Here is a 56,820-nt window from a genome sequence, read left to right as displayed (position 1 = left end):
AGGCCCTGGTGCGCTGGCCGCATCCGGACCGCGGCCTGCTGCCACCGGACGTCTTCCTGCCCGTCGCCGAGCAGGGCGACCTGATGCGCGAGCTCGACCGCTGGGTGCTGCGGACGGCGTTGAAGGAAGCCGCGACGTGGCCCGCGCCCGACGGCCGTCCGGTGTCGGTGGCGGTGAACCTGGCCGGCCTGGTGCCGGGCGATCCGGAGTTCGTCGACATCGTGTCGACCGCGATCCTGGAGTCCGGCGTCCCGTGGGAACGCGTGGTGCTGGAACTGGTCGAGACCGCGTTCGTCGACCTGCCCTCGCGCGTCCGCCAGTCGATGGACGAACTGGTGCAGCGCGGCGTGCAGTTCGCCGTCGACGACTTCGGCACCGGCTACTCGTCGTTGGCGCGGTTGAAGGACCTGCCGGCGCAGATCATCAAGGTGGACCGGCGCTTCGTCTCCGGTGTGGGCAACGACTCCTCGGACTTCGCGGTCGCGCGTGCCGTGGTCGACATGGCCCGGGCTATGGGCCGGAAGTGCGTGGCCGAAGGTGTCGAGACGGCCACGCAGTTCCACGTGCTGCGCGGGGTCGGCGTGGACGCGTACCAGGGTTGGTTGTTCTCGCGTCCGGTGCCGCCCAAGGAGTTCCGCGCCGTGCTAGCTCTCGGGCCGCTCCACATACCGCGCGCTGGCTGAGATCTCCGGCAGCAGCGCCGCGATCCGGTGCTTGGGCAGGTCGATCAAGCGCAGTTCGAGGTCTTCCTCCGAGACCGGGGCGTTGTCGATGATCTCGGCTGCCTGCTTCTTGGTCAGCACGCCCTGTGACGCCGTGATCAGGGCTTCGCGCCACATGTTGCGCAGCTTGCCGTGCGCCCTCATGAGCACCTCGCGGATCGCGCGGTCGCCCAGCGACAGCGTGCCGGTCAGAACTTGATCGGCGACGACGATCGTCGTCTTGGAATCTGGGTTGTTGCGCAGGAATTTCAACTTGAAGCGCGTCTGCACCAGTTCCTGGAGCTCCTTCTGCCCGGCCTCCGACGACACCGCCGGATGGTTGTTCGGCACCAGGCAAGCGAGCCGGGCCGGGCTGGACGCCAGCAGAGTGCGCAGGAGCCACGGCCCCGGATCCGCTGACAGGTCAACGGCGAGCGACGCCGCGCCCTTGCCGACGGGCTCGGCCCACCCGGCCGCGCGAGGCTTGGGCGGCGGCGAGGATTCCGGGCGCGGCGCCAGTTCCGACAGCGCGGCCAACGCCTCTTTCGAAGGCCCGCTCGACTCCACCGACTGCGCGCCGTGCGTGTAGATGCGCGTGCCACCGGACACCGCGCGCCGGCCGGTCGGGCGGCAGACGTACAGATCGGCGGCGGATCCGATGGCCTGCGCGCCGTCGAACCGGTGGAACGCGGGCAGGATCGCCTCGAACACCAGCCCGAGCTTCTGCAGTTCCTGCTGCACCTTCAGTCCCAGCGCGGGCGTGCGGTCGGAGAAGCCGTACGCCAGCAGCACCCGTCCGTCGGCCACGTCCGAGAGAGCCTCGACAGCGCGTCCGGCGAAGAGCCCCATGCCTTCCGGGGTGTAGGGCGGGTCGCTGAAGACGAGATCGAACGACTCGAGAACCGACTGCGGCAGCCCGAAACGCATGTCGCAGTGCAACGTTCGCACATCCAGGCCACGCGAAGCAGCGCGCGAGTCGATGAACTCCAGCAGCCGCTCGTCCAGGTCCACGACCGTAATCGACACGTGAGGATTCACGGCGGCGACGGCGAGCGACGTCAGGTCGTGGTCTCCCAGGCACAGCAAGCGCTTGCCGTTGAGGTCGTACACGGAGTCCAGCCACACCGCGCGGTTCAGCGCCGTCTCGGCGGTGGCTTGCACGTGGTCCAACGAGGACAAAGGCGCGGGCACGTCGGCGATGTCCACGAGGATCTGGCGCAGCACGTCGGTGTGGTCGCGCACGCCCGAAATGCCGAACGCGTCCCGGTACGCGGCCACGACACCGGGCGCGATGCGGTAACGATCGTCTGAAGATTCCGCGTCGTCACCGAGGGCCTTGAGCAGGTCCTGGACCGTGCGGCGGGGCACGGCGGGCAGGCGCACGAGCTCGGCCAGCGGGTGCCAGTCCTCGCTGAGCAGGGACAACACTTCGCGGAGCTTGCGGGCGTGCACGCCGCGCTCGGAAACCAACTGGCGCACCTGGTCGATCGTCACAAGCGGTAAACCATACGGCCAATCACATCGTGGAACGCTGTGCCGGGGTACGCCGAACGAGTTAAGGTCTTTGGGATCTACATCCAGGGCAGCCCAAACGGGGTGGCTGTCACGACCGGAGGGATCCGAAGGGTGATCGAGTTCCGGGCCGTCACCAAGCGGTTCGAGGACGGGACCATCGCTGTCGACGAGCTCGACCTCGCGGTCGAGGCGGGCACCATCACGGTGTTCGTCGGTCCTTCCGGCTGCGGCAAGACGACGTCGCTGCGCATGGTCAACCGCATGATCGACCCGACGTCGGGCACGATCCTGGTGGACGGCAAGGACGTCCTGTCCGTCGACCCGCCGACGCTGCGCCGCGGCATCGGCTACGTGATCCAGCAGGCAGGGCTGTTCCCGCACCGGACCGTGCTGGACAACGTCGCGACCGTACCCCTGCTGTCCGGTTGGGACAGACGAAAGGCGCGCACCAGGGCCGCGGAGCTGCTGGAGATCGTCGGGCTCGACCCGGCGTTCGGCAAGCGGTACCCGGCTCAGCTGTCCGGCGGTCAGCAGCAACGGGTGGGCGTGGCGCGTGCGTTGGCCGCCGACCCGCCGGTGTTGCTGATGGACGAACCGTTCAGCGCGGTCGACCCCGTCGTCCGGGAAGACCTGCAGAACGAACTCCTTCGCCTGCAAGCGGAACTCGACAAGACGATCGTGTTCGTCACGCACGACATCGACGAGGCGCTGAAGCTCGGCGAGCGCGTCGCGGTGTTCCAGACGGGCGGGCACCTGGCGCAGTACGCGAAGCCGACGGAGCTGCTCAGCGCGCCCGCCAACGACTTCGTGGCCTCGTTCGTCGGCAGGGACCGGGGCTACCGCACGCTGACCTTCCTGCACGCCGACGTGCCCGTGCACCCCGTCACCACGGCCAGGCTCGGCGAGCGCATCACGGTTGCCGACTGGACGCTCGCCGTCGACGAGAACAACCGGCCCAAGGGCTGGCTGTCCGGTGTGGACGGTGAGGTCGAGGTGAGCGAACAACACCTGATCTCCGGCGGCTCGCTCTACGACGGTTCCACGCTCAGGAGCGCGCTGGACGCGGCACTCAGCTCGCCGTCCGCGCTCGGCGTGGTGGTCGACGACCAGGGCGCGGTCACCGGTGTGGTCAAGGCCGACGACGTGATCAAGGCGCTCGCGAAGGCCCGCGCGGCGGGTGAGGTCCCGAAGTGACCTGGATTTTCGAGAACTGGGCGAGGTTCTGGGAAGTCACCGAGGTGCACCTCCGGCTCTCCGTCGTGCCGGTGCTGATCGGCTTCGTGCTGTCGATCCCGCTGGGGTGGGTGGCGAGCCGGTCGAACACGGCGCGCGCGATCCTCTTCCCGCTGGCCAACATCCTGTTCACGATCCCGTCCATCGCGCTGATCGTGATCACCCCGGTGCTGATCGGCGTGAAGATCCTCGACGAGATCAACGTCATCGTGCCGCTCACGATCTACACGGTCGCGCTGATGGTCCGCTCGGTCGCGGACGCGCTGTCGTCGGTACCCGGTCACGTCACCGCCGCGGCGAACGCGATGGGCTTCCGGCCGTTGCGCAGGTTCCTCACCGTCGACTTCCCGCTGTCGCTGCCCGTGACGATCGCGGGTCTGCGGGTCGCGACCGTGTCGAACATCAGCATGGTGAGCGTCGGCGCGCTCGTCGGTCTCGGCGGCTACGGCCAGCTCTTCACCGAGGGGTACCAGACGGACAACAGCGCCAAGGTCCTCGCGGGTCTCATCGGGACGGTCGTGCTCGCGGCGCTCGCGGACGGACTGCTGTTGTTGCTCGGACGAGTGCTCACGCCGTGGGCGAGGGCGGGGAGGTGAGCTGATGGGCGGCTGGCTCTTCGACCCCGCGCACTGGTCCGGCAGCGGCGGGATTCCGGTGCGGTTGCTGGAACATCTCGGCTACACGCTGCTGACCCTGGTGATAGCCGCGGTGATCGCGATCCCGCTCGGCGCGTTCGTCGGCCACACCGGCAAAGGCGGGTTCCTGGTCGTCGGACTCTCGAACGTGCTGCGCGCCCTGCCGACCACCGCGGTGCTGATCCTCGTGGTGCTGTGGGCGGGTCTCGGTGACTTCCCGGTGTACGTCGCGCTGGTGCTGCTCGCGATCCCGCCGATCATGGCAGGCACCTACGCGGGCATCCGCGCGGTCGACCCGGTGGCCGTCGACGCCGCGCGAGGTGTCGGCATGCGCGAGTCGGGCGTTCTGCTTCAGGTGGAGATCCCGAACGCGCTTCCGTTGATCTACGGCGGTTTCCGCGGCGCCGCACTGCAAGTGGTCGCGACCGCCACCATCGCCGCCTACACCGGCGCCGGTGGTCTGGGCAGGTTCGTCTTCGACGGCCTCGCCCTGCAGGAGTTCGGTCAGATGCTCGCCGGCGCGGTGCTCGTGGCACTGCTCGCCGTTCTCGTCGACCTGGGGCTCGCCGGCCTGCAACGGCTGACGGTCTCGCCAGGGCTGCGTCCAGTGGGAACCGGAGGAAATCGATGAAGCGCATCGCGACAGTCGTCGCCGCGGCCATGCTCTTGTCGGCATGTGGCGGTGACCCGTTGACGGGCGGCAACAACAACCCGGCCCCGACGGACACGATCGTCGTGGGCTCCGCCAACTTCCCGGAGTCGACCGTGCTCGCCGAGATCTACGCCCAGGCGTTGTCGGCCAAGGGCGTCAAGGTCTCCAAGAAGCTGAACATCGGCAACCGCGAGCTGTACTTCAAGGGCGTGCAGGACGGCTCGATCGACCTGATCCCGGAGTACAGCGGCGTGCTTCTCAAGCACGTCAACAAGGAAGCCCAGGAGGTCGCCTCCGACGAGGTCTACACGGCGCTGAAGAAGGCTCTGCCTGCCGGTTTGACCGTGCTCGACAAGTCCTCGGCCGAGGACAAGGACGCGGTCGTCGTCACCAAGCAGATCGCCGCGCAGTACAGCCTCAAGTCGCTCGACGACCTCGTCCCGTACTGCAAGGACCTCGTCTTCGGCGGCCCGCCGGAGTTCCAGAACCGCCCCGACGGCCTGCCGGGCCTGAAGGCCAAGTACTCCTGCGAGTTCAAGCAGTTCAAGGCGCTCGACGTCGGCGGCCCGCTGACCGTCGCCGGCCTCAAGGACAACGCGGTGCAGGCGGCCGACCTGTTCACGACGGACGCGGCCATCAAGGCCAACGAGTTCGTGGTGCTGGAAGACCCGAAGAGCGTCTTCGCGGCGCAGAACGTGTTGCCGCTCATCAACGAGAAGAAGGCGTCGCAGCAGGTTCGCGACACCCTCAACGCCATCTCGAAGAAGCTCGACACGAAGGTTCTGCTGGACCTGAACGCGAAGCTGTCGTCGCCGGACAAGCCGGAGCCGGAGAAGGTCGCCAAGGAGTGGCTGGCCTCCGCGGGCATCTGATCGTTCTTGGAAGCGGGGCGGGCACATTCGGGTGTCCGCCCCGCTTCCGTTTCACAGCACCAGATCGGCGACGCGTGCGCTGACGTCGACGACGGTCAGCCGGTCGGTGTAGCCGAGCGAGTGGTTGATCCGCCGCATGTGCTCGTTCTCGCTGCTCGTCTCGGTCTCGACGATCTCGATGCCGGTCAGCTGGCGGAGCAGGTGTGCCTTGATCAGTCGCCCGAGGCCCTTGCCGCGATGTGCGGCCACCACACCGGTGTGCCGGTGCTGGCCTGCGGAAGGCCGTGACGGGGTTCGGTGCATCACCGTCACTCCAGCGGCCTCGTCGCCGCACAACGCGAGAACGACCCACACTTCGACCCCGACGGCCAACAGGTTGTCCTCCTCCTGCCGCGCCCGTTCTCGGGTGTACGGGACCACGTTGATCGGACTGCCGTCCAGCGGCTGGTCGTTCATCGCGCCGAGCGCGTCGACGTAGGCGTCGAGCAGCTCGTCCGGCGCTCGCCCGGTCCACTGCACCAGGCGGTACCCGGTGGGGACCTCGCCCACTTCCGGCAGCGGATCAGTGAGCACCAGCCACTGGATGGTCAGCGAACTCACGACGGTGAATCCGCGCCGGACCGCCCATCCCTCATCGCCTCGGGGAATCCACGAGGCACTTGCCACTTCCCGGTTCGCCATGGGCAGGGCGAACCGGAGCAACGCGGTACCGATGCCCCGGCCTCTGCATCGTGGATCTACCACCACGTTGCCCGCGACGAGATGCGTGTTGCCGGCCGTCGGCAGGTATCCGTCCACGTACCCGACGATGAGGCCGTCCTCCCGCGCGACCACGTGTCGCGGGAGCCCCCAGCTGATGTCGGGCACCTGCATCCGCTGCACCCACCCGCTGAACTCCGGCAGCTGGCGGGGTGGCAAGGCTTTCCACCAGATCACGTGAAGGTCGAAGAGCGCGCGCTGGTCGGCCTCGGTGGCAGTGGCGAGGTCGAACTCTTCGATGTCGATTTCCCCCATGCACGCTATGCAATCAGGCGGTGGCGTTCCGTCCAAGCGGCGATCTCGGCTGCGATCTCCTTCGGACGGTCCTCCTGCGCGTGATGCCCTGCCTCACCAACGGAAACGACGTCCAGCGAGGCGATGTTCTCCTCGCACCACGCGCGCAACTGCGGCCCGATCAGCAACGTCGGCGACCCCTCGAAGGTCAGCAGCAGCTTGGGCACCTCAGAAGTCGCAAGCCACGCGTCGTAGGCCTCGATCCGCGGGATCAAAGCAGCCGGCTCCCCGTCGAACGGCATCTGCTTCGCCCAGGCGAGCACGGGGCGTCGGCTCGCGGCGTCGGGGAACGGAGCCAGGTACGCGGCAAGGTCCTCATCCGAGACGGGTGTGCGCACTCCGCCGGTGTACGCCTGGCGCACGAACGCGTCATCGTCCAGCGTCTCGAGAGTGCGAAAGCGCCGCACCCGTTCCTGCGCGGGCAATGGCAACTCCGAATCGTTCATGGGCTTCACGATCGTCTCGAAGAACGCCACCCCAAGAACACGTGAGGGATGCCGCGCGGCCCAGTCGAACGCCAAAGCGCCACCCCAGTCGTGGCCGACGAGCACCACGCGGTCCAGGTCCAGCGCGTCGAACCACGCGTCGAGGTAGCGGGCGTGGTCGGCGAACGAGTACGCGATGTCCGGCCTGCCCGAGCGGCCCATGCCGATCAGGTCGGGTGCCAGGCCGCCTGACTCCGGCAGCACGTGGCGCCAGGCGTGCGAAGAGCCGGGGTTACCGTGCAGGAACACGAACGGCGCGGAGCCAAAAGACTCGTAGTGCATGGTCGAGTCCAGAACAGGAACAACGGGCATGACACGTCCTCAGTCGAGTGAAACGGCGAGCAGCGCGACGAGCGAACGGGAGAGGGCGGCGCGGTCGTCCAGCGGCTCCAGCAGCCGGTCCAGCAACGACGCGACCAGGGCCACGGCGGGTTCGACGACCTCACGACCACGCGCGGTCAGTTCGAGGCGCACGGCTCGTGTGTCGACCTTGTCGCGTGTGCGCCCGACGAACCCCGATGCCTCCAGAGAGCGCGCCAGCTTCGAGACGTACAACGCTTCGAGTCCGGTGTGGTCGGCCAGTTCGCGTTGCGTCGGCCGATCGAGAGCCAGCAGCGACGACAGGACGACGTACTGCGCGTGCGTCAGCCCGAGGGGGTCCAACGCGCGGTCAACGGCCGTCCGCCACTTCATCGCCAGCCGCCACACCAGGTGCCCGGCCGAGAACTCGCTCATGGCAGATACAGTACATGGCTACTATGTACATGGCTACTAAGTGACGACGTGCCCGCCGATGCGCGTGGTCAGCTCCTCGGCCGCCTTGCGGACCTCTTTGGCGAGCTCCGGCCAGATCTGGCCGCACGGCGTGTCGCAGACGTGTCGGAACGTCACCGTGATGGCCGCGATCGGCCGCTCGCCGTGGTCGAACACCGGCGCGGCCACCGACGCGAACCCGACCGTCACGAACCCGTCCTCGACCGACCAGCCCTGACGGCGTTCGGACGTCAGCAACCGGCGCAACGCCGGCAGGTTGTGCGGCCCCCGCCCGGTCCGGTCGACGAACGACGCGACCGACGGGAACAATGCCCTGACCTGCGCCGGAGGCACGTGCGCCAGCATCGCGCGCCCGGACGCCGTCAGATGCGCGGGCAACCGGACGCCGACGTCGGACACGATCGCCTGCGGTTGCCGCGGCTGCTCGCGTACCAGATAAAGCGCCTCGGAGCCGTGCAGAACACCCAGATGCGAGACCTTCTCCATCCGATCGGCGAGCTTGCGCAGCAACGGGCGAGCGAGCCGCTCCAGCGGGTCGTGCCGCAGGTACGCGGAGCCGAGCTCGAACGACGCGACCCCCAACCCGTACCGCTTCTCCTCGGGGAAGTGCGTCGCGAAGCCGGCCTCGGTCAGCTCCGAGAGCAGGTGGTAGGTCGTTGACCTGGGAAGATTGAGCTCGCGCGCCACCGACGCCGCGGAGACCGGGCCGGGTCTGCCCGCCAGCAACCGCAGCACCGCGAGTCCGCGCCGCAGTGCGGGAACGTCACTGCTGCTGCCCACAACAGTGATTTTCCCACGTGATGCAGCCCACGCCGTTCCTCCATCAGTGCACACTCAACAGAACAGCTCCGAGATGCGTTGTAGGTGGCGTGACGGTTCATAAGGGGGTCGGGATTGACACCGAGTTTCGATGACTTCGTGGCAGAACAGGTGACCCCGTTGCTGCGCTACGCCACCGTGCTCACGTGTGACCCGCACCTGGCCCAGGACGTGGTCCAGGAAGTGCTGCTGCGCGCGCAGCAGAAGTGGGATCGCATCGGTTCAGTCGACCTCCCTCACGCCTACGTCAAACGCATGGTGACCAACGAGTACCTCTCGTGGCGCCGCCGCAGGGCCGCCAAGGACGTGGCCCTCTGCATGACGACGCTGGAGTCCGTCACCCCGCCCGTCGGAGACAAGACGCACCACTACGACGAGCGGGAAGCCATGTTGCAGCGGATCGCCAAGCTGCCCCGCAAACAGCGGGCCGCGGTCGTGCTCCGCTACTACGAGAACTACGAGGACTCGGAGATCGCACAGATGCTCGGTTGTGCCGAGGGAACCGTGCGCAGCCACATCTCGCGTGCGCTGGCCACACTCCGCCTGGACCACACGCCGGAGCCCGCTGGTGTCGGGTTGCGGCTCGGGGAGGGCCTGTCGTGAACGACACCGAACAGCTCGTCAAGGACGCGCTCGGCAAACTCGCCGAACGCACCCCGCATCCGGGGCCGACGCTCAACGCACTGCGCCGCAAGCGCAAGAGGCACCGCAACGTCTTCATGATCGCCACTGCCGGTGTCGCCGCCGTCGCCGTCCTGATCTTCGCGGGCGTCATCGCGAGCGACCGGTACTCACCGCCGAGCGGCAGCGACGCGGCCGCCGCGCTCAACACGGACAACGGCCAGACCGTCGCGCTCAAGTACGCACCGCACTGGCTGCCGGACGGCTTCGTCGAGAACTTCCGCGGCACGAACGACCAGGTCTCGCGGGTGTGGGTGCCGGCGGGCGACAAGGGCTACCCGTTCACCGACGGCAAGCCGACGGTCGTCCTCGGCACGAGCGCGGAGCTGCCGGACACGACCGGCTGGGACTCGGTCACCGTCCGCGGCCTGAAGGCGTGGGTGCGGTCGGGTGCCGGTCAGTCGCCGGGCGAGACCGCGCACGTCGTGTGGAAGGCGCAGGACGTCCTGAACGTCGAGGTGCGCGGAGTGGGCGACGTGCGCGGCGTCGCACTGCAAGTCGCTGAGTCCGTGCGGTTCGACACGAAGCTCAGGCACCAGCCGCCGTTCAAGATCGACGGCAGGTTCGCCGACCACGTCTGGGGCGCCACGGCGTCCGCGTGGGAGGCGATGACGAACTGGAAGAACCAGGTCAGCGTCCATGTCTCGCCGCAGCAGCCGGAGCTGTCCGGCCAGACCCAGCCGATCAAGGTGCGCGGCAAGGACGGCTTCCGCACCGGAAACACGGTGTCGGTGCTCGACGCCGGCGTCTGGATCTGGGCGAGCGCCGAGTCGTACAGCGACACCGTGCTCGAGGCGGTGAACAAGGTCGAGCTCGTGTCCTCTCCTGACACGAGCTGGATCGGCAAGAAGCTGTAAACCACTCTGTCTGGAGTCCCAGACACCCATCCGCGCTCCGGGGTCGCTGAGTCGGCCCCGGAGCGCTGTGATGTCTGCATGAGACAACCGGTGGAGCTGGGTCCGAAGCCTCTGACCCTCGAGGACGTGCACGCCGTCGCTCGCGACGGTGCCCCGGTGGAGATCACCGCGGCGGCCCGCGAGGCGGTCACCACCGCCCGCGGCCACATCGAACAGCTCGCCACGGCCGAACGCCCCACCTACGGCGTCTCGACCGGGTTCGGCGCGCTCGCCGTCCGGCACATCCCGCCGGACCGCCGTGCCCAGCTGCAGCGGTCGCTGATCCGCAGCCACGCCGCCGGTTCCGGTCCCGAGGTCGAGCGGGAGGTCGTGCGGGCGCTGATGCTGCTGCGGCTGCGGACTCTCGCGACCGGCCACACCGGTGTCCGGCTGTCCACTGTGGACGCCATGGCGGGCATGCTGAACGCCGGCATCACCCCGGTGGTGCACGAGTTCGGCTCGCTCGGCTGTTCCGGTGACCTGGCGCCCCTCAGTGCCAACGCACTGGCGTTGATGGGCGAGGGCATGGTCCGCAACGCCCGCCACGAGCTCGTCCCGGCCGCCGAGGCTCTCGCAGAAGCCGGCATCGAGCCCGTGCAGCTGGCCGAGAAGGAAGGCCTCGCGCTGATCAACGGCACCGACGGCATGCTGGGCATGCTGTCGCTGGCGATCGCCGACCTGACGAAGCTGCTCGACATCGCCGACCTGACCGCCGCGATGAGCGTCGAGGCGCTGCTCGGCACCGACCGCGTCTTCGAGCCCGAGCTGCACGCGCTGCGCCCGCACCCCGGCCAGAACCTGTCAGCCGCGCGGATGCTGGCGTTCCTGAGGGACTCCGAGATCGTCGCCTCGCACCGCGGCCCCGACTGCACCCGCGTGCAGGACGCGTACTCGCTGCGCTGCTCCCCGCAGGTGCACGGCGCTGCCCGCGACACCGTGGCGTACGCGGCGACGGTGGCCGACCGCGAGCTGTCGTCCGTGATCGACAACCCCGTCGTGCTGGCGGACGGCCGGGTCGAGTCCAACGGCAACTTCCACGGCGCTCCCGTGGCCTACGCGCTGGACTTCCTGGCCATCCCGCTCGCGGACGTTGCCTCGATCGCCGAGCGCCGCACCGACCGCATGCTCGACGTCTCGCGGTCGCACGGCCTTCCGCCGTTCCTCGCCGACGACCCCGGCGTCGACTCCGGCCACATGATCGCCCAGTACACCCAGGCCGCGATCGTGTCCGAGCTCAAGCGCCTCGCGGTGCCGGCGTCCGTCGACTCGATCCCGTCCTCCGCGATGCAGGAGGACCACGTGTCGATGGGCTGGTCCGCCGCCCGCAAGCTGCGCAAGGCCGTGGACGGTCTCACCACCGTGCTGGCCATCGAACTGCTCACCGCCGCGCGTGCGCTCGACCTGCGCGCGCCGCTCAAGCCCGCCCCCGCGACGGCCGCCGCCGTGGCGAAGTTGCGCGAGACGGTCCAGGGACCCGGTCCCGACCGCCACCTCGCACCGGAGATCGCCGCCGCCGAGGCCTTGATTCGAAGTGGAGCCCTCTAGCCATGAAGGACGCACAGAACGTCGTTCGCGCCGACCGCGGCACCGAGCTGACCGCGAAGAACTGGTCCACCGAGGCCGCGCTGCGGATGTTCCACAACAACCTCGACCCCGACGTCGCCGAGCGCCCGGAGGACCTGGTCGTCTACGGCGGCACGGGCAAGGCCGCGCGTGACTGGCCGTCGTTCGACGCGATCTCCCGCGAGCTCGCGAACCTCGAAGCCGACGAGACGCTGCTCGTCCAGTCCGGTCGGCCGGTCGGCGTCATGCGCACGAACGAGTGGGCGCCGCGCGTGCTCATCGCGAACTCGAACCTGGTGCCGGACTGGGCGAACTGGCCCGAGTTCCGCCGCCTGGAGGCCGAGGGCCTCACGATGTACGGGCAGATGACCGCGGGCTCGTGGATCTACATCGGCACGCAGGGCATCCTGCAGGGCACCTACGAGACGTTCGCCGCCGTCGCCAACAAGCGCTTCAACGGCACGCTGCGCGGCACTTTGACGCTCACGGCCGGTCTTGGTGGCATGGGCGGTGCGCAGCCTCTCGCCGTGACGATGAACGAGGGCGTCGCGCTGTGCATCGACGTCGACCCGCACCGCGTGCAGCGTCGCCTGGAGACCCGCTACCTCGACGAGGTCGCGGACGACCTGGACAGCGCCATCGAGCGCGTGTTGGCCGCCAAGGCCGCCGGTGAGGCCGTTTCCGTTGGTGTCGTGGGCAACGCGGCCGAGATCCTGCCCGAGCTGCTGCGTCGCGAGGTCGCCATCGACATCGTCACGGACCAGACCTCGGCGCACGACCCGTTGGCGTACCTGCCCGTCGGTGTCTCGCTGGACGAGTGGCAGGACTACGCCGGTGCGAAGCCGGACGAGTTCACCCAGCGCGCGCGGGAGTCGATGGCTGCGCACGTCGAGGCCATGGTCGGCTTCATGGACCGCGGTGCCGAGGTGTTCGACTACGGCAACTCGATCCGCGGCGAGGCCCAGCTCGGCGGCTACGACCGCGCGTTCGCCTTCCCCGGCTTCGTGCCCGCGTACATCCGCCCGTTGTTCTGCGAGGGCAAGGGCCCGTTCCGCTGGGCCGCGCTGTCCGGCGACCCGGCCGACATCGCCAAGACCGACCAGGCGATCCTGGAGCTCTTCCCGGAGAACGAGCAGCTGGCCCGGTGGATCAAGATGGCTGGTGAGCGCGTCGAGTTCCAGGGCTTGCCCGCCCGCATCTGCTGGCTCGGCTACGGCGAGCGCCACCTCGCGGGTCTGAAGTTCAACGAGATGGTGGCTTCCGGCGAACTGTCGGCGCCGATCGTGATCGGCCGCGACCACCTCGACTGCGGCTCGGTCGCGTCCCCGTACCGCGAGACCGAGTCGATGGCCGACGGCTCCGACGCGATCGCCGACTGGCCGCTGCTCAACGCGCTGGTCAACACGGCGTCGGGTGCGACCTGGGTGTCGATCCACCACGGTGGCGGTGTGGGCATCGGCCGCTCGATCCACGCCGGTCAGGTGACGGTCGCGGACGGCACCGAGCTGGCCGCGCAGAAGATCGAGCGCGTGCTCACCAACGACCCCGGCATGGGCGTCATCCGGCACGTGGACGCCGGGTACGACGAGGCGAAGACGGTGGCTGCGGACAAGGGCGTCCGCATTCCTATGGAGGGTTGATGCTCGACCAGATCGCGAACGTCGGCAAGGACCTCAAGCGCGGTGGCTACTCGCGCCACGGCTACAACAAGCCTGAGCTCGAACTGCGGCACTGGTTCGTGGAGCAGGCGGTCCGGCGCGGTCTCAACGTGGAGACCGACCAGAACGGCAACCTCTGGGCCTGGTGGGGTGAGCGCGGGGACAACGCGCTCATCACCGGCAGCCACCTGGACTCGGTGCCCGGTGGTGGTGCGTTCGACGGCCCGCTCGGGGTGACCTCGGCGCTGGAGGCCGTGGACCTCTTGCAGGCCACGGGATTCAAGCCCAAACGGCCGTTCGCGATCACCGTCTTCGCCGAGGAGGAAGGCGGCCGGTTCGGCGTCGCCTGCCTCGGCAGCCGGCTCCTGACCGGCGCCATCGCCCCGGAGAAGGCGTTGGCGCTCAAGGACCCGGACGGTGTCACGCTGGCCGAGGCCATGAAGGCCGCCGGGTACAACCCCGATCTGGTCGGTCGCGACGAACGGGCGTTGAAGCGCATCGGCCAGTTCGTCGAGCTGCACGTCGAACAGGGTCGTGGTCTGACGGTTCCGGTCGGCGTCGCTTCGAGCATCCTGGCGCACGGCCGGTGGCGGTTCACGTTCAGCGGTGAGGGCAACCACGCCGGCGCCACGCTGATCGAGGACCGGCGCGACCCGATGCTCCCGGCGTCGCAACTGGTTCTGGCAGCGCGCAAGGCGGCCAGGGGCGGCGGGCGTGCCACCGTGGGAAGGCTCGTCCCCAACCCCGGCGGCACCAACGTCATCGCGTCCACTGTGGACGTCTGGCTGGATGCGCGCGACACCGACGACGAGCGCACCCGCGCAATGGTCGCCGAGATCTCCGAGGCGGCTCACCAGGCTGCCAAGGAAGAAGGCTGCGAGGTCACGATCACCGAGGAGTCGTACGGCGACACGGTGTACTTCGACGCGCAGTTGCGGGACGACATCGCGGGAGCGCTCGGGGGCGTTCCCGCGCTGCCGACCGGTGCGGGCCACGACGCGGGCATCCTCGCCGCGCACGTCCCGACCGCGATGTTGTTCGTGCGCAACCCCACCGGCGTGAGCCACGCGCCGGAGGAGTTCGCCGAGCAGTCCGATGTCGACGAAGGCGTCAAGGCTCTTGCCGCCACGATCGAACACCTCGGCTCATGAACTTCTGGTGCGAGCGAGCCTGGTTGCCCACCGGGCTCGCCGAGCGCGTGCTGATCAGGGTCGAGGACGGCAGGATCTCTTCGGTGTCCACAGTGGACACGATTCCGCTGGGTGTCCGCAGGCTGCACGGCGTTGTCGTGCCGGGTTTCGCGAACGCTCACTCGCACGCGTTCCACCGGGCTCTGCGCGGTCGGACGCACGACGGCGGCGGCACGTTCTGGACGTGGCGCGAAGGCATGTACGCGCTGGCGGAGAAGCTCACCCCGCAGTCCTACTACCGCCTCGCTCGGGCGGTGTACGGCGAGATGGCGCTGGCGGGTGTCTCGACCGTCGGCGAGTTCCACTACGTCCACGACAGGTCGAACGAGTTCGGCCACTGCCTGCGGGAAGCCGCCGCGGACGCGGGCATCCGGTTGACGCTGCTCGACACCTGCTACCTCGCGGGTGGCATCGACCAGCCGTTGAACGAGGTGCAGCAACGCTTCTCCGATGGCACCGCGGAGGCGTGGGCGAACCGCGTTCGAGAGCTCAAGTCCGACAACGTGATGCGCGTCGGTGCCGCGATCCACTCGGTCCGTGCGGTTCCTCGCGACCAGATTCCTGTTGTGGCGCAAGCACTCCCGGACGCGCCCTTGCACGTCCACCTGTCCGAGCAGCCCGCCGAGAACGAAGCCTGCCTCGCCGCGTACGGCCTCACCCCGACCGGGATTCTCGCCGAAGCAGGCGCACTCTCGCCGCGCACGACAGCTGTGCACGCCACGCACCTCACGCCAGAGGACATCGCGCTGCTCGGTGGATCCGGCACCGGTGCGTGCTTCTGCCCGACCACCGAGGCCGACCTCGCCGACGGCATCGGGCCGGCCCGCGAGCTGGCCGACGCGGGCAGCCCGCTGTCGTTGGGCAGCGACCAGCACGCCGTGATCGACCCGCTGCTGGAAACCCGCGCCCTGGAGCACAACGAGCGGTTGAGAACGGGTCAGCGCGGCCGTTTCTCACCGGCCGAGCTGCTCCAGGCGGCCACGCGTCACGACGCGCTCGGCTGGGACGCGGGACGGATCGAGGTCGGTGCTCCCTGCGACCTCGTGGCCATCGGCTGCTCGACGCCGCGCACCGCCGGTTCGTTGCCGCAGCAGGTTTTCTTGAGTGCGACGGCGTCCGATGTGGACACCGTGGTGGTCGGTGGCCGAGTGGTCGCGTCCGGTGGCGTGCACGAGACTCTGGGAGACGTCGGCAGGCTGCTGGCGGACGCTATCGAGGAGCTGTGGGCATGAGCGTGCTGATCACCGGCATCGGTGAGCTGACCACGAACACCGAGTCCGCCGGTGACGCGCTGGTCGTCGACGGCTCGGAGATCGCCTGGGTGGGCAGCGCGCGGAACGCTCCGGCGGCCGACTCCCGGATCGACGTCGAAGGCCGCGCGGTGCTGCCCGGCTGGGTCGACAGCCACACCCACCTGGTCTTCGCGGGTGACCGCACCGCCGAGTTCGGTGCGCGCATGGCCGGCAAGCCGTACACCGCGGGTGGCATCGCCGTCACCGTCAACGCGACCCGTGCCGCGAGCGACGCCGAACTGTCGGAGGTCGTCCGCAAGCACGTCGCCGAGGCCCTGAGGCAGGGCACGACGTTCGTCGAGACCAAGACCGGCTACGGCCTGAACGTCCCGGACGAGGTGCGCAGCGCTCGCATCGCCGCTGAGCACGTCGACGAGATCACGTTCCTCGGTGCCCACCTCGTCCCGCCCGGCGAGGACGCCGACACGTACGTCGACCTGGTCCGCGGCGAGATGCTCGACGCCGTCGCACCCCTCGTGCGCTGGGCGGACGTGTTCTGCGAGAAGGGCGCGTTCGACTACGACCAGTCCAAGGCCGTGCTCGAAGCCGCCAAGGCCAAGGGCCTCGGCCTGCGCGTGCACGGCAACCAGCTCGGCGAGGGCCCCGGCGTGCGGCTGGCCGTCGAGCTCGGTGCCGCGTCCGTCGACCACTGCACGTACCTGTCGCACGAGGACATCGACGCGCTGGCGTCGTCGGACACCGTCGCCACGCTGCTCCCGGCCTGCGACCTGTCGACTCGTCAGTCGCTGCCGCCAGCGCGCGCTCTGCTCGATGCGGGCGCCACGGTCGCGTTGGCCAGCAACTGCAACCCCGGCTCGTCGTACACCTCGTCGATGGCCTTCTGCGTGACGACAGCCGTCCTGCAGATGCGCATGACGGTGGAAGAAGCGGTGTGGGCGGCCACGGCCGGTGGGGCGCAGGCGTTGCGAAGGGACGACGTCGGTGTCATCAGGCCTGGTGCGCGCGCTGACCTCCACGTGTTGGACGCGCCGTCGATCACGCATCTGGCGTACCGGCCAGGCGTCCCGTTGACGCACTCGGTGTGGCGTCGGGGCGAACGAGCCATCTGAGAAAGGCGTCTCATAACCCTCCGTGTGGGCCTACTGGCGGAGGGTGCCGCCGCCGTACGGTGCTGGCGTGGTGGACTTCGCGGAGGCCCTGACGAAAGCCGTCGACAACAGCGGCCTCAGCCTCGAACGCATCCAGCACCACCTGGCGGCCCGCGGCATGCAGGTGAGCATCTCCACGCTGAGCTACTGGCGCCGCGGCCGCAGCCGTCCGGAACGGCCCGAGTCGCTGAAGGTCGTCTCCGCGCTGGAGGACCTCCTCGACCTCGGCGAGGGCTTCCTCATCGACAAGCTGGGCGACAAGCGGCCGCGTGGCCGTTGGGTCGGGCAGGCGATGACGCTCGAGGACATGTGGGACTCGCGCGCCACCGACCTCGGCGAGGTCATGGCGCGGATCGACAGGATGCAGCCGAAGACCTCGACGTACCTCAGCGTGAAGGACCGGCAGGTGGTCGGGCCGGACCGGCGTGAGGTCGAGATGCGCTGCACGGGCGTGGTCGAGGCGCTGGAGGACGGCGTCGACAGGTTCCTCGCGATCCAGCTCGCCGATCCGACGGACCTCGGCGTGGCGTCCATCGAGGCGTATCCGCCGTGCCGGCTCGGACGGGTGCGCGGGGAGGACTCCACCGGGTTCCTCGTCGCGGAGATCCTGTTCGACAGGATGCTCAGAGCGGGGGAGACGGCGCTGGTCGACTACACGATCCGGATGCGGCCGGGAGCGGACAGCGAGGTCTGCGACCGGCGGTTCCTGCGGCCGGTGGGCGACTACGTGCTGCAGATCGACTTCCACCCGGACGCCGTGCCGACGCGCTGCTTCTCGTTCGCCAGGCCGTCGTTGCAGGAGCCGGAGACCGCGCTGAACGAGCTGTGGATCGGGAACACCGCGTCCACGCACATCCACGTGCGGAACTCGAAGCCCGGGATCTACGGAGTGCGGTGGGAGTGGGAGTAGCTCCCACCCCCACCGCGTCGCGCCCCCAGTCGATCGATGCCGCTTGCCGAGCCGCATTCGGCGTTGGGCATCAGGGGCTGGCTGGCCTTCGCTGCCGCAGGGAAGCAGCTCCGGCTAGACCTTGAGCAACAGGTTCGGTGAACCCGTCTTGATGTCGGTCAGCTTGTTCGGCGTGGCCGCGTTCACGAGCGCGTCACGCACCTGGGCGGGCGTCGCGTTCGGGTTCGCGCTCAGGTACAGCGCCGCCGCACCCGCGACGTGCGGGGAGGCCATCGACGTGCCGCCCATCGAGCGGGTGCCGGTGTCGTTGCTGTGCGAGGCCGAGACGATGTCGCTGCCCGGCGCCCAGATGTCGAGGCACTTGCCGTAGTTCGACGAGCCGGCCGTCCAGATCGAACGCTTGTCGTTGCGGTCGCTCGCGCCGACGGTGATCGCCTCCGGCGTGCGGGCAGGGGTGAAGTTGCACGCGTCCTGGCCGCTGTTGCCGCCCGCGAGCACGTACGTGACTCCCGCCTGGATGGAGCGCCTGACGGCGTTCTCCAGCGAGCTGTTCGTGCCGCTGCCGCCGAGGCTCATGTTGACCACAGCGGGCTTCTTGGCGTTCTGCGTCACCCAGTCGATGCCGCGGATGATGCCGTCCCACGGGCCGCTGCCGTTGCAGTCGAGCACGCGGACCGCGACGAGCTTGGCCTTCTTCGCGACACCGTAGGTCTTGCCCGCGACCGTGCCGGCGACGTGCGTGCCGTGGCCCTGGCAGTCCTGAGCGACGGCGTCGTTGTCGATGAAGTCGTAACCGTCGGACGCGCGACCCTCGAAGTCGGTGTGGGACTTGCGGATTCCGGTGTCGAGCACGTACGCCGTGACGTTGGAAGCCGTGTTCGGGTACGTGTACTTCTGGTTGAGCGGCAGGCTCGCCTGGTCCACGCGGTCGAGCCCCCAGGTCGGGTTCGACTGTGTCTCCTGGATCGTGGCGACCGTGTTGCGCTCGACGAACTGGACGTCCGGGTCCGCCGCGAGTCGCCGTGCCTGGCGCTCGGACATGCCGGTGACGGAGAAACCGTGCAGCGCGGTGCTGTAGGTGTGCTTCACGGAGCCCTGGTAGCGGGAGGCCAGCGCCGCGGCAGGGGTGCGCGCGCCGTCCTTGAGCACCACGATGTAGCTGCCCTCGACCGCCTGCGCGCCCGCCCCGGGCAGCACAGCCTGTTCGGCGATCGCGGTGGGCGTCCACATCGCCGTGGAAGCGATGCCGAATGCCGCCGCGATGGCGACATGACGCCGTAGTCGTGCCATTGGTTCCTCCTGGCAGGGAATGAACTGGGGAACACGACAAAACTAACGCGGAGTGTGTGAGGGATAACAGGTTCGAAACTTCAGTTCGCAATACTGTCAAAACTGTGGCAGAGCTGTTGTTCTGTGCACTCCACGTGGTGGACGGGCCGGATTCGATCACGGGCCGTAGCATTCGACCGTGGTGGAATTCGCTGAGGCGCTGACGCGGGCCGTCGAGGCCAGCGGTCTCAGTCTGGAGCGGATCCAGCACCACCTGGAGCAGCGCGGCGTGCAGGTGAGCCTGTCGACGCTGAGCTACTGGCGGCGCGGCCGGTCGCGTCCGGAACGCCCGGAGTCCTTGGTCGCGGTCGCCGCTCTGGAGGAGATCCTTCGCCTCGAGCCGGGGACGTTGACGGGCAGTCTGGGCGACCGGCGGCCGCGTGGCAGATGGGTCGAACGGGCCGCCGCGCTGGAGCCGATCTGGCAGGAGGCGGCGATCGACCTGGGCCGCGAGATCGCCCGCGTCGACCAGCTGCTGCCGGCTCCCGCTCGCTACCTCAGCGCGCGTGACGTGCAGGTCATCGGCCCGGACCGGCGCGAGGTCGAGATGCGGTCGACGTCGGTGGTCGAGGCGTTCGAGGACGGCGTGGACCGGATTCTCGTCGCGCGCGTCGCCGACTCCACCGACCGCACCGCAGGGGAGATCCACGCCGAGAAGTCGTGCCGGATCGGTCGCGTGCGCCGCGACGCCGAGCACAAACTGCTCGTCGCCGAGGTGGTGTTCGACCGCGTGCTGCGAGCTGGCGAGACCGCGTTGGTCGATCTCCGGTTCGAGTCCGATCCGGGTGCTCCGAGCTCATCCGCGGACCGCCGGTTCGTCCGGCCGTTGCGCGACTACGTGCTGGAGGTCGAGTTCCACCCCGACGCCGTTCCGGTGCGCTGCTACGGGTTCACGCGCACCGATCCGGAGGCGCCGCACGTGGAGACCGGTGATTTGTGGATCGGCACCACCGCGGCGACGCACCTCCTTGTGCGAGATGCCCGGCCGGGCATCCACGGGATCATGTGGGAGTGGGAATAGCTATTCGAGTTTCCTTTTGTTCGCCGGAAATTTCGTGACGAATGCAGTTTCGAGCTGGAGCAACTCCACGTGGCGTGACGGGGACGCGCGAGGCAGGGTGGAGACATGGAATACACCCACCTCGGTCGCAGCGGTCTGTCCGTCTCCCGCCTGTGCCTCGGCACGATGAACTTCGGCCCAGAGACGTCCGAGGCCGACAGTCACGCGATCATGGACCGCGCCCACGAACACGGCCTGAACTTCTTCGACACGGCCAACGTCTACGGCTGGAAGCAGGGCGAGGGCGTCACCGAGCAGATCATCGGCCGGTGGTTCGCCCAGGGCGGCAACCGTCGCGAAAGGACGGTCGTCGCGACCAAGCTCTACGGCAGCATGGGTGACTGGCCCAACGACAACAAGCTCTCGGCCCTGAACATCCGCCGCGCGTGCGACGAGTCGTTGCGGCGCCTGCAAACCGACTACATCGACCTCTACCAGATGCACCACGTCGACCGGGACACGCCGTGGGACGAGATCTGGGAAGCCTTCTCCGTGCTGCGCCAGCAGGGCAAGGTCATCTACTTCGGCTCGTCGAACTTCGCCGGCTGGCACATCGCGCAGGCAGCAGAAGCGGCTCGCACGCGCGGCTTCCTCGGCCTGGTGTCCGAGCAGTCCATCTACAACCTGATGACCCGCTGGGCCGAGCTGGAGGTCCTGCCGGCGGCTCGTCACTACGGCCTCGGCGTCATCCCGTGGTCGCCGCTGCACGGCGGCCTGCTCGGCGGCGTGCTGCGCAAGCAGCGCGAGGGAGGCGGTTCTCGTTCGTCTTCCGGGCGGTCCGCGGACGCGTTGGAGAAGTACCGCGAGACGATCGACGCCTACGAGAAGCTCTGCGCCGAGATGGGCGAGGACCCGGCCAACGTCGGCCTCGCGTGGCTGCTGCACCAGGAGGGCGTGACGGCGCCGATCATCGGGCCGCGCACGGTGGAGCAGCTCGACAACTCGTTGCGGGCGGCGGAGTTGAAGCTGGACGCCGAGGTGCTCGGCAAGCTGGACGAGCTGTTCCCGGCGCCCGGTCCCAACGGCTCGAAGCCGGCCCCGGAGGCCTACGCCTGGTGATGCGGGGTGAGTGGTTTCCGTCGCCATGGCAACGGAAACCACTCACAGCTCAGCTAGCCGACGCGGACCTTCGTCCACTGCTGCGCCACGCCGCCGTAGCACTCCCACTGGTAGATCGTGCCGCCGTTGAAGTTCTCATTCGGGTTGGCGTCCAGGCAGCGCTGGGTGGCCGCGTTGCGGAGCGTGCCGGGCAGGCCGGGCGACTCGCGCCACTGCTGGGGCGCCCCGCCATGGCATCCCCAGACGTACACCTGACCGCCGTTCCACGGCTGGTTGGGGTTGGCGTCGAGGCACATGCTGGTGTTCAGCACCGGTCTGATGGTGCTGTCGCTGAAGAACAGCCACTTCTGCTCATCGGTGCCGTCGTTCGACCACTGGCGGATGTGCCCGCCGTTCTGGTTGATCTCGGTGCGCAGCGCCTCGAGGTTGCGGTAGGGCGCGAACCCCACGTGCAGGGTGAACGGCCCCTCGACGGCGAACGGCGCGATGCCGGCGTTCGCCGTCTGGTCCTGGGCCGAAGCGAGCGCGCTCCCGGACAACGTCATCGCGATCGCCGCTGCCGCGATCATCACCTTCTTGAACAAAACTCCCCCTCGGAGTTTCCGCTGATGTGACGAGTTGATCGTCGTGGTGCGCCGAGGGGGAGCGCCTGAGCATGACCATGCTCAAAAACGTTGGCAAATAGCCAAAAGCTCCAAAACGCGAGGCTTCGTCAGTCCTCGAAGTCGTCCTCGTCGTCGCGCGCCAGGTAGGTGGCGAGGCGCTCGACGGCCGTCTCGAAGTCCGGGTTGGCGTCGACGAACGAACGGAGCTTGTCGGCGAGCCACGCGAGGGTGACCTCTTCCTCGCCGCGCCGCTTCTCGAGCTCCTCGATGCCGCGATCGGTGTGGTACATGGCAGAACTCCCTTGCAAGACCCAGAAAACAAGCCGCCGGACCCGCAAGGGGCCCGGCGGCTCGTCACTTCGACAACGACTTACTCGAACGCGCGGGTGATGATCTCGCGCTGCTCGACCTCGTGCACCTTGCTCGAACCGGCCGACGGGGCGGCCATCGGGCGGCGGGACACGCGGCGGACGGTGCCCAGGTGCTCGGGGAGGAGCTCCGGCAGGGCCAGGCCGTAGAACGGCCACGCACCCTGGTTCGCCGGCTCCTCCTGCACCCAGCGGACGTCCTTCGCGTTCGGGTAGCGCTCCAGGGTCTCGGTCAGCTTGCGGGCCGGGACCGGGTAGAGCTGCTCGACGCGCACGATCGCCACGTCGCCGCCGCCGCGCTTCTCACGCTCGGCGTGCAGCTCGTAGGAGATCTTGCCGCTGCACAGCAGGACCTTCGTGACCGCGTTCGGGTCCTTGATGGTCGGGTCGTCCATCACCGAGTGGAAGCGGTCGTTGATGAACTCGTCCGTGCCGGACACGGCGGCCTTGAGGCGCAGCATCGACTTCGGCGTGAACACCACGAGCGGCCGGTCGACGCCGTCGAGGGCGTGGCGGCGGAGCAGGTGGAAGTAGTTCGCCGGGGTCGACGGGACCGCGACGGTCATGGAGCCCTCGGCGCACAGCTGCAGCCAGCGCTCGATGCGGCCCGACGTGTGGTCCGGGCCCTGACCCTCGTGGCCGTGCGGCAGCAGGATCACGACGTCGGAACGCTGACCCCACTTGGCCTCACCGGACGAGATGAACTCGTCGATGATCGGCTGCGCGCCGTTCACGAAGTCGCCGAACTGCGCCTCCCACAGGACCAGCGCCTTCGGGTTCGCGACCGAGTAGCCGTACTCGAAACCGAGCGCGGCGAACTCCGACAGCACCGAGTCGTAGACCATGAACTTGCCCTGGTCTTCCGACAGGTTCTGCAGCGGCGTGTACTCCTCGCCCGACTTGCGGTCGATCAGGGTCGCGTGGCGCTGCACGAACGTGCCGCGGCGCGAGTCCTGGCCGGCGAGGCGGATGTTGCGGCCCTCGATCGCGAGCGAGCCGAACGCGAGCAGCTCGGCGAACGCCCAGTCGATGCCGCCGTCGCGCGCCATCTTGGCGCGGCGGTCGAGCACCGGCTTGACGCGCGCGTGCGGCGTGAAGCCCTCGGGCAGGTTCACGTGCGAGTCGGCGATGTGCTCCAGCACCTCACGGCTGATGTGCGTGGGCAGCTTCGCCGGGATCTGCTGCTCGGACTCGACCGACGGGCTGACCGTGATCGGGTGCTTCTCGAGCTCGCGGACCTCGTTGAAGACGTGCTCCAGCTGGCTCGAGAAGTCCTGCAGCGCCTTCTCGGCCTCTTCGACCGTGATGTCGCCGCGGCCGATCAGGGACTCGGTGTAGGTCTTGCGCACCGAGCGCTTCTGGTCGATCACGTCGTACATCGCCGGCTGCGTCATCGAGGGGTCGTCGCCCTCGTTGTGGCCGCGGCGGCGGTAGCAGACCATGTCGATCACGACGTCCTTGTGGAACGCCTGGCGGTACTCGACGGCCAGCTTCGCGACCCAGTAGCAGGCCTCCGGGTCGTCGCCGTTCACGTGGAAGACCGGCGAGCCGATCATCTTCGCGACGTCGGTCGAGTACTTCGAGGACCGCGAGTGCTCCGGCGCGGTGGTGAAGCCGACCTGGTTGTTCACGACGATGTGGACCGTGCCACCGGTGCGGTAGCCGCGCACGAGCGCCAGGTTCAGCGTCTCGGCGACGACGCCCTGGCCCGCGAACGCCGCGTCGCCGTGCATGGCGACCGGCAGGACGGGGAAGAACTCGCCGCCCTGGTCCAGCAGGTCCTGCTTGGCGCGCACGATGCCCTCGAGCACCGGGTCGACCGCTTCGAGGTGCGACGGGTTCGCCGTCAGCGACACCTTGGTCTCGCCGTCGCCGAACATGCGGAAGTACTTGCCCTCGGCGCCGAGGTGGTACTTCACGTCGCCGGAGCCGTGCGCCTGACCGGGGTCGAGGTTGCCCTCGAACTCGCGGAAGATCTGCGAGATCGGCTTGCCGACGATGTTCGCGAGCACGTTCAGGCGGCCGCGGTGCGGCATGCCGATGACGACCTCGTCGAGCTCGTGCTCGGCGGCCTTGTCGAGCACCGCGTCGAGCAGCGGGATGACGGTCTCGCCGCCCTCCAGCGAGAAGCGCTTCTGGCCGACGTACTTCGTCTGCAGGAACGTCTCGAACGCCTCAGCCGCGTTCAGCTTGCTGAGGATGTACTTCTGCACGGTGGCCGGCGGCTTCTCGTGCGGAACCTCGACGCGGTCCTGGATCCAGCGACGCTCTTCGGGCTCCAGGATGTGCATGTACTCGACGCCGACCGTGCGGCAGTACGAGTTGCGCAGCACGCCGAGGATGTCGCGCAGCTTCATCCGCTCCTGGCCGGCGAACCCGCCGACCGGGAACTCGCGGTCCAGGTCCCACAGCGTCAGGCCGTGGCTGAGCACGTCCAGGTCGGCGTGCGAGCGCTGGCGGTAGTTCAGCGGGTCCGTGTCGGCCATCAGGTGGCCGCGGGTGCGGAACGCGTCGATCAGCTCGATGACGCGGGCCGTCTTGTCGACAGCACCCTCGGGGATGTCTGCGACCCAGCGGATCGGCTCGTAGGGCAGCCGCAGCGACGCGAAGATGTCGTCGTAGAAGCCGTCCTCACCGAGCAGCAGCTGGTGCACGCGCTTGAGGAACTCGCCCGACTCCGCGCCCTGGATGATGCGGTGGTCGTACGTGGAGGTCAGCGTGATGATCTTGCTGACGCCCATGTCGGTGAGCGCCTGCTCGCTGGTGCCCTGGAAGTGCGCGGGGTACTCCATCGCGCCGACGCCGATGATCGCGCCCTGGCCCGACTGGAGACGCGGCACCGAGTGGTTCGTGCCGATCGTGCCGGGGTTGGTCAGCGAGATCGTGGTGCCGGAGAAGTCGTCCGCCGTCAGCGACCCGGCGCGGGCCTTGCGGATCAGGTCCTCGTAGGCCTGCCAGAACTGCGTGAACGTCATGTTCTCGCAGCCCTTGACCGACGCGACGACCAGCGTGCGCTGACCGTCCTTGCCGGGCAGGTCGATCGCCAGACCGAAGTTCACGTGCTCCGGCGTGACGACGAACGGCTTGCCGTCGACCTCGGCGTAGTGCCGGTTCATGTTCGGGTACGCGTGCAGCGCCCGGACCACCGCGTAGCCGATGACGTGCGTGAAGGAGACCTTCCCGCCGCGCGTCCGCTTCAGGTGGTTGTTGATGACGATGCGGTTGTCCGCCAGCAGCTTGGCGGGCACGGCGCGCACGCTGGTCGCGGTCGGAACGGTGAGCGAGAGCTCCATGTTCTTCGCGATCGCGGCGGCGGCACCGCGCAGCTGCTTCTGCTCGGGCTCCGCGCTCTGCGTGACCGGCTTCGCCTTCGCCGCCTGCTGCGGCGTGGCCTTGCCGGTCTGCGGCAGCGTGGCCGCGGGCTTCGGCTGTGCCGCCGGCTGGGCGGCGGGCTTCGGGGCGGCGGGCGCGGCCTGGCCGTTGTCGGCGGCCGGCGGGGTCACGGTCGCGGTCGTGGTGGCCGTTCCGCCACCCGCGCTGGCCGTGGCGGAACCGTTGCCGCCCGCACGCTTGTAGTCGGCAAAGAAGTCGTGCCACGCCGGGTCTACCGACGACGGGTCCGCGAGGAACTGCTCGTACATCTCCTCGACGAGCCACTCGTTGGGCCCGAATTGTGACGCAGGACTGCTGCTGGACACGGCTCGCGCTCGCCTCTATCCATCTCGCTCTTGGTGTTGACTCATGCGGTAGTCAGGTTAGTCCCCCAGGCCTGGGGCTTCACACGCTGGAGGCACCTGGCAAGGAGTGCTCTGTCACAGGATCGATCAGGACGGGCCTGACGTCACCGGCAGTTGAGCAATTCTTGATGTGCGTCTCACTACGTCTCCTCTCTTTCGGGCAATGCCGTTGAGCTGTTGGGTGGGCATACGCACCGACCGCAGTGATCAGTTCACGATAGGTACAACTGCGGTGCTCCACGGGTTGATCTTGTTCAGGTGAGCGAACTTCGGATCGAACCGGTCATGGCCTGCACGAAACGTTCCCTGGTCGCGTCCGTTGTGCGGTCCAGCGACAGGTACGGGTTCAGGTCCTCCAGCTCGACCAGGAGCAGGTCGCCGTCCTGCGTGCGGCAGGCGTCGACGCGCTGGATGCCGTGGCCGAGGTCGTTCCACTCGACGAACTTCCGCGCGAATTCCAGATCCTGCTTCGTGGGTTCGTAGCCGGTGAGCTCCCAGCGCTGGTGCGGGTCCGGTGCGTGCAGCGCGTACTGGAAGTCGTGGTCGACGAAGTAGAACGAGACCTCGTACCGAAAATCGATCTTGGGCTGGATGAGGAGATCGCTCGTGGAGTTCGCGAGCGCTTCCCGGCTCACGAACTCCAGGCCGTGCGAGTCGGCCCCGGCTTTGGGTTTCACGACGTATTCGGCCACGTCCGGCAACCGGTCGAGGTGGTCGGGCGTGTCGATCGTGGGGATGACCGGGTAGCCCAGTTCGTGCAGGTCGATCAGGTACTGCTTGCCGGCCATGTCGCCCTTGCCGGTGAGCGGGTTGTAGACGCGCCGGCCCGTGGCTTCCGCCTGCTCGCGGAAGTGCGCGTAGGCCTCCGGGTAGTCGATCACCGGGCCGCTGTTGCGGACCACGGCCACGTCGAAGGCCGCCATCAGGTGCGCGGCGTCCTCCGGGTGGCAGACGGCCAGGTTGAACGTTTTGCGCAGCTGCGAGGTCAGGTAGATGTCCTCGTCGCAGTAGCGCCTGCCTCTGGCGGGGTAGGCGAGGTCCGAGACGTACAGGATGCTGGGCACTGGACTCCTAACCGACCAGACGTCGATGCCAGTCGAGCGGTGTGACGGAGATGGCCCGGCCGGGGTCGCGGTCCCACTCGGCGCGCAGGCCCGCGGCTTCGAGGGCCTTCACGACCTCGTCCCCGATGGCCGTCGTGGTCTCCTCGGTGCCGTCGAAGCCGCCGTAGAGCAGCATCAGCCCGTGACCGGACGCGGCGGAGTCCGTGCACTGCGAGTGGAAGTAGACGAAACCGCGGGCGCCTGGCTCGCTCTCCGCCCCGATCTCGGCCTGGCCGCAGCTGCGGCAGCAGGTGAAGTTCTCGCGGGCGGTGATGCCTGCTTCCTGCAGAGCTCGGAATGCCCTCGTGAGCCGTTCCGGATCGGTCTCGCCCTGCCACGTCTTCTGCTCTTCGACGCGCTCCAGCCACAGCCTGTCGGCCAACGCCCGCGCCTGCTCGGGGGAGACGGGCCGGTGGTCGCCGTCGACCAGGTAGTCCTCCGCGAGCTCGGCCAGCTCGGCGCGGTCCGCGTAGCCGCCGTTCAGGACCTCGCGGACGCGCTCTTCCAGCTGCTCGCGCTCTTCGTCGTCGAGGTCGAGCGGCGGCGCCTCTTCGGCTGCGCCCAGATCCAGCCGTGACCAGGTCGGGCCGTTGTCCCAGCCGGGTTGCCGGCTGGCCCAGCCGGTGAGCGCCGCGATCACGTTCTCGGGCCTGGTGCTCGTCCGGAAGTGCCGGTCGGCCGCGCCGTCGCGGTGTTCCAGCTCGTAGGCGCCACCGGCCTCGTGCCAGACCTGGGCGAACACGTCCGGCAGGTCGGGTACCCGCTGGACGATCAGGAACCGGTCACCCGCGCCGCCGATCCTGCTGACCAGCGCGGCCAGCTCTTCGGCGGAGACGCGGACGTGCCGCTCCCAGTTCTCCGTCTTCACCACGATCTCGAGCATGCGCGGACTCTAAGCCGCAGCCGGGCCGGAGCACCTGGGTTTCGGGTCCTGAGGGTGCGGGATGTGGAGGGCTGGGAAGGCATCGAGGCGCCTCAGAGCCCGCAGCCTTGTTCGGAAGGCGCGGGCGACGCTTCGAGGCGGCCCGCGCTAGGCGGCTTCTGGGGGGCACGACTTCGCGTGGCGTAGATGTGCGTGGCGTAGATGTGCGTGGCGTTGCGGGTGTGGGGCTTCCAGTCTCGGTGGCCTCTGTGGTCTCGGCTTGCGCGGTCGAGACGCTCGGGGTGCGAGTGTCGTCGTCGGTTGCGAGGCGCCTCGGGCCCCAGGTCCCGCAGCCTTGTTCGGAAGGCGCGGGCGACGCTTCGAGGCGGCCCGCGCTAGGCGGCTTCTGAGGGCACGACTTCGCGTGGCGTAGGCGTGTGTGGCGCAGATGTGTGCGGCGTTGCGGGTGTGGGGCTTCTGGTCTCGGCGGCCTTTGTGGTCTCGGCTTGCGCGGTCGAGACGCTCGGGGTGCGAGCGTCGTCGTCGGTTGCGCGGCGCGGAGGTGGCGCTGCTTGGCGTGGTCGGGTTCGTCGGTGGGCGGGCTCCTAGGCGGCTTCCGGGGCGCCGTGGCGCCATAGGCGGGCGTAGGCGCCGTTGGACGCCAGGAGGTCGGCGTGGGTGCCTTGTTCGACGATGCGGCCGTCCGCCAGCACGACGATGCGGTCGGCCCTGGCCGCGGTGGCCAGGCGGTGGGCGACCACGAAGGTCGTGCGGGCTCCGGTCAGGTGGTCGGCCGCGGCCAGGACCGCGGACTCGGTGGCTGGGTCGAGGGCCGCGGTGGCCTCGTCGAGCAGGAGGAGGTCCGGGTTGACCAGCTCGGCTCTGGCCAGGGCGAGGAGCTGGCGCTGGCCCGCGGAGAGACGGGTGCCGCGTTCGCCGACCGGTTGGTGGAAGCCGTTGGGGAGGCTCGCGACCATCGGGAGGGCGCCCACGGCTTCCACGGCGTGCTGGATCTCCGGTTCGGTGGCGGTGGGGCGGCCGTAGGCGACGTTCGAGGCCACGTCGCCGCCGAAGAGGTGGGCCTCCTGCGGGACGACGCCCAGGCGTTGGCGGTAGGCCGACAGGTCGTAGGAGCGGACGTCCACGCCGTCTACCAGGACCGAGCCCCCGGTGGCGTCGTAGAAGCGGGCGATCAGCTTGACGAGGGTGGACTTGCCCGCGCCGGTTTCGCCCACCAGGGCGACGGTTTCGCCTGGCGTCACGTGCAGGGTGACGTTGTCCAGGGCCGGGTGGTCGGCGCCGGAGTAGGTGAAGGAGACGTTGCGGAGCTCCACCTCGCCGCGGAGGCGAGCGGGGACCGGGACGGGCGACGAAGGCGGTTCGACGGTGGTCGGGGTGCGCAAGAGGTCGCCGATTCGGCGCAGACCCACGCGGGCCTGCTGGTAGCCGTCGAAGACGCCGGAGAGCTGCTGGATCGGGCTGAAGAACAGGCCCAGGTAGAGCAGGAACGCCAGCAGCACGCCCGGCGTCAGCGTGCCCGTGGCCACCCGGTGGGCGCCGACGGCCAGGACCACTGCCTGCGCCACGCCGGAAAGCAGTGCCACGAAAGGGAAGTAGGTGGCGATGTAGCGCTGGGCCCGCAGGCGGCTCTGGCGGTACGCGTCGCTGCGTTCGGCGAAGGCCTCCGCGGAGTGGCGTTCGCGGGTGTAGGCCTGGGCGACGCGCAGGCCCGAGACGTTCTCCTGGAGGTCGGCGTTGACCGCGCTGACGCGCTCGCGGGCTTCCGCGTACGCCGTGGAGGAGAGGCGCTGGAAGATCGCGGTGGCGACCACCAGGATCGGCAGCACGGCCAGCGCGATCAGGGCCAGCGACGCGTCGGTGATCACCAGGGCCGCGGTGATGCCGACGACGGTCAGCAGGCTGATCACGGCGGTGACCAGGCCGGTCTGCAGGAACGTGGAGAGTGCGTCCACGTCCGTGGTCATCCGCGTCATGATGCGGCCGGCCATCTCGCGCTCGTAGTAGTCGAGGCCGAGCCGTTGCAGGTGGGCGTAGCTGCGGACGCGCAGCAGGTAGAGCAGGCGCTCGCCGAGCCGGGCCGCGAACACCGTGCTGCCCGTCGTGGTCAGCCAGCCGATCACGACCAGACCCACGCCCAAGCCCACCGCCAGCCACAGCGCGGACTCGGTGCCTGCCACCACGCCGCCGTCCACGCCGAGCCGGACCAGAGCGGGCAAACCCATGCCCACCAACGCGTCCAGGACGACAAGAGCAGCCACGGCCCCCAGCGCCCAGCGGACCGGGCGCAGCAGACTCGCCAGGCGGAAGCCGGGATCAGGAGCACGCGGGTCTTCGCCGTGCAGGACAGGAGCTTCGGTGGCCGGGGGCAACGCGCGCACCTGGGCCAGCAGTTCGGGCGTGGGTGGGCCGCCGGCGAGAGCGGACATGCCGCCGGGGCCGCCTCCCCTGCGGCCGCCCGAGGCAGGAGCCGTCGTTCTGGCGTCGTCGATCAGACGCTGGTCCAGGTCGTCCTGCGAGACCGCCGGCCACAGCTCGCCGGTGGTCTCCGGGGCCGTGGACTCGATGGCCTCGTCCGGGCCTGCCAGGAGATCGCGGTAGAGAGGGCAACGGGCCGTCAGCTCGTCGTGCGTGCCGATGTCGACCACTCGGCCCGCGTCCAGCACGGCGATCCGGTCGGCCAGGGACAGGGTCGAGCGTCTGTGTGCGACGAGCAACGTGGTGCGGTTGGCCGTCACCGAGGCGAGCGTCGCGTGGATGGTCGCTTCGGTCGCGTTGTCCACGGCGGACGTCGCGTCGTCCAGCACCAGGATGCGCGGATCGGAGAGCAGCGCACGGGCCAGAGCGACGCGCTGGCGCTGGCCGCCGGAGAGCGTGAGACCGCGTTCGCCCACCACCGTGTCGTAGCCGAGCGGGAGCGCCTCGATGAAGTCGTGCGCCTCGGCGGCCTTCGCGGCGCGCTCCACCTCGGCGCGCGAGGCGTCGGGGCGGCCGTACGCGATGTTCGCGAACACCGTGTCGGAGAACAGGAACGCCTCTTCGAAGACGACACCCACCGAGCCGCGCAACGACTCCAGCCGCAGCGTGCGGACGTCGGCGCCGCCCACCCGCACGGCGCCGGAGTGGACGTCGTAGAAACGCGGCAGCAGCAGGGAAACCGTCGACTTGCCGGACCCCGCCGTGCCTACCAGGGCCAGGGTCTCGCCCGGCTTCACGGAGATCGAGAAGTCCTGCAGCACCGGTTCGCTGCGGGTGTAGCCGAACGTCACGTCCGAGAACGAGATGCCGAGTGGGCCGTCGGGCACCTTGCCCGGGCCGTCGGTCACGTCCGGCTGCGAGTCGATCAGCTCGTACACCCGCGTGACGCCGGCCTTGGCCAGCTGCGCGGACACCACCAGCCCGGACAGGATCCTGGTGGGGCCCACCAGGTTCGCCACGTACGTCGTGAACGCGAGGAACGTGCCCAGCGTGACCTGCCCGTGCAACGCCAGCCAGCCGCCGAGCGCCAGCACGCCGACCTGACCCAGCAACGGCAACGCCGTCACGGTGGCGAGCGGCCGCGACGACAGGCGAGCAGCCCGCATCCGTTCCGCGAACAGAGCCTTCGCGTGCTTCTCCAGGCGCGCCACCTCGCGCATCTCCTGGCCGAACCCCTTCACCACGCGCACACCGGTGACGGTCTCCTCGACCTGCTGCGCGAGATCAGCCGCCCGCTGTTGCGCCGACCAGGTGGCCGGGAACAACGTCAGCCGGGTGCGCCCGGCGAGCCACGCCACCAGCGGCAGCACGATGACGGCGATCAACGTCAGCGGCGGCGACAGGTAGAGCATCGCGGCCAGAGCGGCCACGGCGAACACCACCGTGCCGACGGCCAGCGGCGCCATCATCAGCAACGACTGCACCAGCTGCAGGTCGGTGATCGACCGCGACACGATCTGCCCGGTGCGCATCTCGTCCTGCTTGGCGCCGTCGAGCCGCTGCACCGAGGAGAACACGCTGAGCCGCAGGTCGTGCTGCACGCCCAGCGCCAGCCGCCCGCCCAGATAGCGACGTAAGAACGCCGACCCGAACGTGAGCAGCTCCAACACGATCAACGCCACCATCAACGCCCACAGGCGGTCGGTGCGGCCCGCCGTCGAGTCGTCGATCGCGGTCTTGAGCAGCAACGGGCCCGCCGCCTGCAGCCCGACACCGACGACGGCGGCGAGCACCGACAGCACCACCAGGCGGGGGTGCTGCCAGCACGCGGCAGTCAGTCGGCGGATCCAGCCCTTCGTCACGCAGCCAAGACTACGTTCGGGGTCCGACAGTCAACTCGATCTTGAGTAATCGCAGGTCAGGTGATGTCTTTCCGGGTCATCACTGCCCAGCTGCCACCGAACGCCAGCGCCACCCAGCCGAAGAAGATCAGCGCCGACAGCCACCACGCCTGCGCGCCGCCCGCGCCCGCGAGGATCCGCAGGAACTCGACGGCCTCCTCCGGGACGACACCGGCCTTGTCCAGGAAGAGATCGGCCACGACGGACCCGGTCATCCCGTTCACCGCCCCGTTCGGCAGGAACCCGATGATCGCCTCCGGTGCCTGCGCGAGCCGCAGGAAGAACTGCAGCAGGTTCTCGACCACCAGGAAGTACATGACCAGCAGCACGGTCACGCCCGCGACGTTCGTGATCAGCCCGCCGAGCCCGACGCCGAGCATCGTCATCAGGATCGACGAGATCACGCAGACCAGCGTGAGCATCGCCCAGTTGCCCGAGTCGGGCAGCTGGCTCGGGTGGCTGGTCAGCACCACGCCGAGCGCGGTGAAGCCCATGATCGCGAGCCCGTAGATCGCGCCCCACATCGCGTAGACCAGGAGCTTGGCCAGCATCGTGTGCACCCGCGTGGGCGCGGTCAGGAACGTCGTCGTGATCGTCCGCCTGCCGATCTCACCGGAGAACGCCAGCGCGCCGAAGATCATCGGGAACATCGTGGTGAGGTTGATCGACCGCGCGATGCCGAACAGCGAGAACTTCCACTGGTCCGGCGTCACGCCGAGGACCTCCGAGAGCTGTTCCGCGTCCGCGCTCGAGGTGAAGTCGACGAACGCGCGGCCGATCAGCCCGCTCAGCAGGCCACCGCCCAACGCCAGCAGCACCGTCGGGATCAGCAGACCCCACCACAGGCCGGTCGTCGTCGTCTTGCGGAGCTCCGCCTGTACGAGGTTGCCCATCAGGCCCAACCACCCTGCTGCTGCTGATACGGAGCCGGTGCGTGGCCGGCGAACTGACCGTTGGTGAGCTGGAAGAAGATCTGTTCCAGGTCGACCTGCTCCTCCTGGATGCCGTACACCGACACGCCCGCGCGCAACGCGACGTCCGCGACGTGCTTGGTGTCCACTCCGGACACCGCGAGCCGTCCGTCCATCAGCTGCTCGATCGCGTGGACACCGCTGTCGCGCAACGCCGTCGCGAGCGCACCGACGTCCGACGGCTGCACGAGAACGCGGCGTTGTTGTTTCTGGCGAAGGTGTTCCAACGGCCCGTAGTACATGGTCTGCCCGCGCGAGATGATCACGACCTGGTCGACCGTCTGCTCGACCTCGGCCAGCAGGTGGCTGGAGATCAGCACGGTGCGACCCATGCGCGCGTACGACTGCAGGAACGTGCGCAGCCACGCGATGCCCTCGGGATCCAGGCCGTTCGCGGGTTCGTCGAGCACCAGCACCTGCGGATCGCCGAGCAGCGCCGTGGCCACCGCCAGCCGCTGCTTCATGCCCAGCGAGAACCCGCCGACCGCGCGGTCGGCTGCGGTGGACAGGCCGACCAGGCTCAGCACCTGGTCGGCCTGCGCGTCCGGCACGCCGATAGCCGCCGCGTAGACGCGCAGGTGGTTGCGCGCGGTGCGGCGCGGGTGGAACCCCTGCGCCTCCAGCACCGCGCCCACCACGCGCCCGGGCTGGCCGAGCTGGTGGAACTGCCGTCCGTTGATCGTCGCCGTGCCGCTCGTGGGCGTCACCAGACCCAGCAACATGCGCAGGGTCGTCGTCTTCCCCGCACCGTTCGGGCCGAGGAAGCCCGTGACACTGCCGGGGGACACGGTGAAGCTCAGGTTCTGCACGGCCGTGACAGAACCGAACTGCTTGGTCAGGTTCTGGACCGCGATGAGGCCGCTGCCGTCATGCATGCGGCCCATCCTGCCTGAATTGTCAGTCCGGCAAGGCGTGCTTGGGACGTGTCACCACCGGCGCGCGATGTACCTGCGGCGGCACGTCGCTCAAGATCGGCGGCAGTTCGGCGGTCAGCTCGACCGGTGTCTCCTCGGGAATCTCGATCGTGCCCGATCGGGTGAAAGGGTTGCGCAACGGCCTGCGGCGCTCGCGATGCGGCAGACCCTCGCCGATCAGGTGCTGGTGCGCCATGTTCCAGACCTGGCAGGGCCATCGCCGTCGCCGCAACCAGCCAGGACACGCCTTGCACCGGCCGTCCTCGTCCGGCTGGTGCACCGTCAGCAGCAGGCGCCAGCCGTCCGCCAGGCGGTGGATCTCCGCGCGGGCCAGCGGAACCAGCGCCTCGGCCTCACCGTGCTCGGCCACTTTGTCCAGCAGTGCCAGCCTCTGCAGCACCGCGTCTCGCAGGGCCTCGTCCATCACATCTTCGCCGTGGCCTGATCGAGCAAAGAGCCCAGCCGCCGCGTCTGAGTGGCGGACATCACAGCGGTCTCGCCCGGTGGCGTGACCAGGAGAACCCGGTCGTTCTCGACCAGAACGGTCATCGATCTGTCCCGACCGAACGGGTCGTGGCAGTGGATCCATCCCTGTGGTTCAGCCATGGAATCTCCCTTCGAGGGACGCCCGACTCCGTGTTCATCGGCCGTTGGCCCTGCTCGCCGCACCGCGGGAGGGGAGATTCACTCGTTTGCTGGACGGGCCGAACACGGGCAGTGGTCCAGTCGGGGAAACTTTCTGGGCGCGTTTCGGCGGGGGTGCTGGGCGCGCGTGCCTCGGGCCCGCTATATTTGGTGACGGCGGCCCCGCTCCCAGTGACCCCCAGGCTGGTTGAGCGCGGCCGCCCTTTAATTTCCCCCTTCGCCCCTCGTCGGGCACCTCTCCTCTCTCGGCGAAATCCTCTTGCGCCCTACGGTCTCGTACGCTGTAAGTTGCTCGTACACCGTAAGGGGGACGAGATGACTTCGACGACCGAGAGGGTCGGGGTGCGGCCGCACCCGCAGCGCTGGGCCGTGCTCGGCGTGCTCTGCCTGTCCGTGATGGTCGTGGTGCTGGACAACACCGTGCTGAACGTGGCGATCCCGTCGATCTCCACCGGCTTGGGCGCCAGCACCGCCGACATCCAGTGGATGATCAACGCCTACTCGCTCGCGCTGGCGGGTCTGCTGCTCACGACCGGAAGCTTGAGCGACCGGTTCGGGCGCAAGAAGGCGTTGCTGGCCGGCCTGCTGCTCTTCGGCGCGGGAAGTGCCGTGGCGGCCTACGCGGGCTCGTCCGAGGCGTTGATCGCGGCACGGGGCTTCATGGGCGTCGGCGCGGCGATGCTGATGTCGGGCACGCTCGCCGTGCTGATGCAGTTGTTCGACGAGAAGGAACGTCCGAAGGCCATCGGCATCTGGGCGGCGGTGACGAGCCTCGGTTTCGCGGCCGGGCCGGTGATCGGTGGCGCGCTCATCAAGAACTTCTGGTGGGGCTCGGTGTTCCTGATCAACGTGCCGGTGGCGATCCTCGCGATCGCGGCCGTCGCGGCGCTGGTGCCGGAGTCCAAGGACCCGACCGTGCGCAAGCCGGACGTGATCGGCTCGATCCTGTCGATCATCGGCATGGTGTCGCTGGTGTACGCGGTGATCTCGGTGCCGGAGAACGGTTTCGCGTCGCTCGAGTTCGGCGTGCCGGTGGCGCTCGGCGTGGTCACCATGACGGCGTTCGCGTTGTGGGAACGGCACACCGCGGATCCGATGCTGGACCTCGGCTTCTTCAAGGACCGTCGTTTCACCGGCGCGGTGGCGTCGGGTGTGCTGGCGGCGTTCGGCATGGCGGGCTCGCTCTTCCTGCTGACGCAACACCTTCAGGGCGTGCTCGGCTACAGCCCGTTGGAGGCGGGGGTGAGGGTCGCGCCGATGGCGATCGCGTTGCTCGTCACCAGCAACACGTTGGGGCAGCTCGTGCTGAAACTGGGCGCCAGCAAGGCGATGCTGCTCGGCATGACGATCGTCGCGGGCGGCGTGGTGCTGCTGTCGATCGGCAACACCTACCCGCCGACGCTGGCCGGGCTGATCCTGATCGGCGTCGGAGTCGGTGTGGCACAACCGGTCGCGGTCAACGCGCTGATGGGGTCGATCCCACCGGAACGCGCGGGCATCGCCTCCGGCCTGTCGTCGACGCTGTCCGAGCTCGGTTCGTCGTTCGGCATCGCGGTGCTGGGTGCGCTGCTGTCGGCGCGGTTCGTGGCCGCGTTGCCTGAAGGCGTGCCTGGTCGGTCGCTGAGCGAGGCCCTGCACAGCGGCGCGGACATCACCGTGGTGCGCGACGCGTTCTCGTCGGGCATGGGCGTGAGCCTCGTGATCGGCGCGATCGCCGTGTTCCTGGGAGGTGTTGTGGCCAGCGTGTTGCTCAGGCGTGCCTAGGATCGCCGGTGTGGACAGCGTGTGGTTCAGCAAACCCAGGCCCAGCAGCGGGCAGCCTCTCGGCCTGAGCCGGGAGGCGATCGTCCGCAAGGCGGTGGAGATGCTGGACGCGGACGGCCTGCAGAAGCTGTCCATGCGCAAGCTCGCCGCCGCACTGGGCGCGGCTCCCATGTCGCTGTACTGGCACGTGCCCACCAAGGACGCGCTGATCGAGCTCTGCCTGGACGAGATCTACGGCGAGTTCGTGCTCCCCGACCCCGGTGAGGACTGGGAGACGGCGTTGCGCGGGATGATGCACTCGTTGCGTCATCTCGCGCTCAAGCACCCGTGGTGGGTGCGCGGCATCGGCGAGTTCAACTCGATCGGCCCCAACGCGGTGGCGATGGCCGACTCGATGTTCGAACCCATGCTGCGGGCAGGCCTGTCCATGGCCGTGGCGGCGCAGTCGATCTCCACGGTGTCGAGCTTCGTGACGGGGTACGCGCTCGCCGAGGCGAACTTCGTCGCTCGCGGAGGGATGGACTCGCCGCCACCGGACCTGGCGAAGATCGCCGACATGTACCGGGACGAGCACCCGAACTACGTCAAGATGCTCGACGAGCAGGAGATCTGGTCGCTGGAGGGGCAGTTCGAGTTCGGCCTGGACTGCGTGATCGACGGCATCAAGGCGCGCGTGACGGCCCTGCGGTCATGAGCTGGTCCGTCGACGGATCGATCCGGCGCCCGTTCGAGGTTTCCGCACTGCTCCCGCACACTCGTGAGGTGATGGGCGAACTGCTGGCGACGGACGAGATCCCGGAGCTGGAGAGCAACGCTCCGACGGTGGCCATCGAGACGATGGGCATGGACATCGACTTCACCGTCCTGCTGCCCACGGGTGACGGCGCGGAGGTGCGGACCGTCGACCTGCTCGACGGAGAGGCCGAGACGACGTTCGTGGTCGTCAGCAGTCGCCACTACCGCGCCACCACGAACGTGAGCACGGTGCTCTGCATCGCGGTCGCGCTGGCGGCCGCAGATCTGGGCGGCGGCTCCTACTTCGACGACAACCGCGGCTTCGTCCTGCGGGCGGGCATGTACGACCCGCACGAGTTCATCGCACGAACTCGGCTCGCCCCGAGCGATCTCACGTTCGCCGAGCGGTGCGAGCGCTACCTCGCGCCCAGATAGGCGAAACCCCCGCAGCGATTCACGCGTGCGGGGGCCTCATTCATTCAGTTGGTCTTAGATCACGGTCTCCAGCGGCGTGTGCACGAGGCCGGTCGCCTCGGCCACCGGGCCGTTGGTCAGCTGGCCTGCGTGGGCGTTGAGGCCCAGGGCGAGCGAACGGTCGTCCTTGAGCGCCTGCGTCCAGCCCTTGTCGGCCAGCGCGACCGCGTAGGGCAGCGTCACGTTGGTCAGCGCGTAGGTCGAGGTGCGCGGGACGGCGCCCGGCATGTTCGCCACGCAGTAGAAGACCGAGTTGTGAACCTCGTAGGTCGGCTCGGCGTGCGTGGTGGGGCGCGAGTCCTCGAAGCAGCCGCCCTGGTCGATCGCGATGTCGACGAGCACGGAGCCCGGCTTCATGTCGGCGACCAGCGCGTTCGAGACGAGCTTCGGGGCGGCGGCACCGGGGACGAGCACGGCGCCGATGACCAGGTCGGCCTCGCGGACGGCCTGCTCGATCGCAAAGGAGTTGGACGCCAGCGTGCGCAGACGGCCCTGGAACTGGGCGTCGATCTGGCGCAGGCGGTCGACGTTGGTGTCGAGGATCTGCACGTCCGCACCCATGCCGACGGCGATGGTCGCGGCGTTGACGCCTGCCACGCCGCCGCCGATCACGACCACGCGGGCCGGGGCGACGCCGGGGACGCCGCCGGGCAGCACGCCGCGGCCGCCGGAGGGCTTCATCAGGGAGAACGCGCCGACCTGCGGGGCCAGGCGGCCCGCGACCTCGGACATCGGGGCGAGCAGCGGCAGCGAGCGGTTCGGGAGCTGCACGGTCTCGTAGGCGATGGCCGTGGTGCCGGAGGCCAGCAGGGCCTCGGTCAGCGGCTTGTCGGCGGCGAGGTGCAGGTACGTGAAGAGGGTCTGGCCGGCGCGGAGACGCGGGTACTCCGACGCGATCGGCTCCTTGACCTTGAGAACCAGGTCGCCCTCGGCCCACACGTCGTCGGCGGAAGCGAGGATCTTGGCGCCCGCGGCGAGGTACTCCTCGTCGGTGATGGCGGAACCCAGGCCGGCGCCCTGCTCGACGAAGACGTCGTGGCCGCGGCTGGTCAGTTCGTGCGCACCGGCAGGGGTGAGAGCGACGCGGTACTCGTGGTTCTTGATCTCGCGGGGAACTGCGATCCGCACGATGACTCCTCCGTTCGGGCTGGCCTCTGTCTCACAATGTGGGGCAGCCGGAAGGTCATGTCACCGTGCGGATCGCACTATCCGGTCACTAGTCGGTTGTTCTGTTAGGACAAAGCCACCTTGAAGACCCATGCGTGCCGGCCAACGCCGGGCGGCACGTCTACCACGAGTTTTCCACCCGATCGGGTCCATTTCAGGGGCCTGTCATACCCCAGCAAGGTGATCTTGTCGCCGTCGCGAAGAGGCACCGGGGCGTCGACCACCAGCTGTGACCCCGGCTGGACCAACGAGGTGATGTAGAACGCCTCGTTCGGCTTCACCGTGAACCGCAGCGAACCCTGCTGGGCCATCCGCGACCAGTACGTCGTGCCGTAGATCGACTCGCCGTTGACCCGCAGCCACGCACCCGTCTCGCGCAGCCGCTGCTGCATGATCTCGGGGATCGAGCCGTCCGCGCGGGGCCCGATGTCCAGCAGGAAGTTGCCGTTCTTGGACGTCGTGTCGACCAGCGTGTCGATCACCTCGTCCGCGGTCATGTACATCGAGTCCGGCGTCGCCCGGTTCCACCCGTACGACCGCGGGTCCAGGCCGCGCGAGGCCTCCCACTTCTTCACGACGGTGTTCGGGTACGTCGCGTACTCCGGCGTCGTGTAGTCGTGGGTCGGGATGCCGCACCTGTCGTCGACCGTCACGTCCTTCGGCACAGCCCGGTTCTTGGCCTTGTTGAAGTAGTCCGCCATGACCCGGCGCGAGTCGTTCGCACCGCCGATGTCGCACCAGATTACGTCGGGGTCGTACCCGTCGACGAGCTCGGTCATCTGCGGCGCCTGGTAGTCGCGAACGAAGTCCCGCCCGGCCTGGTAACCGGTGTAGGGCTCGGGAGCGCCGGTGTACGGGTTCCGCGGCGCGTGACCACTCCACGGGTTGTCCGGGTTGAACCACTCGGGCATCGAGAAGTAGAGCCCGTTCTTCAAGCCCGGCGTGTACTTCCGCGACGCGTCGAACAGCTCCTTCACGAGGTCACGGCGAGGCCCGAGGTCGACGGAGTCGCGACCGGACACCTTGGAGTCCCACAACGCGAAGCCCTCGTGGTGCTTGGAGGTCAGCACGTAGTACTTCGCGCCGGCCTCCTCGAACAGCCGCACCCACTCCTCCGGCTTGAACTTCGACGTGGTGAACTGCTGGATGAACTGGTCGTACGAGAAGTCCTTCCCGAACGTCGCCGCGTGGTACGGGTTCACGGCGTTCGCAGGGTCCTGCATCCACTGCCAGTACCACTCCGCGTACTGCTCACCGGGCGGCGACCAGGCGGGCACCGAGTAGAGCCCCCAGTGGATGAAGATCCCGAACTTGGCGTCGTCGAACCAGTACGGCGACTCGTGCGCGCCCAACGACGCGTCGGTCGCCTGGTAGTCGGCCACACCCAGGGTGAACCGGGCGTTCTGCGAGGCCGTGACCCGTCCCGACGAAGCCACCACGCGACCGTCGAACGTGCCGGTCCGGTACGCGTGGATGCCGATCCGCACCCGAGCTTCCTCACCGGGCGCGAGCCGCTTCACGGTCGCCGGCTGCAGCGTCACCACGCCCAGCCCCTCGGCGCGCACCGAGACGTTGGAGAGCCACTGGTCACCGAGGTTCACCACGGTGGCCTCGATCGTCTGGCCACCCACGCGCGGCAGCTTGGTCGTGCTGCGGGCGCCGCGAACCGCGAACACCGTGCCCTTGCCCACCGGCTGCACCGACAGCGCGAACACGTGCAGCGAGGACTTGCCCTCGACCGCCGGGCTCGTGACCGGCAGCGTGACGCCGATCGCCTCCTTCTGGGGATCCGCCCAGACCTGGGAGGTCCCGATCGACACGGGGTGCTCGTCACGTCCGCCGGGCGAGTACCGGAACGGCGCGGAGATCGGACCACTGCCCGAATACCAGTCGGGCCCGCTGACCGAGCCCGATGTCGTGGACCCGTCCGCGTAGTGCACGGTGACGGTCCCACCAGCGGCCCCGTACGAGGACGCCACGAGGAAGTGCAAGGTCAGGTAGCGGCCGCGCGGCAGGTCGATCCGCTGCCCCAGAGCGACCGCGTTGTTGTTCTTGGCCTGTGAATTTCCCGGGAACAGGTACGGCACGCCATCTGCTGTGACCTGGCCGGACGGCAGCGCCTCCGCCGGGAACGCGTAACCGGAACCGTCGAAGTTGCCGGTCCGGTCGGTAGCGGTGTCGATGCCGTCGTTGTCGAAGTATTGGGTAAGAGGAACGCTGATCGGAGACGGTGCCGGAGCTGCCGAAACAGCGGGCACGGGAACCAGGACGAGGGTGGTGAGCAAGGCGACGATGAACGGCTTCCTCATTGAGACCTCCGATGTCTGCCTCTCCTCACCATGGCAGCGCTCTCCCCGATGTCAACCTTGTCGCGTTGACACTTGGCGGTGGACGCACATAGCGTTCGCCTGGTCTCGAAGGACTCAAAACTGAACATCGGCCGTGGTGCGCTTTTGGTCGAACCAAGAAGCACCGAAACCCGAGTGGGAGAGACCTCGACGAAGCAGTCGGGGCGCCGAAGGGGCAAGCTCCCGCACACTCTCAGGCAGCAAGACCGCTCGGGATAGGCAACTCTGCACGGCGGAGGGGGCGTTGGTTGTCCTGACCCGTCATCAGCCAGAGGAGTCGCCGTGGAGTTCCCCGAGAACCTGCTCTACACCGTCGAGCACGAGTGGGTCGACTGGACGCCGGGTACCCAGGACCCGCTGACCTGCGGAATCACCGAGTACGCCGCGGACGCCCTCGGCGACATCGTCTTCGTGCAGCTTCCCGAGGTCGGCGCCAAGGTCGTCTCGAACGCCGTCTGCGGCGAGCTCGAGTCCACCAAGTCCGTCAGCGACCTGTTCTCCCCGGTGACGGGTGAGGTGATCGAGGTCAACGGTGCGGTCGTCGACGACCCGGCCGTCATCAACACCGACCCGTACGGCGCCGGCTGGCTGTTCAAGGTCCGGGTCGAGTCGGCGGAGAACCTGCTCACGGCGGCCAAGTACGCCGAGCTCACCAAAGACTGACCTGCCAAGAAATTGAGCACCGCCCCCACCACGAAGGACTGATCAGTGGCGATCAGCGTTTTCGACCTCTTCTCCGTCGGCATCGGACCGTCCAGCTCCCACACGGTCGGCCCGATGCGCGCTGCCGCGATGTTCGTCGAGAAGCTCGGGGCACGAGCGTCCGAAGTGGACCGCGTGCACGTCGAGCTGTTCGGCTCGCTCGGCGCGACCGGGCACGGCCACGGCAGTCCGAAGGCCGTGTTCCTCGGTCTCGAAGGCAACCTCCCCGAGGAAGTCGACCCCACGACCGCGGCGACCCGCGTCGAGGAGATCGTCACCTCCGGACGCCTGAAGCTCGGCGGCGCGCACGAGATCGACTTCGTGCACGACCGCGACCTCGTCATGCACCGCCGCAAGTCGCTTCCGTTGCACCCCAACGGGATGAGCTTCGAGGCGTACCAGGGTGACGAGTCGGTCGAGTACGCCGTCTACTACTCGATCGGCGGCGGGTTCGTCGTCGACGAGAACGCGTCGGGCACCGACCGGATCAAGCCGGACACCACCCCGTTGCCGCACCCGTTCCTCACCGGCGACGAGCTTCTCGCGCGCTGCCGGGAAACGGGCCTGTCGATCAGCGAGATCATGATGGCCAACGAGCTGTCGTGGCGGACTGAAGACGAGGTGCGCCAAGGACTTCTGCACATCTGGCACGTGATGCAGGAGTGCGTCGAGCGCGGCTGCACCGAGCACGGCGTCCTGCCCGGCGGCCTCAAGGTCCGCCGCCGCGCCGCCGAGATGCGCAAGCGCCTGGAGGGCGAGCACTTCGTCACCGACCCGCTGCGGGTCATGGACTGGGTGACGCTCTTCGCGTTGGCGGTCAACGAGGAGAACGCGGCAGGCGGCCGTGTCGTCACGGCACCGACCAACGGCGCGGCGGGCATCGTCCCGGCGGTGCTGCACTACTACACGAAGTTCGTGCCGGGCGCTTCGGACGACGGCGTGGTCAGGTTCCTGCTCACGGCGGGCGCGATCGGCGTGCTGTTCAAGGAGAACGCGTCGATCTCCGGTGCCGAGGTCGGGTGCCAGGGCGAGGTCGGCTCGGCGTGCTCGATGGCGGCCGGTGGCTTGGCCGAGGTCCTCGGCGGCACACCGGAACAGGTCGAGAACGCGGCCGAGATCGCGATGGAGCACAACCTCGGCCTCACGTGCGACCCGATCGGCGGGCTGGTGCAGATCCCGTGCATCGAACGCAACGCCGTCGCGTCGATCAAGGCCATCACCGCGGTGCGCATGGCGTTGCGCGGCGACGGTTCGCACTTCGTGTCGCTCGACAAGGTCATCAAGACCATGCGCGACACCGGCAAGGACATGTCGGTGAAGTACAAGGAGACGGCGCGCGGCGGCCTCGCCGTGAACGTCATCGAGTGCTGATCTCAGGGCCGGAAGGCGCCCGCACAGTTCACGTGCGGGCGTCGTACTCCTGTTGCGCCGCCAGCACGTCCGGCATGCGCGCCTCCAGCAGGTGGATCAGCGCGAGCAGCCGCTCGGCGGTCTCACCGCCGAGCGGCGTGAGGCTGTAGTCGACGCGCGGCGGGTTCGTCGGCTGCGCGTCGCGGATGACCAGGCCGTCGCGCTCCAGCGCGTGCAGCGTCTGGGACAGCATCTTCTCGCTGACGCCGTCGACCCGGCGGCGCAGCTCGTTGAACCTCAGCGGCCCGTTGAGGAGAGCGCTCATCGTCAGGCTGCCCCACTTGCCGGTGACGTGCTCCAGCGTCGGACGTGACGGGCACGCCTTCGCGAACACGTTGTACTCCATGGAGCCGATGATAGCTGGTGGGGGCGCTTACGAAAAGTAAGCGCCCCCTAAGCTCAGAACGGCCAGTCCGCGTTCCGGCCCGCCTCGAGCAGCGGAACCATCCGGAACGTCGCGTCGGTCAGGCCACCGAACTCGTGCCTGTTGGCCCCACCGGTCGCGTACGCCGCCTGCGCGTATCCGCCCAGGTTGAAGCCGTAGATCGGCACGTGCCGCGGCACGAGGTCCGAGATGCCCTTCCCGTCGTGGCCCGCGACCGTCTGCATGTCCGAGATGATGAACACCCGGTCGTGTCCGTCGTAGGTGCGGGCGAGCGACCCGGCGATGTCCGTGCCGTAGCCGACCTCGCCGATCCGCTGCAGGAACCGGTCGACCTCGCGGACGACCGACCCGCCCCGCGGCAGCACGTGCGTGAACACGCCGTCCGCGAAGCCGCGCACGTCGACCCGCTCGCCCTTCACTCCGAGCGCCACGCCGAACACCGCCGCGGCCTTCGCCGGGGTGACCTTCGAGTGCTGGGAGATCCGGCCGCCGGTCATCGACCCCGAGGTGTCGACGAGGATCAGCGACCGGCCCGGCAGCGCGGGCAGGTTCGAGAGCGACGCCTGCAGCGCCTGGTCCAGGGCGTGGCCCCAGCGCAGGCTCGGTGCCGCCTCGTACGCCGACAGGAAGCGGAACGGGAACTGCCGCGAGCGCGCGACCTGACCGGGGTCGGCCAGTCGTGCCGCGACGGTCGCCGCCACCTCGTCGGACATGCCTGCCTCGTCGAAGTTCCTGAGGTTGCGCAACAGAGCCATGTAGCCCATCGACGGCGCGAGCGCCTCCCACACCTCACGGGTGAGCGGACCCTGCAGCCATCCCGCCACGGCCTCCCACGTCATCCCCGCACGCCGGAGCACGTCCGCCGCGTCTGGACGTCCGAACAGCGCACGCCGCTCCTCGACCGGCCACGCCATCAGCTCACGCCGTGCCGCGATCACGCGCAGCTCCGCCGGAACCGCCACGTCGGCGTCACGGCGCCGGTCCAGCACGTACTGGAACAGCGAGCCCTGCCAGGAAGCACCAGGCGAGGGGTGCGCGAGGTTGAGCACGTCGGCCATGCGGAAGCCACGCGCGTCGCTGTCCCACTTGAGGATCGCGCGCTCGTCGTAGAGCCGGCGAACCGCGTCGGCGATGCCGCGCTTGATCGGCTTCGGCACGCGCCGGCCGTTCGTCGAAGTCCAGTACGCGAGGAGCTCGCCCGGCTCGTCGGCGCGCTGCAGCACGGAGTCGACGACGGCTCGGTTGGTGACGCCCGCGTCCGATCCGGAGAGCAGGCGCGCGAGCACGAACTCGGCCGCGCCCACCAGCGACGCCGTGCGCATGTTCGCCTCGCCGCGCAGCCACTTCAGCAGCCGCGCGGTCCACTCGGGATCCGACAGGGCTGCGGCGCGGACGAGCTGGGCGAACCGGGCGTCGCGCTGACCACCGGACTCGTAGAAGGTGTGCTCGCCGCCCATGTTCGACACGGCGAGCAGGAACAGCTCGGACTTCGTGTTGCGGACGTAGCCGTCGCCGCCCTCGTAGGTGCGGACGGCCGGCCGCGGCGCCGTGGCGACCGGGCTGGTGCCCGCCGGACGTGCGCGGAAGATGTTGAACTTCGCCATCGGCTCTTCCCCCCTCGAAAGACAAAAGAAAAGGGAGCCCACAAACCCCACACGTGTCCGAGATCAAATTCGCGGAAGGTGACATTTAGGCGCTCTGGCCACTGAGCTACGGCTGGTTTGAAGCCGGCAGGATTCGAACCTGCGACCACCCCGTTTTCAGCGGAAGTAACCCTCTGCTTCGCACCGGACACGTGTGAAGTTGTGTGCTCCCGAGATCAAGTCGCAGAAGGTGACGTGCTCACCGAGGTGAGCGAGATCGGCCGAGGCCGACCTCAGGAGTCGAACCTGAGATACCGGAAGTAACCCTCTGCTGCGCACCGGGCGCATTTACATACAACCACGGCGCGCCAGCGATTTTTGCTACGGCGCCGTCTTCACGAGTCGCCGCAGCAGGTAGAAGAGCCCGACGGTCAGCAGGAACCCGACCGCGCTGATCATCACGATCTGCTCGACGGTGTCGGCCTTCGACCCCGCGAACACGTAGGCGGCACAAATGGGAACGGTGCCGATGAGGGTGTAGAGCATGAACTCCCGGAACGACACGCGGGACACTCCGGCGGACACGGACACGGTTTCGGCCATCATCGGAATGCCACGCGCCACCCCGAAGAACCAGGGCCCGAACTGACGGCCCCAGCGCCGCATTTCGGTTAGTTCCTCGATGGTTACAACGCGACGCACCAACCACGGACCGGCATAGCGCCCGAGCGCGTATCCTGCGGCAGAGGAACCCAGGGATCCGATGATTGCGAGCGCCAGCCCCGCTGGCAGACCGAGTGCCGTCCCCGCCAGCACGATGAGCGGAGTGGACGGCACGGGCAGCAGCACGTCCACGACGAGCAGGGCGAAGATCGCCACCGCCGCCCACACCGGGTCGATGCCGCGCACCCACGTCACGACTCCCTCGAAGTCGATGAGGTCGAGTGCCTCGAACACGAGCCAGCTCAGCAGCACGAACGCGAGCACGACGAACGGTATCCACTTCCACCGAACGCCCGTCTCATAACTCATCGGGTGATGGTCGCCCACCTCGATGCGCCGGACAATCCGCCAGTGGCGCAGGTTCCGCGAAGGAGACACACATGAGTGACGACCTCGTGCCGTTTCTGGGCCATTGGGTCCTCGATCCGGCGCGCTCCGCGTACACCGGCGGCACCCCGCCCAGAAGCGGCCACTACGACCTCCGTCTGGACGGGGACAGGCTCGTCGTCAGCATCGAAGGCGTGCTGGGGTCGGGTGATCCCATCCGCACCGGGTACACATTGGACCTGTGGCAGGACACGCCGATGAGCGTCGGCGCGGTCGACCGGGTTCGCACCGTGGTCGAGCCGCGCCGGTTCTGCACGATCGCCTACGCGGGTGCGCAAGCGGTTGCGCGGGCGTGGCGGATCCTCGGCAACCTCAACGAGATGACGATCGTCCAGTCCGCACCCGACGTGTTCGGGGTGTGGCGCGACGACGTCTCCGTCTACCGCAGGCAGTTCTAGATGTTGTTGTGGCGTTCGAGCAGTGCTCGCAACGCGGCCATCTCCGCGGCCAGGGCAGCGCGGCCCGCCTCGGTGATGTGCAGCCACGTCTTGGGTCGCTTGCCCTCGTAGCCCTTCTCCACCTCGACGAGACCGGCCTGCTCCAGCACGGTGATGTGCCGCGACAGGTTGCCCGCCGTCAGTTCCAGCGCCGACTTCAGGTAGGAGAACTCGACCCGTTTCGCTTCAGCGGCGATGGTCAGCACCCCGAGCCGGTGTCGCTGGTGGACTGTGTCGTCCAGCCCCGCCGTGGGGTTCTCGCTCATCGGGCCGACTCTCGCCGCACGAACCCGATGATCCCGCCGACGAGCAACACGAACGCGGGCAGCGCCGTGCTCGCGTACTGCTCCACGCCCAGCGGCCAGTAGATCTCGAACCGTCCCGCCTCGTTCACGAACAGGACGGTAGCCGCGAAGATCGCGACGGTGACCGTGCACACCGTGCTGCGCTCCAGGTAGGCGAGCCCGGCCAGGCCCGCGGCGACCACGATCAGCGGCCCGTACGGGTAGAGCGCGACGGCGTGCACCAGGAAGAACAGCGCGAGCACCGCGAGGGTGAAGCCGACGCTGCGCCTCCACCACGTCGCCGCCACGATGACCGCGACCGTGACCGGCAGCGCGATCTGCCAGCCCGCGCGACCGAAGAACAGCTTGGTCAGAACGGGCATCCCGACCAGCTGCAGCGCCAACAGAAAGATCGTGACCTGGGCGTAGATCCTGGTCGGCGTCTCCACGCCGACCTGCGCCGCGCGCCACCGGTACCACCACACGACCGCGAGAAGGCCGACCAGCAACGCGGCGATCCAGTAGACGTCCACGGCGAAGTTCGGCGATGGCGGCATGAACACCGGGCTGGTCATCACCGGCCCGATCGGGTGCAGCCAGTGGTAGAGCCACGGCATGTCGGACGTGCTCCACACGCACGGCATCGGCTCCACCATCTCAGGGTCCACGCCGGGCGGCACGCACATCCTGCGCGCGTAGAACGGCGTCGACACCAGCGTGATCAGCCCGAACAGCAGGAACGGCAGCCAGTAGCCGTGCCGGTCGGCGCGGGCGCGCTTGCGCATGTCGCCGAGCTCGGTCAGCAGGCTCTTCGGATCCTCAGTCATGGCACAACCCCCAATTGCACTCTGATGCAATCAGGTTTGCATTACAAACCAAACTCGTCAAGCCCACGGGCGGAACACCGTCACGACGACCCGCAGGCCCAGCAGCACGCTGATGATCAGCAGGTTGTAGCGATCACCTGGTACAGCCCAACGCCGTGAGCATCACCTGGTGCAGCAGACCGGTGAGGAACGAGCGGTCGCGCTCGTCCGCGAACAACCTCATCGACATGCTCAGCCGGCTCTGCTCCATCGCGCCGGTGATCCGGTCGATCCGGCGCGGCAGCCGTCGCAGCATCGGCAGTACGGCCTGCAGCTCCTCGGTCAGCGTCCGCTGCACCGACTCGGGGGTGAGCCGTTCGGAGGTCTGTTCGGCGGCGAACGACCGCGACTCCACGACGATGTTGAGCCTGATCTCGGCGTCGAGCACCGCGCGGACGTCGTCCCACTTCGCCGGAGGAACCTTGTCCTGCAACAGACTGAGCTCTTCGACGACCGCTCACGCCCGCGCAGGTAGGGCCCGGGCCCGTGCCGGAACGCGATCACGGTGATCCGCGAGTACCGCGCACCTGAGTCCGCAACGACGCTTGGGACCTCGGCGACACTGCGAACGCGTCAGGGGTGCGGCTCAGTCCGATGCGCAGCCCCAGGATCCGGCGCGCGGCCGGCGCCGTGCCCATGACCAGCAACAGGAAGGTGATCGGGAAACCGATCGTGCAGACGAGGAAATCCCCATGATCGAAGCCTGGACACGCCTCTTGACTCAGGCAGGCCGGTCACGAAAGATCCGATGAATCGCCGCCCGCGTGGACCTGACCGCACACTGAAGTGAGGTGCCCAAACGTGGTCGAACTGAACCGGCGCACGCTGATCGGAGGCGCGTTGGCCGGGGTAGCGGGCAGTGCGCTGCTCCCGGACATCGCATCGGCCGGCGACGACTTCAACTGGCGAGACTTCATCGGGTCATCGGATCTCATCTGGAAGAAGATGCCGACGACCTGGTACGAGGGCCCGTTCCTCGGCAACGGCTATCTGGGTTCCGGCATCTACGCCGAACCCGGTGCGAACGCCATCAGATTCAACGTCCAGCACTCCCAGGTGCAGGACCACCGGCCGGAGTTCGGGGCGTTGTTCGGCCTCGCCCGGCTGCCCATCGGCTACTTCACGCTCGAACCCGTCGGCGCGATCACGGGCGTCGACCTGCGCATGGACCTGTGGAACGCCGAGCTGGCCGGCACGATCACCACGGCGGCCGGAAGTCTCAGGATTCGCGCTTTCATCCACACCAAGCGCGACCTCTACGCCATCGACGTCCAGGCCAGCGAGGGCGAGCGCGCGTTCAAGTGGGTCTTCCACCCGCTCAAGGCGATCAGCCCGCGGGTCGACCCGAAGTGGAACCGCCCGGCGCCCGCGGGCTTCACCGACAACCCTCCCGTGCAGCTCACCAGCTCCGGTGACGTGCAGCTGGCCGTGCAGCCACTCAACGCCGGTGGTGAGCACGTCACGGCGTGGCGTGAGAGCACCCGTGGCACGCGGCGCACGTTGTTCACCAGCGTGGCGTGGTCGCACCCGGTGAAAACCGCTGTGCGCAAAGCGGTCGCGAACGTCCGGTGCGGCTCGATCGAGGGGCTCGCGGTCGAGCACCGGTTGTGGTGGCACGACTTCTACCGCAAGAGCTTCCTGTCCATTCCGGACAAGAAGCTGCAGGCGTTCTACTGGATCCAGCTCTACAAGTTCGCGTCCGCGGCACGGAAAGAGGCGCCCGCGATCGCGACCTGCGGGCCGTGGCTGGAGAACACGCCGTGGCCCAACACGTGGTGGAACCTCAACGTGCAGCTGGAGTACTGGCTGATCCACGGCTCCAACCACGTCGACTTCGACGCTGTCACGTACTCGATCGACAGGTATCGGGACGTGCTCGTCGAGCAGGTGCCGGCTGAGTACCGTCATGACTCAGCCGGCATCCCGCGCACCACTGACACGGTGCTCAACAACGGCGCGGGAATCGGCAATTCTGGTTACGGCGTCGGCATTCCCGGCAAGGACGTGCCGACGCCCGAGGTCGGCAACCTGACCTGGACGATGCACAACGTCTGGCTCACCTACCGGCACACGATGGACGACCGGGTGCTGCGGAACGTGCTGTTCCCGTTGCTGCGCAGGGCGATCAACTACTACTTCCACTTCCTGACCAAGGGCGCGGACGGCAAGTGGCACCTGCCGATCACCTTCTCGCCCGAGTACGGCGTCAACTCACCGGACACGAACTACGACCTCGCGCTGATCCGGTGGGGATGCAAGACGTTGATCGAGTCCGCACAGTCCTTGCGCATCAACGATCCGCTGATCCCGAAGTGGCAGGACACGCTCGCGAACCTCACGCCGTACCCGGTGGACAAGAACGGGTACATGATCGGCGCGGGGGTGCCGTTCGCGAAGTCGCACCGGCACTACTCGCACCTGCTGCAGGTCTACCCGCTGTACGAGATCACCTGGGAGGACCCGGCGCAACGCCAGGTCATCGAGACGTCGCTGAACCACTGGATCAGCTTCGAGGGCGCGTTGCAGGGCTACACGTTCACGGGTGCGGCGTCTATCTCCGCTCAGATGTTGCGCGGGGACAAGGCGGACTTCTACCTCGGCGAGCTGATGCGCCGGTACATCAAGCCGAACACGATGTACCAGGAGTCCGGTCCGGTGATCGAAACGCCCTTGAGCGCGGTGCAGTCGATGTACGACATGCTGTGCCAGAGCTGGGGTGGCGTGATCCGGGTGTTTCCCGCGGTGCCGTGGCCGGAGATCTCGCTCGACAACTTCCGGACGCAGGGCGCGTTCCTGCTGTCGGCGTCACGGCAGAAGGGCGCGACGCGCTGGATCAAGCTGCGCAGCGAGGCCGGGGCGCCGTGCGTGGTGCGCACGGACATCAAGGATCCGGTCGTGCGGGATCTGCGCGGCCGCCCGAAGCGTTTTTCGGTGCTGCCCAACGGAGATCTGCGGATCGAGCTGCGCCGCGGTGAGGAAGCTGTCATTCACCGCAACGGCGACAGGCCTGACCTGAAGGTCGGCCCGGTGATCGGTGCTCCGGTGCCGTCCTGGGGTTTGCCCGGATAGAAACGCCACCGGTGTTCCAGCGCGACGGCGGTGCGTTGGAACACCGGTGACGCGGCCTCAGAAGTCGAAGACCTTGCCGGTGAACGCGCGCACCACGCACGGGTTCGAGTACACCTGCTGGAAATCGACCTTCTTGTTGCGCCACTTGCCGCGCAACGTCGCCTTGGTGGGGTTGAGCTCCATCGTGCACATCGCGCCGGTGTCCTCCAGCTTGCGGAAGTCACCTTCGACGGGCAGGAGCTGGTCGCACGCCTGCTTGGCGTTGCGGTGCAGCCCGCCTGCGGGTTCGCAGCTGAGCTGTGTGGTGCTGAGTGTGCCCATCTCCGGCTGCATCGACAGCACCAGGCCGGATGCGGGGAGTGGCGCTGCCTGTGCGGCCGTGGGGACGAGCGGTGCGGCGAGCGCGAGGCAGGCAAACAAGAGTCGGGTCTTTGCCATGCCATCACTGTGGCGCGGCAAAGACCCGAATCTCCAACCAACTCAGCGGTAACACCAGATCGTGTAAACCGCCAGAACGGTGTGCAACTAAACGCCGGTCAGCTCCGTCCCGGCGATTGCGGCGGCAACCTGCTTACCCACCGCTGCCATGCCCTTGGCATTCGGGTGAACCGGGAACGCGAGGCTCGTCGGAATGATGCCCTCGACCCACTTGTCCCACGGCGCCGCGCACGTGTCGCGACCGAGACTGATGTCGTAGGGGTTCACGAAAGTGGCACCGGCGGCTTTCGCCTGGGCGCCCAGCATTCCGTTGAGCAGCTTCTGCACGTTGTCGAGATACGGCACGTCGCCCCTCGAGATGGGCACGATCGGCCAGCACCCACCGGACGGCGGCAGGATCCGCAGGTAGCCGACCACGACGACCCTGGCCTTCGGGGAGCGCTGCTTGATGCCCTTGAGCACCTCGGCCACCTTGGCGGCGGTGGCGTCGACGCGCCCGGCGAGCTCGTCGCCGTAGTTGGCCTTGCAGGGTGCGCCGTGCGGGTCGCCGAGGCTCTTCCCGGCGCACGTCAGGATGATGTCCATGAAGCCGATGTCGTTGCCGCCGATGGACAGCGTGACGAGGTCCGTGTCGGCTTTGAGGGCGGACAGCTGCGGCACGGACTGGCCTGGAATTCCGGATTGGACGCCGGCCATGTCCTTGGTCTGGGCGCCGCCGCAGGAGATGTCGGTGAAGTTGGCGATCCCGAGCCTGCGGGCGACGACGGACGGGTAGTTCTGCGTGGATTTGAAGCAGCTGAGTGGATCGAGGCGCTGCAGCGGGATGAACGGTCCGGAGACGAACGAGTCACCTAGTGAGACGTAGTTCCGATACTTCGGCGCGGCCGTGGCGGAGGGGACGAAAAGAGCCGCGATCAGGGCGGTGAGCAGGGAAACAACAGTCACTCGGCGCGTCATTGCTACCTCGTTACTGAAGAGTAGGAACGTAGGACGAAGGGTGACCGGGCCATTGCGCAGTGTCAATCCCTCGACCAGGCTGGAACGATGACGGGGGTACGCAAAGTAGCTTTGGCATCCGCGGTCGGTAACACGATCGAGCTGTACGACTTCCTGCTCTACGGCACAGCCTCGGCACTCGTGTTCGACAAGATCTTCTTCCCGCAGTTCGACTCGCGCGTGGGCGTGCTGCTGGCGTTCGCGACGTTCGGCGCGGGCTTCTTCGCGCGGCCGCTCGGCGGCGCGGTGATCGGGCACCTCGGCGACCGGATCGGCCGGCGCGCGATGCTCGTGGTGACGCTGTCCGTGACGGGCCTGTCGACAGCCGCGATCGGTCTGCTGCCGACCTACGCCCAGGTCGGCATCCTCGCGCCGCTGCTGCTGGTGCTGTTGCGGGTGGTGCAGGGCTTCTTCATGGGCGGCGAACAGGGCGGCGCGTCGCTGATGGCCGTCGAGCACGCGCCACCGGGCCGTTGGGGCTGGTACGGCAGCTGGGTGTTCATCGGGTCGCCGGTCGGCCTCGTGCTGGCGAACCTGGCCATGTACCTGTCGTCGAAGGCTTCTGGTGGCGCGTTTTTGTCGTGGGGCTGGCGGTTGCCGTTCCTGTTCTCGATCGTGCTGGTCGGGATCGGCCTCTACATCAGGTTGCGGGTGACCGAGTCGCCGCGGTTCGCCGCCGTCGAGAAGTCGCGGCTGCCGATCGCCGAGGTGCTGCGCGACCGGTGGCGCGTCGTGCTGCTGGGTGCCGGGGTGAACCTGGGCTTCACGATCTTCATCTACGTGCTGAGCGTGTTCATGATCGGCTACGGCCGGACCGCGTTGAAGATCTCCGCGGACGACCTGCTGGTGGCCACGGTCGTCGGCTCGTTCGCTCAGGTGATCGCGGTGCCGTTGTTCGCCTTGCTGTCGGACCGTGTGGGTCGTTTGCCGGTGATGTTCGGTGGCGCGATCTTCCAGGCCGCGTTCGCGTTCCCGTTGTTCTGGCTCACGGACGCGGGCTGGTTCACGTTCGCGATGGTGCTCGGGTTCGTGGGTTCGGCGGCGTTGTTCGGCCCGTCCGCGGCCTACTTCGCCGAGCTGTTCCGGACTCGGGTGCGGTACTCCGGGGTGGCGCTGAGCTTCCAGCTGGGCGCGGTGCTGGGTGGCGGGCTGGCGCCTCTGGTCGCACAGTCGTTGCTGCGCACCGGAACCTGGGCGATCGCGCTGTATCTGATTGCCGGTGCCGTGCTGTCGGGCATCTGCTTGCTGGCAATCGGTTCAGCGCACCAGGCGGAGCCGGCGGGAGGCGAGTCCGACGCTCAGCCGCTGACCCCAGCCGAGGCGTAGCGCGTCGCTCTCGATGCCGTCGCCGAACGCCACGAGACCGTCGGACTCCACGTCGATCGTCAGTGGTTGCCCGGTGAGCTCGCCTTCGGTGTGCAGGACTCCGGTGCTCGGCGACGGCCACGCCTCTCTCACGAACCAGACGAGCCTGGGCTCGGTGGGGTCGGGCAGCTGGATCGGGCTGTTCCTCTCCCGGTGGGCACTCGAACACCAGCCGGTCGCGCCGGTGCCGCTGCCGACGAGGATGCCGGACGAGGCCTGACGTTCGTCCCAGATGCGGTACCGGCTGGTCTGGTGGCTCGGGTGGCCGACGTAGATCTCGTTGAGTGCGTAGAGGGTCTGGCCGTCGTCCGACTTCGCCTCGACCATGGTGCGGTCTTCGGTGTTTCCGGTGCTGTGCAGGAGTTCTTTGGTGTCCTGGGGCGAGTGCTTGGCCAGGACGCCCTTCTCCGGGTTGATGCCGATCACGGGCTGGCCGTCGAGGTACTTGGCGACGTTGGCGACCAGCCCGTCCTGCCCGACGATGACGACTACGTCCTCGGGCGCGAACAGGAACCGCGACAGGTCTTCCCTCTCGACCACGCCACGGCGCCAGTCCAGCGGGATTGCGGCGCTGACCTCTCCCAGCGCCCTGCGGGTCTGCTCGTCACGGTCCACCACCTCTGTGAGCGTTCTGTTGCGGGACTTCAGGAAGAACTCGACCTGGCCCCGTGTGCCATGCCGTGCCAGCAACTCTGTCAGCTCGGTGCGCCTGTGCACCAGCACAATTCGCGGGGCGAGGCTCATCGGGTCAGCCGCTGCAGGATCGGCTGGATCATGTCGGGCGTGATCGTCAGGCTGCCGATCTCGGGCAGGTTGCCCGCGAGTTCCTTGGCCGCCAACGCGTACAGGGTCTCTTGGGGGATCTCCTTGTAGGCGTCCAGGCGCGCCTTCTCGCCGGCGGCTTCGGCCTCCGCGAGCTTGCGGATGCCTTCTGCCTTGGTGTCATCGGCGATCTTGGTGGCTCTTGCGTGGTCCTCGGCCTGCTTGAGCGCATTCGCTCCTCGTTGCACGACAAGGAGTTCTTCCCGCTTCGCGAGCTCGATCTGGTTCTGCAGCTCGTTCTCACTGATCGCGCGCTCACGTTCGACGGCGATCGCGCGGCGTTCGTAGGTGGCCTTGTCCGCCTCCTGCTGGACCTTCTCGCGGATGGTGGTCTGGAGGGCCTTCTCCATGTCGGCGTCCGGGCGGATGGCGACGACGCGGACGTCGATGATCTCCATGCCGATGTGGTCGGCCTTGAGGTTCTCCGCGACGTTGGTCTTGACCCGTTCGACGCCGGCCTTGATGGCGGTGTCGAGGTCCAGCGTGCCGAGGATCTTGAGCGCGTGCTGCTGGGTGCTCTCGGTCAGCGTGTTGGCGATCTGGCTCAACGGGTCCTGGCGCCAGGTGCCGGTGTCGGGGTCGATCGAGAAGTCGATCCTGGCTGTGGCGGTCTCCGGGTTGGTGCAGCGGTACGTGATGGTGAGTTGGACCGTGACGTCCTGGTAGTCGCTGGTCCTGGCGTGGAAGAGCATCGGGAGCTCGCGGTCGTCGACCGGGACCTCGCTCAGGACCGCGGTTCTCGGGCGGAACCAGAAGCTCAGGCCCGTGCCTTCGTGGACGACCTTGCCCTTGCGGATGTGTCTGATGTGGACCGTCGGGGCTCCTCGCAGGTGCCTGAGTCCGGGGTAGCTGCTGATGTCGGCCATGGTGTCGCTCCTTCGTGTGGTGCCTGGCGCGGTGCTCGGCGTGGCGGTCGGCGTGGTGCTTGTCGTCGATCTGACGATAAGCCTATACTCGTCGGTGTGTACACGCCAAGTGATTTCCCTCCCTTCGCGGTCACGGTCGATCTCGTGGTGCTGACCGTGCGGTCTGACGCGCTGTGTGCGCTGTTGGTTCGGCGAGGGGAGGCGCCGTTTCGGGGGCGGTGGGCGTTGCCTGGGGGGTTTGTGCAGGTTGCCGAAGCCGTGGATGCGGCGGCTGTTCGGGAGTTGGCCGAGGAGACTGGGGTGTCTGGGCTGCATCTGGAGCAGCTTGGGACGTATGGGGAGCCTCGGCGGGATCCTCGGATGAGGGTGGTGTCAGTCGCTTATCTGGCGTTGGCTCCGGACTTGCCGGTTCCTGTTGCTGGGACTGACGCTGCTGCGGCTTCTTGGGTGCCGGTGGAGGAGGTTTCGGCGCTGGCTTTTGACCATGCGCGGATCCTTGGCGATGGGGTGGAGCGGGCTCGGGCCAAGTTGGAGTACACGCCGTTGGGGACTGAGTTTTGTGGTTCGGAGTTCACTGTGGCTGAGCTGCGGCGGGTCTACGAGATTGTTTGGGGGGTTTCTTTGGATCCTCGGAACTTTCATCGGAAGGTGACTGGGGTGGAGGGGTTGTTGGAGGCCACTGGGGAGACGACTGCTCGGGATGGGGGGCGGCCGGCTGCGTTGTTTCGGCGTGGGGCGGCTGCTGTGTTGTATCCGCCGTTGGTGCGCGCGCCGGTTGCGTAGGTTGTCTCCCTGGTTGGTTGGCGGGTTCCGGTTTTGAGTTCGTAGGTGGTCGCCTTGCGTCGTCGGAGTTCCGGTTGCGAGTCGCGGCCTTGTGGGTGGTCGGGTTGCGTAGGGCGTGTTCCGGTTGCGTGCTTCCCCTTGGGAGCTCTGCCCCAAACCCCGCCAATCTGATCTGGGGGCCAGCGCCG

The 56,820-nt window shown here is 68.3% G+C and carries 52 protein-coding genes, 1 tRNA gene and 1 riboswitch (1 of these 54 only partly in view); of the genes, 24 read left to right on the top strand and 29 right to left on the bottom strand.

Going from position 1 to position 56,820, the window contains the following annotated elements:
* Positions 1-683: the 3' portion of an EAL domain-containing protein gene (locus AB0M24_RS36755; protein ID WP_363778088.1), read on the top strand. It extends 2,494 nt beyond the left edge of the window; only the last 683 of its 3,177 coding nucleotides appear in the window; its start codon lies beyond the left edge, outside the window; it ends in the stop codon at positions 681-683.
* Here the strand turns inward: AB0M24_RS36755 and AB0M24_RS36750 are convergent.
* Positions 645-2,180 carry a bis-aminopropyl spermidine synthase family protein gene (locus tag AB0M24_RS36750; protein WP_363778087.1) on the bottom strand — a complete coding sequence of 512 codons (1,536 nt, stop codon included), beginning with the start codon at positions 2,178-2,180 and terminating at the stop codon, positions 645-647. The genes AB0M24_RS36755 and AB0M24_RS36750 overlap by 39 nt on opposite strands.
* Positions 2,181-2,327: 147 nt before the next feature.
* On the opposite strand from AB0M24_RS36750, the gene AB0M24_RS36745 reads away from it, so the two are divergent.
* From AB0M24_RS36745 to AB0M24_RS36730, 4 genes are read left to right on the top strand one after another with little or no spacing between them, the layout of a single operon-like run.
* Positions 2,328-3,410, top strand: a complete 1,083-nt coding sequence (locus AB0M24_RS36745; protein WP_363778086.1) for an ATP-binding cassette domain-containing protein — start codon at positions 2,328-2,330, stop codon at positions 3,408-3,410.
* Positions 3,407-4,045 (top strand): ABC transporter permease, encoded by a 639-nt coding sequence (locus AB0M24_RS36740; RefSeq protein WP_363778085.1) that lies wholly within the window; start codon positions 3,407-3,409, stop codon positions 4,043-4,045. The genes AB0M24_RS36745 and AB0M24_RS36740 overlap by 4 nt, the downstream gene beginning before the upstream one ends.
* 4 nt (positions 4,046-4,049) lie before the next feature.
* Positions 4,050-4,715, top strand: a complete 666-nt coding sequence (locus tag AB0M24_RS36735) for an ABC transporter permease (protein WP_363778084.1) — start codon at positions 4,050-4,052, stop codon at positions 4,713-4,715.
* Complete coding sequence (locus AB0M24_RS36730; RefSeq protein WP_363778083.1) at positions 4,712-5,608, top strand: ABC transporter substrate-binding protein; 897 nt, start codon at positions 4,712-4,714, stop codon at positions 5,606-5,608. The genes AB0M24_RS36735 and AB0M24_RS36730 overlap by 4 nt, the downstream gene beginning before the upstream one ends.
* A 51-nt stretch (positions 5,609-5,659) precedes the next feature.
* Here the strand turns inward: AB0M24_RS36730 and AB0M24_RS36725 are convergent, their stop codons facing one another.
* From AB0M24_RS36725 to AB0M24_RS36710, 4 genes are read right to left on the bottom strand one after another with little or no spacing between them, the layout of a single operon-like run.
* A complete protein-coding gene (locus AB0M24_RS36725; RefSeq protein ID WP_363778082.1) occupies positions 5,660-6,622 on the bottom strand; it encodes a GNAT family N-acetyltransferase in 963 nt (320 codons plus the stop codon).
* Between the two features lie 5 nt (positions 6,623-6,627).
* Positions 6,628-7,458 (bottom strand): haloalkane dehalogenase, encoded by an 831-nt coding sequence (locus AB0M24_RS36720; protein ID WP_363778081.1) that lies wholly within the window; start codon positions 7,456-7,458, stop codon positions 6,628-6,630.
* A gap of 9 nt (positions 7,459-7,467) precedes the next feature.
* Positions 7,468-7,881, bottom strand: coding sequence for a MarR family transcriptional regulator (locus AB0M24_RS36715; protein WP_363778080.1), 414 nt, complete (start codon positions 7,879-7,881; stop codon positions 7,468-7,470).
* 36 nt (positions 7,882-7,917) lie between these two features.
* Complete coding sequence (locus AB0M24_RS36710; protein ID WP_363778079.1) at positions 7,918-8,700, bottom strand: IclR family transcriptional regulator; 783 nt, start codon at positions 8,698-8,700, stop codon at positions 7,918-7,920.
* A 114-nt stretch (positions 8,701-8,814) separates the two neighbouring features.
* Here AB0M24_RS36710 and AB0M24_RS36705 point away from each other — a divergent pair, with 114 nt between their 5' ends.
* The 8 genes from AB0M24_RS36705 (at position 8,815) to AB0M24_RS36670 (ending at position 18,038) form a co-directional block, all read left to right on the top strand.
* Positions 8,815-9,342, top strand: coding sequence for a SigE family RNA polymerase sigma factor (locus tag AB0M24_RS36705; RefSeq protein ID WP_363778078.1), 528 nt, complete (start codon positions 8,815-8,817; stop codon positions 9,340-9,342).
* Complete coding sequence (locus AB0M24_RS36700) at positions 9,339-10,277, top strand: hypothetical protein (RefSeq protein ID WP_363778077.1); 939 nt, start codon at positions 9,339-9,341, stop codon at positions 10,275-10,277. Before AB0M24_RS36705 ends, AB0M24_RS36700 begins: the two co-directional genes overlap by 4 nt.
* 78 nt (positions 10,278-10,355) lie before the next feature.
* Complete coding sequence (gene hutH, locus AB0M24_RS36695; protein WP_363778076.1) at positions 10,356-11,861, top strand: histidine ammonia-lyase; 1,506 nt, start codon at positions 10,356-10,358, stop codon at positions 11,859-11,861.
* Positions 11,862-11,863: 2 nt separating this feature from the next.
* On the top strand, positions 11,864-13,519 hold the full coding sequence (gene hutU / locus AB0M24_RS36690; RefSeq protein WP_363778075.1) for a urocanate hydratase: 1,656 nt from the start codon (positions 11,864-11,866) through the stop codon (positions 13,517-13,519).
* On the top strand, positions 13,519-14,688 hold the full coding sequence (locus AB0M24_RS36685; RefSeq protein ID WP_363778074.1) for an allantoate amidohydrolase: 1,170 nt from the start codon (positions 13,519-13,521) through the stop codon (positions 14,686-14,688). The genes hutU and AB0M24_RS36685 overlap by 1 nt, the downstream gene beginning before the upstream one ends.
* Complete coding sequence (locus AB0M24_RS36680) at positions 14,685-15,959, top strand: formimidoylglutamate deiminase (RefSeq protein ID WP_363778073.1); 1,275 nt, start codon at positions 14,685-14,687, stop codon at positions 15,957-15,959. Before AB0M24_RS36685 ends, AB0M24_RS36680 begins: the two co-directional genes overlap by 4 nt.
* Positions 15,956-17,089, top strand: coding sequence for an imidazolonepropionase (hutI, locus tag AB0M24_RS36675; RefSeq protein WP_363778072.1), 1,134 nt, complete (start codon positions 15,956-15,958; stop codon positions 17,087-17,089). Before AB0M24_RS36680 ends, hutI begins: the two co-directional genes overlap by 4 nt.
* Before the next feature lie 67 nt (positions 17,090-17,156).
* Positions 17,157-18,038, top strand: a complete 882-nt coding sequence (locus AB0M24_RS36670; RefSeq protein ID WP_363778071.1) for a hypothetical protein — start codon at positions 17,157-17,159, stop codon at positions 18,036-18,038.
* 114 nt (positions 18,039-18,152) lie between these two features.
* Here the strand turns inward: AB0M24_RS36670 and AB0M24_RS36665 are convergent, their stop codons facing one another.
* Positions 18,153-19,328: a S8 family peptidase gene (locus tag AB0M24_RS36665; protein ID WP_363778070.1), complete on the bottom strand. Its 1,176-nt coding sequence runs from the start codon at positions 19,326-19,328 to the stop codon at positions 18,153-18,155.
* 178 nt (positions 19,329-19,506) lie between these two features.
* Between AB0M24_RS36665 and AB0M24_RS36660 the strand changes: the two genes are divergently transcribed.
* Together AB0M24_RS36660 and AB0M24_RS36655 are read left to right on the top strand one after the other, a co-directional pair.
* Positions 19,507-20,388 (top strand): hypothetical protein, encoded by an 882-nt coding sequence (locus AB0M24_RS36660; RefSeq protein ID WP_363778069.1) that lies wholly within the window; start codon positions 19,507-19,509, stop codon positions 20,386-20,388.
* A 105-nt stretch (positions 20,389-20,493) separates the two neighbouring features.
* Positions 20,494-21,486 (top strand): aldo/keto reductase, encoded by a 993-nt coding sequence (locus AB0M24_RS36655; RefSeq protein WP_363778068.1) that lies wholly within the window; start codon positions 20,494-20,496, stop codon positions 21,484-21,486.
* Between the two features lie 53 nt (positions 21,487-21,539).
* On the opposite strand, the gene AB0M24_RS36650 is transcribed toward AB0M24_RS36655, so the two are convergent.
* From AB0M24_RS36650 to AB0M24_RS36605, 10 genes are all read right to left on the bottom strand, one after another.
* The gene (locus tag AB0M24_RS36650) at positions 21,540-22,070 is read right to left on the bottom strand and encodes an RICIN domain-containing protein (RefSeq protein WP_363778067.1); all 531 of its coding nucleotides are present in this window, start codon (positions 22,068-22,070) and stop codon (positions 21,540-21,542) included.
* Between the two features lie 128 nt (positions 22,071-22,198).
* Entirely contained in the window at positions 22,199-22,381 is a 183-nt protein-coding gene (locus AB0M24_RS36645; protein WP_109639288.1) for a DUF6104 family protein, read from the bottom strand.
* 80 nt (positions 22,382-22,461) lie between these two features.
* Positions 22,462-26,157, bottom strand: coding sequence for a multifunctional oxoglutarate decarboxylase/oxoglutarate dehydrogenase thiamine pyrophosphate-binding subunit/dihydrolipoyllysine-residue succinyltransferase subunit (locus AB0M24_RS36640; protein ID WP_363778066.1), 3,696 nt, complete (start codon positions 26,155-26,157; stop codon positions 22,462-22,464).
* 293 nt (positions 26,158-26,450) lie between these two features.
* The gene (locus AB0M24_RS36635) at positions 26,451-27,260 is read right to left on the bottom strand and encodes a hypothetical protein (RefSeq protein ID WP_363778065.1); all 810 of its coding nucleotides are present in this window, start codon (positions 27,258-27,260) and stop codon (positions 26,451-26,453) included.
* Between the two features lie 7 nt (positions 27,261-27,267).
* Positions 27,268-28,182 (bottom strand): hypothetical protein, encoded by a 915-nt coding sequence (locus tag AB0M24_RS36630; protein WP_363778064.1) that lies wholly within the window; start codon positions 28,180-28,182, stop codon positions 27,268-27,270.
* 584 nt (positions 28,183-28,766) lie between these two features.
* The gene (locus AB0M24_RS36625) at positions 28,767-32,459 is read right to left on the bottom strand and encodes an ABC transporter ATP-binding protein (RefSeq protein WP_363778063.1); all 3,693 of its coding nucleotides are present in this window, start codon (positions 32,457-32,459) and stop codon (positions 28,767-28,769) included.
* Between the two features lie 56 nt (positions 32,460-32,515).
* Positions 32,516-33,391, bottom strand: coding sequence for a hypothetical protein (locus AB0M24_RS36620; RefSeq protein ID WP_363778062.1), 876 nt, complete (start codon positions 33,389-33,391; stop codon positions 32,516-32,518).
* A complete protein-coding gene (locus AB0M24_RS36615) occupies positions 33,391-34,344 on the bottom strand; it encodes an ABC transporter ATP-binding protein (RefSeq protein ID WP_363778061.1) in 954 nt (317 codons plus the stop codon). Before AB0M24_RS36615 ends, AB0M24_RS36620 begins: the two co-directional genes overlap by 1 nt.
* Before the next feature lie 22 nt (positions 34,345-34,366).
* A complete protein-coding gene (locus tag AB0M24_RS36610; RefSeq protein WP_363778060.1) occupies positions 34,367-34,807 on the bottom strand; it encodes a hypothetical protein in 441 nt (146 codons plus the stop codon).
* On the bottom strand, positions 34,807-34,989 hold the full coding sequence (locus AB0M24_RS36605) for a hypothetical protein (RefSeq protein ID WP_045312139.1): 183 nt from the start codon (positions 34,987-34,989) through the stop codon (positions 34,807-34,809). The genes AB0M24_RS36610 and AB0M24_RS36605 overlap by 1 nt, the downstream gene beginning before the upstream one ends.
* A gap of 354 nt (positions 34,990-35,343) precedes the next feature.
* Here AB0M24_RS36605 and AB0M24_RS36600 point away from each other — a divergent pair, with 354 nt between their 5' ends.
* From AB0M24_RS36600 to AB0M24_RS36590, 3 genes are read left to right on the top strand one after another with little or no spacing between them, the layout of a single operon-like run.
* Positions 35,344-36,792, top strand: a complete 1,449-nt coding sequence (locus AB0M24_RS36600) for an MFS transporter (protein ID WP_363778059.1) — start codon at positions 35,344-35,346, stop codon at positions 36,790-36,792.
* A 10-nt stretch (positions 36,793-36,802) separates the two neighbouring features.
* A complete protein-coding gene (locus AB0M24_RS36595) occupies positions 36,803-37,486 on the top strand; it encodes a TetR/AcrR family transcriptional regulator (protein WP_363778058.1) in 684 nt (227 codons plus the stop codon).
* Entirely contained in the window at positions 37,483-37,962 is a 480-nt protein-coding gene (locus AB0M24_RS36590) for a hypothetical protein (protein WP_363778057.1), read from the top strand. Before AB0M24_RS36595 ends, AB0M24_RS36590 begins: the two co-directional genes overlap by 4 nt.
* 54 nt (positions 37,963-38,016) lie before the next feature.
* Here AB0M24_RS36590 and ald read toward each other — a convergent pair whose 3' ends face one another.
* Both ald and AB0M24_RS36580 read right to left on the bottom strand, forming a co-directional pair.
* Positions 38,017-39,129: an alanine dehydrogenase gene (gene ald / locus AB0M24_RS36585; RefSeq protein WP_363778056.1), complete on the bottom strand. Its 1,113-nt coding sequence runs from the start codon at positions 39,127-39,129 to the stop codon at positions 38,017-38,019.
* 104 nt (positions 39,130-39,233) lie between these two features.
* The gene (locus AB0M24_RS36580) at positions 39,234-41,477 is read right to left on the bottom strand and encodes an alpha-L-fucosidase (RefSeq protein WP_363778055.1); all 2,244 of its coding nucleotides are present in this window, start codon (positions 41,475-41,477) and stop codon (positions 39,234-39,236) included.
* Positions 41,478-41,642: 165 nt separating this feature from the next.
* Positions 41,643-41,735, top strand: a riboswitch (glycine riboswitch).
* Between the two features lie 63 nt (positions 41,736-41,798).
* Between AB0M24_RS36580 and gcvH the strand changes: the two genes are divergently transcribed.
* A complete protein-coding gene (gene gcvH, locus AB0M24_RS36575) occupies positions 41,799-42,179 on the top strand; it encodes a glycine cleavage system protein GcvH (RefSeq protein ID WP_363778054.1) in 381 nt (126 codons plus the stop codon).
* A 45-nt stretch (positions 42,180-42,224) separates the two neighbouring features.
* Entirely contained in the window at positions 42,225-43,589 is a 1,365-nt protein-coding gene (locus AB0M24_RS36570) for an L-serine ammonia-lyase (RefSeq protein ID WP_363778053.1), read from the top strand.
* Between the two features lie 28 nt (positions 43,590-43,617).
* Here the strand turns inward: AB0M24_RS36570 and AB0M24_RS36565 are convergent, their stop codons facing one another.
* The 4 genes from AB0M24_RS36565 to AB0M24_RS36550 form a co-directional block, all read right to left on the bottom strand.
* Positions 43,618-43,974, bottom strand: coding sequence for a helix-turn-helix domain-containing protein (locus AB0M24_RS36565; protein ID WP_363778052.1), 357 nt, complete (start codon positions 43,972-43,974; stop codon positions 43,618-43,620).
* A gap of 53 nt (positions 43,975-44,027) precedes the next feature.
* Positions 44,028-45,617: a TROVE domain-containing protein gene (locus AB0M24_RS36560; RefSeq protein ID WP_363778051.1), complete on the bottom strand. Its 1,590-nt coding sequence runs from the start codon at positions 45,615-45,617 to the stop codon at positions 44,028-44,030.
* Positions 45,618-45,735: 118 nt separating this feature from the next.
* Positions 45,736-45,797: transfer RNA gene (locus tag AB0M24_RS36555), tRNA-Ser, on the bottom strand.
* A 180-nt stretch (positions 45,798-45,977) separates the two neighbouring features.
* The gene (locus AB0M24_RS36550; RefSeq protein ID WP_363778050.1) at positions 45,978-46,628 is read right to left on the bottom strand and encodes a VTT domain-containing protein; all 651 of its coding nucleotides are present in this window, start codon (positions 46,626-46,628) and stop codon (positions 45,978-45,980) included.
* A 71-nt stretch (positions 46,629-46,699) separates the two neighbouring features.
* Here AB0M24_RS36550 and AB0M24_RS36545 point away from each other — a divergent pair, with 71 nt between their 5' ends.
* Positions 46,700-47,104, top strand: a complete 405-nt coding sequence (locus AB0M24_RS36545) for a hypothetical protein (protein WP_363778049.1) — start codon at positions 46,700-46,702, stop codon at positions 47,102-47,104.
* On the opposite strand, the gene AB0M24_RS36540 is transcribed toward AB0M24_RS36545, so the two are convergent.
* The 3 genes from AB0M24_RS36540 to AB0M24_RS36530 form a co-directional block, all read right to left on the bottom strand.
* Complete coding sequence (locus tag AB0M24_RS36540) at positions 47,101-47,409, bottom strand: transcriptional regulator (protein ID WP_363778048.1); 309 nt, start codon at positions 47,407-47,409, stop codon at positions 47,101-47,103. The genes AB0M24_RS36545 and AB0M24_RS36540 overlap by 4 nt on opposite strands.
* Positions 47,406-48,254, bottom strand: coding sequence for a hypothetical protein (locus AB0M24_RS36535; protein ID WP_363778047.1), 849 nt, complete (start codon positions 48,252-48,254; stop codon positions 47,406-47,408). Before AB0M24_RS36535 ends, AB0M24_RS36540 begins: the two co-directional genes overlap by 4 nt.
* A 133-nt stretch (positions 48,255-48,387) precedes the next feature.
* A complete protein-coding gene (locus tag AB0M24_RS36530) occupies positions 48,388-48,726 on the bottom strand; it encodes a hypothetical protein (protein WP_363778046.1) in 339 nt (112 codons plus the stop codon).
* Between the two features lie 368 nt (positions 48,727-49,094).
* On the opposite strand from AB0M24_RS36530, the gene AB0M24_RS36525 reads away from it, so the two are divergent.
* A complete protein-coding gene (locus AB0M24_RS36525) occupies positions 49,095-51,362 on the top strand; it encodes a Tat pathway signal sequence domain protein (RefSeq protein WP_363778045.1) in 2,268 nt (755 codons plus the stop codon).
* A 57-nt stretch (positions 51,363-51,419) separates the two neighbouring features.
* On the opposite strand, the gene AB0M24_RS36520 is transcribed toward AB0M24_RS36525, so the two are convergent.
* Together AB0M24_RS36520 and AB0M24_RS36515 are read right to left on the bottom strand one after the other, a co-directional pair.
* Complete coding sequence (locus AB0M24_RS36520; protein ID WP_363778044.1) at positions 51,420-51,800, bottom strand: SSI family serine proteinase inhibitor; 381 nt, start codon at positions 51,798-51,800, stop codon at positions 51,420-51,422.
* Between the two features lie 87 nt (positions 51,801-51,887).
* Positions 51,888-52,757: an SGNH/GDSL hydrolase family protein gene (locus tag AB0M24_RS36515; protein WP_363778043.1), complete on the bottom strand. Its 870-nt coding sequence runs from the start codon at positions 52,755-52,757 to the stop codon at positions 51,888-51,890.
* A gap of 87 nt (positions 52,758-52,844) precedes the next feature.
* Between AB0M24_RS36515 and AB0M24_RS36510 the strand changes: the two genes are divergently transcribed.
* Positions 52,845-54,122 (top strand): MFS transporter, encoded by a 1,278-nt coding sequence (locus AB0M24_RS36510; RefSeq protein ID WP_363778042.1) that lies wholly within the window; start codon positions 52,845-52,847, stop codon positions 54,120-54,122.
* Here the strand turns inward: AB0M24_RS36510 and AB0M24_RS36505 are convergent.
* Positions 54,054-54,905 (bottom strand): hypothetical protein, encoded by an 852-nt coding sequence (locus AB0M24_RS36505; RefSeq protein ID WP_363778041.1) that lies wholly within the window; start codon positions 54,903-54,905, stop codon positions 54,054-54,056. The genes AB0M24_RS36510 and AB0M24_RS36505 overlap by 69 nt on opposite strands.
* On the bottom strand, positions 54,902-55,849 hold the full coding sequence (locus AB0M24_RS36500; RefSeq protein WP_363778040.1) for an SPFH domain-containing protein: 948 nt from the start codon (positions 55,847-55,849) through the stop codon (positions 54,902-54,904). Before AB0M24_RS36500 ends, AB0M24_RS36505 begins: the two co-directional genes overlap by 4 nt.
* Before the next feature lie 96 nt (positions 55,850-55,945).
* Between AB0M24_RS36500 and AB0M24_RS36495 the strand changes: the two genes are divergently transcribed.
* The gene (locus AB0M24_RS36495) at positions 55,946-56,632 is read left to right on the top strand and encodes an NUDIX domain-containing protein (protein WP_363778039.1); all 687 of its coding nucleotides are present in this window, start codon (positions 55,946-55,948) and stop codon (positions 56,630-56,632) included.
* The last annotated feature ends 188 nt before the right edge of the window (positions 56,633-56,820 follow it).

Source organism: Lentzea sp. NPDC051838, assembly GCF_040681245.1.
GTDB lineage: Bacteria > Actinomycetota > Actinomycetes > Mycobacteriales > Pseudonocardiaceae > Lentzea.
The sequence above is the reverse complement of the archived record's forward strand: the minus strand, read 5'-3'. Positions and strand labels throughout refer to the sequence as shown.

Excerpts from the sequence above, each read along its gene's own strand:
- AB0M24_RS36735 (WP_363778084.1), top strand. The coding sequence starts at position 4,050 with ATGGGCGGCTGGCTCTTCGACCCCGCGCACTGGTCCGGCAGCGGCGGG.
- AB0M24_RS36730 (WP_363778083.1), top strand. The coding sequence starts at position 4,712 with ATGAAGCGCATCGCGACAGTCGTCGCCGCGGCCATGCTCTTGTCGGCA.
- AB0M24_RS36725 (WP_363778082.1), bottom strand. The coding sequence starts at position 6,622 with ATGGGGGAAATCGACATCGAAGAGTTCGACCTCGCCACTGCCACCGAG.
- AB0M24_RS36720 (WP_363778081.1), bottom strand. The coding sequence starts at position 7,458 with ATGCCCGTTGTTCCTGTTCTGGACTCGACCATGCACTACGAGTCTTTT.
- AB0M24_RS36715 (WP_363778080.1), bottom strand. The coding sequence starts at position 7,881 with ATGAGCGAGTTCTCGGCCGGGCACCTGGTGTGGCGGCTGGCGATGAAG.
- hutH (WP_363778076.1), top strand. The coding sequence starts at position 10,356 with ATGAGACAACCGGTGGAGCTGGGTCCGAAGCCTCTGACCCTCGAGGAC.
- hutU (WP_363778075.1), top strand. The coding sequence starts at position 11,864 with ATGAAGGACGCACAGAACGTCGTTCGCGCCGACCGCGGCACCGAGCTG.
- AB0M24_RS36685 (WP_363778074.1), top strand. The coding sequence starts at position 13,519 with ATGCTCGACCAGATCGCGAACGTCGGCAAGGACCTCAAGCGCGGTGGC.
- AB0M24_RS36680 (WP_363778073.1), top strand. The coding sequence starts at position 14,685 with ATGAACTTCTGGTGCGAGCGAGCCTGGTTGCCCACCGGGCTCGCCGAG.
- hutI (WP_363778072.1), top strand. The coding sequence starts at position 15,956 with ATGAGCGTGCTGATCACCGGCATCGGTGAGCTGACCACGAACACCGAG.
- AB0M24_RS36665 (WP_363778070.1), bottom strand. The coding sequence starts at position 19,328 with ATGGCACGACTACGGCGTCATGTCGCCATCGCGGCGGCATTCGGCATC.
- AB0M24_RS36655 (WP_363778068.1), top strand. The coding sequence starts at position 20,494 with ATGGAATACACCCACCTCGGTCGCAGCGGTCTGTCCGTCTCCCGCCTG.
- AB0M24_RS36645 (WP_109639288.1), bottom strand. The coding sequence starts at position 22,381 with ATGTACCACACCGATCGCGGCATCGAGGAGCTCGAGAAGCGGCGCGGC.
- AB0M24_RS36630 (WP_363778064.1), bottom strand. The coding sequence starts at position 28,182 with ATGCTCGAGATCGTGGTGAAGACGGAGAACTGGGAGCGGCACGTCCGC.
- AB0M24_RS36620 (WP_363778062.1), bottom strand. The coding sequence starts at position 33,391 with ATGGGCAACCTCGTACAGGCGGAGCTCCGCAAGACGACGACGACCGGC.
- AB0M24_RS36615 (WP_363778061.1), bottom strand. The coding sequence starts at position 34,344 with ATGCATGACGGCAGCGGCCTCATCGCGGTCCAGAACCTGACCAAGCAG.
- AB0M24_RS36610 (WP_363778060.1), bottom strand. The coding sequence starts at position 34,807 with ATGGACGAGGCCCTGCGAGACGCGGTGCTGCAGAGGCTGGCACTGCTG.
- AB0M24_RS36605 (WP_045312139.1), bottom strand. The coding sequence starts at position 34,989 with ATGGCTGAACCACAGGGATGGATCCACTGCCACGACCCGTTCGGTCGG.
- AB0M24_RS36600 (WP_363778059.1), top strand. The coding sequence starts at position 35,344 with ATGACTTCGACGACCGAGAGGGTCGGGGTGCGGCCGCACCCGCAGCGC.
- AB0M24_RS36590 (WP_363778057.1), top strand. The coding sequence starts at position 37,483 with ATGAGCTGGTCCGTCGACGGATCGATCCGGCGCCCGTTCGAGGTTTCC.
- AB0M24_RS36580 (WP_363778055.1), bottom strand. The coding sequence starts at position 41,477 with ATGAGGAAGCCGTTCATCGTCGCCTTGCTCACCACCCTCGTCCTGGTT.
- AB0M24_RS36565 (WP_363778052.1), bottom strand. The coding sequence starts at position 43,974 with ATGGAGTACAACGTGTTCGCGAAGGCGTGCCCGTCACGTCCGACGCTG.
- AB0M24_RS36560 (WP_363778051.1), bottom strand. The coding sequence starts at position 45,617 with ATGGCGAAGTTCAACATCTTCCGCGCACGTCCGGCGGGCACCAGCCCG.
- AB0M24_RS36550 (WP_363778050.1), bottom strand. The coding sequence starts at position 46,628 with ATGAGTTATGAGACGGGCGTTCGGTGGAAGTGGATACCGTTCGTCGTG.
- AB0M24_RS36545 (WP_363778049.1), top strand. The coding sequence starts at position 46,700 with ATGAGTGACGACCTCGTGCCGTTTCTGGGCCATTGGGTCCTCGATCCG.
- AB0M24_RS36540 (WP_363778048.1), bottom strand. The coding sequence starts at position 47,409 with ATGAGCGAGAACCCCACGGCGGGGCTGGACGACACAGTCCACCAGCGA.
- AB0M24_RS36535 (WP_363778047.1), bottom strand. The coding sequence starts at position 48,254 with ATGACTGAGGATCCGAAGAGCCTGCTGACCGAGCTCGGCGACATGCGC.
- AB0M24_RS36520 (WP_363778044.1), bottom strand. The coding sequence starts at position 51,800 with ATGGCAAAGACCCGACTCTTGTTTGCCTGCCTCGCGCTCGCCGCACCG.
- AB0M24_RS36515 (WP_363778043.1), bottom strand. The coding sequence starts at position 52,757 with ATGACGCGCCGAGTGACTGTTGTTTCCCTGCTCACCGCCCTGATCGCG.
- AB0M24_RS36510 (WP_363778042.1), top strand. The coding sequence starts at position 52,845 with ATGACGGGGGTACGCAAAGTAGCTTTGGCATCCGCGGTCGGTAACACG.
- AB0M24_RS36505 (WP_363778041.1), bottom strand. The coding sequence starts at position 54,905 with ATGAGCCTCGCCCCGCGAATTGTGCTGGTGCACAGGCGCACCGAGCTG.
- AB0M24_RS36500 (WP_363778040.1), bottom strand. The coding sequence starts at position 55,849 with ATGGCCGACATCAGCAGCTACCCCGGACTCAGGCACCTGCGAGGAGCC.